The 57671-nt window shown below is 59.6% G+C and carries 48 protein-coding genes (2 of these 48 only partly in view); 20 read left to right on the forward strand and 28 right to left on the reverse strand.

Going from position 1 to position 57671, the window contains the following annotated elements:
• Positions 1-1202, reverse strand: partial view of an adenosylmethionine--8-amino-7-oxononanoate transaminase gene (bioA, locus tag G5533_RS06580; protein WP_441254623.1) — the 5' portion only. It extends 73 nt beyond the left edge of the window; the window shows 1202 of its 1275 coding nt (coding positions 1-1202); its start codon is at positions 1200-1202; the stop codon falls past the left edge of the window.
• Between the two features lie 193 nt (positions 1203-1395).
• Between bioA and bioB the strand changes: the two genes are divergently transcribed.
• The 5 genes from bioB to htpX all read left to right on the forward strand — a co-directional run bounded on the left by bioB (position 1396) and on the right by htpX (position 6206).
• Positions 1396-2481, forward strand: a complete 1086-nt coding sequence (bioB, locus tag G5533_RS06585; protein WP_421221445.1) for a biotin synthase BioB — start codon at positions 1396-1398, stop codon at positions 2479-2481.
• Complete coding sequence (bioF, locus tag G5533_RS06590; RefSeq protein WP_421221446.1) at positions 2481-3677, forward strand: 8-amino-7-oxononanoate synthase; 1197 nt, start codon at positions 2481-2483, stop codon at positions 3675-3677. The genes bioB and bioF overlap by 1 nt, the downstream gene beginning before the upstream one ends.
• Positions 3670-4485, forward strand: a complete 816-nt coding sequence (gene bioC, locus G5533_RS06595) for a malonyl-ACP O-methyltransferase BioC (protein ID WP_421208077.1) — start codon at positions 3670-3672, stop codon at positions 4483-4485. Before bioF ends, bioC begins: the two co-directional genes overlap by 8 nt.
• A 60-nt stretch (positions 4486-4545) precedes the next feature.
• A complete protein-coding gene (bioD, locus tag G5533_RS06600; RefSeq protein ID WP_227340888.1) occupies positions 4546-5223 on the forward strand; it encodes a dethiobiotin synthase in 678 nt (225 codons plus the stop codon).
• A gap of 110 nt (positions 5224-5333) precedes the next feature.
• Positions 5334-6206 (forward strand): protease HtpX, encoded by an 873-nt coding sequence (gene htpX / locus G5533_RS06605; RefSeq protein ID WP_069527876.1) that lies wholly within the window; start codon positions 5334-5336, stop codon positions 6204-6206.
• A gap of 77 nt (positions 6207-6283) precedes the next feature.
• On the opposite strand, the gene G5533_RS06610 is transcribed toward htpX, so the two are convergent.
• Together G5533_RS06610 and G5533_RS06615 are read right to left on the reverse strand one after the other, a co-directional pair.
• Positions 6284-7996: a methyl-accepting chemotaxis protein gene (locus G5533_RS06610; protein ID WP_421255309.1), complete on the reverse strand. Its 1713-nt coding sequence runs from the start codon at positions 7994-7996 to the stop codon at positions 6284-6286.
• Between the two features lie 224 nt (positions 7997-8220).
• Entirely contained in the window at positions 8221-10071 is a 1851-nt protein-coding gene (locus G5533_RS06615) for an MOSC N-terminal beta barrel domain-containing protein (protein WP_216979121.1), read from the reverse strand.
• 77 nt (positions 10072-10148) lie between these two features.
• Between G5533_RS06615 and G5533_RS06620 the strand changes: the two genes are divergently transcribed.
• From G5533_RS06620 to yciA, 6 genes are all read left to right on the forward strand, one after another.
• Positions 10149-10901 carry a substrate-binding periplasmic protein gene (locus tag G5533_RS06620; RefSeq protein ID WP_005337880.1) on the forward strand — a complete coding sequence of 251 codons (753 nt, stop codon included), beginning with the start codon at positions 10149-10151 and terminating at the stop codon, positions 10899-10901.
• 176 nt (positions 10902-11077) lie between these two features.
• Complete coding sequence (locus G5533_RS06625; protein ID WP_441254624.1) at positions 11078-12724, forward strand: NAD(P)-binding protein; 1647 nt, start codon at positions 11078-11080, stop codon at positions 12722-12724.
• Positions 12721-16296: a pyruvate:ferredoxin (flavodoxin) oxidoreductase gene (nifJ, locus tag G5533_RS06630; protein ID WP_421263496.1), complete on the forward strand. Its 3576-nt coding sequence runs from the start codon at positions 12721-12723 to the stop codon at positions 16294-16296. The genes G5533_RS06625 and nifJ overlap by 4 nt, the downstream gene beginning before the upstream one ends.
• Before the next feature lie 310 nt (positions 16297-16606).
• Complete coding sequence (locus G5533_RS06635) at positions 16607-17440, forward strand: hypothetical protein (protein ID WP_227340883.1); 834 nt, start codon at positions 16607-16609, stop codon at positions 17438-17440.
• A gap of 386 nt (positions 17441-17826) precedes the next feature.
• Positions 17827-18645: an NAD-dependent epimerase/dehydratase family protein gene (locus tag G5533_RS06640; RefSeq protein ID WP_421263497.1), complete on the forward strand. Its 819-nt coding sequence runs from the start codon at positions 17827-17829 to the stop codon at positions 18643-18645.
• Between the two features lie 59 nt (positions 18646-18704).
• On the forward strand, positions 18705-19109 hold the full coding sequence (gene yciA / locus G5533_RS06645; protein WP_005337875.1) for an acyl-CoA thioester hydrolase YciA: 405 nt from the start codon (positions 18705-18707) through the stop codon (positions 19107-19109).
• On the opposite strand, the gene G5533_RS06650 is transcribed toward yciA, so the two are convergent.
• Entirely contained in the window at positions 19110-19334 is a 225-nt protein-coding gene (locus tag G5533_RS06650; RefSeq protein ID WP_005344394.1) for a hypothetical protein, read from the reverse strand.
• 107 nt (positions 19335-19441) lie between these two features.
• On the opposite strand from G5533_RS06650, the gene G5533_RS06655 reads away from it, so the two are divergent.
• Positions 19442-20287, forward strand: a complete 846-nt coding sequence (locus tag G5533_RS06655) for an endonuclease/exonuclease/phosphatase family protein (RefSeq protein ID WP_005337873.1) — start codon at positions 19442-19444, stop codon at positions 20285-20287.
• 106 nt (positions 20288-20393) lie between these two features.
• Here G5533_RS06655 and G5533_RS06660 read toward each other — a convergent pair whose 3' ends face one another.
• The 9 genes from G5533_RS06660 to G5533_RS06700 all read right to left on the reverse strand — a co-directional run bounded on the left by G5533_RS06660 (position 20394) and on the right by G5533_RS06700 (position 31327).
• On the reverse strand, positions 20394-20690 hold the full coding sequence (locus G5533_RS06660; RefSeq protein ID WP_223849348.1) for a GrxA family glutaredoxin: 297 nt from the start codon (positions 20688-20690) through the stop codon (positions 20394-20396).
• Between the two features lie 94 nt (positions 20691-20784).
• Positions 20785-22224: a D-alanyl-D-alanine carboxypeptidase/D-alanyl-D-alanine endopeptidase gene (gene dacB / locus G5533_RS06665; RefSeq protein ID WP_441254625.1), complete on the reverse strand. Its 1440-nt coding sequence runs from the start codon at positions 22222-22224 to the stop codon at positions 20785-20787.
• Positions 22225-22348: 124 nt separating this feature from the next.
• The gene (locus G5533_RS06670; protein ID WP_441254626.1) at positions 22349-24109 is read right to left on the reverse strand and encodes a DEAD/DEAH box helicase; all 1761 of its coding nucleotides are present in this window, start codon (positions 24107-24109) and stop codon (positions 22349-22351) included.
• Positions 24110-24212: 103 nt separating this feature from the next.
• Complete coding sequence (locus tag G5533_RS06675) at positions 24213-25250, reverse strand: HlyD family secretion protein (RefSeq protein ID WP_005344402.1); 1038 nt, start codon at positions 25248-25250, stop codon at positions 24213-24215.
• Positions 25251-25253: 3 nt separating this feature from the next.
• Positions 25254-25592, reverse strand: a complete 339-nt coding sequence (locus tag G5533_RS06680; protein ID WP_042032410.1) for a DUF3302 domain-containing protein — start codon at positions 25590-25592, stop codon at positions 25254-25256.
• 212 nt (positions 25593-25804) lie between these two features.
• Positions 25805-27226 carry a carbon starvation CstA family protein gene (locus tag G5533_RS06685; RefSeq protein WP_421260502.1) on the reverse strand — a complete coding sequence of 474 codons (1422 nt, stop codon included), beginning with the start codon at positions 27224-27226 and terminating at the stop codon, positions 25805-25807.
• A gap of 140 nt (positions 27227-27366) precedes the next feature.
• Positions 27367-28071 (reverse strand): two-component system response regulator BtsR, encoded by a 705-nt coding sequence (btsR, locus tag G5533_RS06690; RefSeq protein WP_005344408.1) that lies wholly within the window; start codon positions 28069-28071, stop codon positions 27367-27369.
• Positions 28068-29738, reverse strand: coding sequence for a LytS/YhcK type 5TM receptor domain-containing protein (locus tag G5533_RS06695; protein WP_421260503.1), 1671 nt, complete (start codon positions 29736-29738; stop codon positions 28068-28070). The genes btsR and G5533_RS06695 overlap by 4 nt, the downstream gene beginning before the upstream one ends.
• A gap of 353 nt (positions 29739-30091) precedes the next feature.
• A complete protein-coding gene (locus tag G5533_RS06700) occupies positions 30092-31327 on the reverse strand; it encodes an HD-GYP domain-containing protein (RefSeq protein ID WP_441254627.1) in 1236 nt (411 codons plus the stop codon).
• Between the two features lie 227 nt (positions 31328-31554).
• On the opposite strand from G5533_RS06700, the gene G5533_RS06705 reads away from it, so the two are divergent.
• On the forward strand, positions 31555-33171 hold the full coding sequence (locus G5533_RS06705; RefSeq protein ID WP_441254628.1) for a phosphoethanolamine transferase: 1617 nt from the start codon (positions 31555-31557) through the stop codon (positions 33169-33171).
• Between the two features lie 71 nt (positions 33172-33242).
• Here the strand turns inward: G5533_RS06705 and nagC are convergent, their stop codons facing one another.
• Genes nagC through nagB form a run of 3 tightly spaced genes read right to left on the reverse strand, consistent with a single transcriptional unit; the run spans position 33243 to position 36417 of the window.
• A complete protein-coding gene (gene nagC, locus G5533_RS06710; RefSeq protein WP_005334312.1) occupies positions 33243-34457 on the reverse strand; it encodes a DNA-binding transcriptional regulator NagC in 1215 nt (404 codons plus the stop codon).
• A 4-nt stretch (positions 34458-34461) separates the two neighbouring features.
• Positions 34462-35607 carry an N-acetylglucosamine-6-phosphate deacetylase gene (nagA, locus tag G5533_RS06715; protein WP_128816550.1) on the reverse strand — a complete coding sequence of 382 codons (1146 nt, stop codon included), beginning with the start codon at positions 35605-35607 and terminating at the stop codon, positions 34462-34464.
• Between the two features lie 9 nt (positions 35608-35616).
• Positions 35617-36417 carry a glucosamine-6-phosphate deaminase gene (gene nagB, locus G5533_RS06720; protein ID WP_005334308.1) on the reverse strand — a complete coding sequence of 267 codons (801 nt, stop codon included), beginning with the start codon at positions 36415-36417 and terminating at the stop codon, positions 35617-35619.
• Positions 36418-36690: 273 nt separating this feature from the next.
• Between nagB and nagE the strand changes: the two genes are divergently transcribed.
• The 3 genes from nagE to glnS all read left to right on the forward strand — a co-directional run bounded on the left by nagE (position 36691) and on the right by glnS (position 42971).
• Positions 36691-38169 carry an N-acetylglucosamine-specific PTS transporter subunit IIBC gene (gene nagE, locus G5533_RS06725; RefSeq protein ID WP_076492426.1) on the forward strand — a complete coding sequence of 493 codons (1479 nt, stop codon included), beginning with the start codon at positions 36691-36693 and terminating at the stop codon, positions 38167-38169.
• Positions 38170-38290: 121 nt separating this feature from the next.
• Positions 38291-40954 carry a beta-N-acetylhexosaminidase gene (locus G5533_RS06730; protein ID WP_441254629.1) on the forward strand — a complete coding sequence of 888 codons (2664 nt, stop codon included), beginning with the start codon at positions 38291-38293 and terminating at the stop codon, positions 40952-40954.
• A gap of 355 nt (positions 40955-41309) precedes the next feature.
• A complete protein-coding gene (glnS, locus tag G5533_RS06735) occupies positions 41310-42971 on the forward strand; it encodes a glutamine--tRNA ligase (RefSeq protein ID WP_005334302.1) in 1662 nt (553 codons plus the stop codon).
• 116 nt (positions 42972-43087) lie between these two features.
• Here the strand turns inward: glnS and fur are convergent, their stop codons facing one another.
• Positions 43088-43516, reverse strand: coding sequence for a ferric iron uptake transcriptional regulator (gene fur, locus G5533_RS06740; RefSeq protein ID WP_005334301.1), 429 nt, complete (start codon positions 43514-43516; stop codon positions 43088-43090).
• A 241-nt stretch (positions 43517-43757) separates the two neighbouring features.
• Here fur and G5533_RS06745 point away from each other — a divergent pair, with 241 nt between their 5' ends.
• Complete coding sequence (locus G5533_RS06745; protein ID WP_005334300.1) at positions 43758-44231, forward strand: DUF4442 domain-containing protein; 474 nt, start codon at positions 43758-43760, stop codon at positions 44229-44231.
• Between the two features lie 90 nt (positions 44232-44321).
• On the opposite strand, the gene fldA is transcribed toward G5533_RS06745, so the two are convergent.
• From fldA to G5533_RS06765, 4 genes are read right to left on the reverse strand one after another with little or no spacing between them, the layout of a single operon-like run.
• Positions 44322-44846 (reverse strand): flavodoxin FldA, encoded by a 525-nt coding sequence (gene fldA / locus G5533_RS06750; protein ID WP_005334298.1) that lies wholly within the window; start codon positions 44844-44846, stop codon positions 44322-44324.
• 39 nt (positions 44847-44885) lie between these two features.
• A complete protein-coding gene (ybfE, locus tag G5533_RS06755) occupies positions 44886-45182 on the reverse strand; it encodes a LexA regulated protein (RefSeq protein ID WP_005334297.1) in 297 nt (98 codons plus the stop codon).
• Positions 45183-45202: 20 nt separating this feature from the next.
• Complete coding sequence (locus G5533_RS06760) at positions 45203-45424, reverse strand: DUF2788 domain-containing protein (protein WP_005334296.1); 222 nt, start codon at positions 45422-45424, stop codon at positions 45203-45205.
• Positions 45425-45479: 55 nt separating this feature from the next.
• Complete coding sequence (locus tag G5533_RS06765; protein ID WP_441254630.1) at positions 45480-46262, reverse strand: alpha/beta fold hydrolase; 783 nt, start codon at positions 46260-46262, stop codon at positions 45480-45482.
• A 274-nt stretch (positions 46263-46536) separates the two neighbouring features.
• Here G5533_RS06765 and seqA point away from each other — a divergent pair, with 274 nt between their 5' ends.
• Both seqA and pgm read left to right on the forward strand, forming a co-directional pair.
• The gene (gene seqA / locus G5533_RS06770; protein WP_441254631.1) at positions 46537-47046 is read left to right on the forward strand and encodes a replication initiation negative regulator SeqA; all 510 of its coding nucleotides are present in this window, start codon (positions 46537-46539) and stop codon (positions 47044-47046) included.
• Between the two features lie 58 nt (positions 47047-47104).
• Positions 47105-48754, forward strand: coding sequence for a phosphoglucomutase (alpha-D-glucose-1,6-bisphosphate-dependent) (pgm, locus tag G5533_RS06775; protein WP_216954158.1), 1650 nt, complete (start codon positions 47105-47107; stop codon positions 48752-48754).
• 122 nt (positions 48755-48876) lie between these two features.
• On the opposite strand, the gene G5533_RS06780 is transcribed toward pgm, so the two are convergent.
• Positions 48877-49566, reverse strand: coding sequence for a TetR/AcrR family transcriptional regulator (locus tag G5533_RS06780; protein ID WP_441254632.1), 690 nt, complete (start codon positions 49564-49566; stop codon positions 48877-48879).
• Here G5533_RS06780 and G5533_RS06785 point away from each other — a divergent pair.
• Complete coding sequence (locus G5533_RS06785; protein WP_042080239.1) at positions 49565-50230, forward strand: peroxiredoxin-like family protein; 666 nt, start codon at positions 49565-49567, stop codon at positions 50228-50230. The two genes, G5533_RS06780 and G5533_RS06785, sit on opposite strands and share 2 nt — an antisense overlap.
• Positions 50231-50314: 84 nt before the next feature.
• Here the strand turns inward: G5533_RS06785 and mltB are convergent, their stop codons facing one another.
• From mltB to G5533_RS06815, 6 genes are all read right to left on the reverse strand, one after another.
• Positions 50315-51406 (reverse strand): lytic murein transglycosylase B, encoded by a 1092-nt coding sequence (gene mltB / locus G5533_RS06790; RefSeq protein WP_441254633.1) that lies wholly within the window; start codon positions 51404-51406, stop codon positions 50315-50317.
• A 132-nt stretch (positions 51407-51538) separates the two neighbouring features.
• Complete coding sequence (locus tag G5533_RS06795; RefSeq protein WP_441254634.1) at positions 51539-52153, reverse strand: CDP-alcohol phosphatidyltransferase family protein; 615 nt, start codon at positions 52151-52153, stop codon at positions 51539-51541.
• A gap of 14 nt (positions 52154-52167) precedes the next feature.
• Positions 52168-52818 carry an ATP-binding cassette domain-containing protein gene (locus G5533_RS06800; RefSeq protein WP_441254635.1) on the reverse strand — a complete coding sequence of 217 codons (651 nt, stop codon included), beginning with the start codon at positions 52816-52818 and terminating at the stop codon, positions 52168-52170.
• A gap of 23 nt (positions 52819-52841) precedes the next feature.
• A complete protein-coding gene (locus G5533_RS06805; protein WP_441254636.1) occupies positions 52842-54476 on the reverse strand; it encodes an ABC transporter permease in 1635 nt (544 codons plus the stop codon).
• 77 nt (positions 54477-54553) lie between these two features.
• Positions 54554-55750, reverse strand: a complete 1197-nt coding sequence (locus G5533_RS06810) for an ABC transporter substrate-binding protein (protein ID WP_441254637.1) — start codon at positions 55748-55750, stop codon at positions 54554-54556.
• A gap of 17 nt (positions 55751-55767) precedes the next feature.
• Positions 55768-57671 carry the 3' portion of an FAD-dependent oxidoreductase gene (locus tag G5533_RS06815; RefSeq protein WP_441254638.1) on the reverse strand. It continues 250 nt past the right edge of the window, so only the last 1904 of its 2154 coding nucleotides appear in the window; its start codon lies off the right edge, out of view; the stop codon is at positions 55768-55770.

Raw genomic sequence — 57671 nt, forward strand, 5'->3', positions numbered from 1 at the left:
AACGGGGGCATCAGGTAGACCAGCTTGCCAAAGGGGCGGATCCAGGCGCCCAGTTCGACAAACTTGCGCTGGATGCGCGCTACATCCACCCGCTCTTTCATCTCCACCACCCCGATGGCGCCGAGCACCCGCACATCAGCGACCGCCGGGTGCAGGGTCAGCTCTACCAGTTCGGTACGCAGCTGATACTCGATGGCGCGCACCCGCTCCTGCCACGGTGAGGCCAGCAGCAACTCGATGGAGGCGTTGGCCACCGCGCAGGCGAGGGGATTGCCCATAAAGGTGGGGCCGTGCATAAAGACCCCCGCCTTGCCGTCACAGATGGTGCGGGCGACCTGCTCGGTGGTCAGGGTCGCCGAGAGGGTGAGGTAGCCGCCGGTAAGCGCCTTGCCCAGACACATGATGTCGGGGCTGATCCCCGCCCAGTCGCAGGCAAACAGCTGGCCGGTGCGGCCAAAGCCGGTGGCAATCTCGTCGGCAATCAGCAGCACACCGAACTCGTCGCACAGGGCGTGCACCCACTGCAGGTAGCGGGGGTGATAGAAGCGCATGCCGCCAGCGCCTTGCACTATGGGCTCAAGCACGATGGCGGCGATCTCCTCGTGATGATCGGCCATGAGTGTCGCCAGCCCCACCACGCACTGCTCGTCCCACTCGGCGTGGAAGCGACAGCTGGGCGCATCGACAAAATAGTGTTCCGGCAGGAATCCCTTGTAGAGCTCATGCATGCCGCCATCGGGATCGCAGACGCTCATGGCGCCAAAGGTGTCGCCGTGATAGCCGCTGCGCAGGGCGACAAATTTGGCTCTGGGCGTCCCCTTGGCGTGCCAGTACTGCTGGGCCATCTTGAGCGCCACTTCCACTGCCACCGAGCCGGAATCGGCCAGAAATACCCGATCAAGCCCCTTCGGAGTGATCTCCACCAGCTTGCGGCAGAGCTCGACCGCCGGGGCGTGGGTGAGGCCGCCAAACATCACGTGAGACATCTTGCCGAGCTGGGCAGTGGCGGCGGCGTCCAACTCCGGCACCTGATAGCCGTGCACGCAAGCCCACCAGGAGCTCATGCCATCCACCAGTTCGCGGCCATCGCTGAGAGTGATCTTCACCCCTTTGGCGCTGGCCACTTCATAGCAGGGCAGGGGGTGAGTGAGGGAGGTATAGGGGTGCCAGATGTGGTGCAGGTCGAATTCTTGGTTGGTCATTTGTTGTTCTGTTGTCAATTGGTTTGATCTGGTCGGTGTTGACAGTCTACGCGTGCTCTCTACACTAGCCAACAATTTCAGCCACTTGGCACTGCGCATCACCCTGAGCGCGCAGGCCCGGCGGCGGGTTTTGTGGCCGTCCATCCCAAGATGGCGGGCGCAGGATCCCACTAATAACAACCGGAAGCCATGTATGAATGCTCTCACAGCGGGCGGTCACGCCCTTCGTCATGACTGGACTCTCGTCGAGGTTCAGGCCCTGTTTGCCCTGCCGTTCAACGATCTGCTGTTTCAGGCCCAGACCGTCCACCGCGCCCACTTTGACCCGAATGAAGTGCAGGTGAGTACTTTGCTCTCCATCAAGACCGGCGCTTGCCCGGAAGATTGCAAATACTGCCCCCAGAGCGCCCGTTACCACACCGGGCTCGAAGCCGAGCGGCTGATGGAGGTGGAGAAGGTGCTGGAGCGGGCCCGCGAAGCGAAGGCCAACGGCTCGTCACGCTTTTGCATGGGGGCCGCCTGGCGCAACCCCAAAGAGAAGGACATGCCCTACATCATCCGGATGATCGAGGAGGTGCGCGGGCTCGGCATGGAGACCTGTATGACGCTGGGGATGCTGACCGCCGATCAGGCGGCGCGTCTGGGGGCCGCGGGGCTCGATTACTACAACCACAACCTCGACACCTCGCCGGAGTTTTACGGCGAGATCATCTCCACCCGCACCTATCAGGATCGGCTCGATACCCTGGAGCATGTGCGCAGTGCCGGCATGAAGGTCTGCTCTGGCGGCATCGTCGGCATGGGCGAGCAGGCCAAAGATCGGGCGGGCCTCTTGATGGCGCTGGCCAACCTGCCGCGCCACCCCGAAAGCGTGCCCATCAACATGTTGGTCAAGGTGAAGGGAACACCGCTGGAGAACGAGGAGAACCTCGATCCATTCGAATTTATCCGCACCATCGCCGTGGCGCGGATCATGATGCCCGCCTCCCATGTGCGCCTCTCCGCCGGGCGGGAGAAGATGAATGAGCAGATGCAGGCCATGTGCTTTATGGCCGGGGCCAACTCCATTTTCTATGGCTGCAAGTTGCTGACCACTCCCAACCCGGACGAGAACAGCGATATGCAGCTGTTCAAGCGACTCGGCATTCGCCCCGCTCAGCGGGCCCAGAAGCCGGATCAGGTTCAAGAAGAGGAGCTGCTGGCCGAGGTGAGCCGCCAGAGCGAACCTGCCGAAATGTTTTATGACGCCACCCGCCCCCGTGCAGGGGCCGCTCGGTGATGAACGGCCCTGCAGTAACGGGCCCCTTTGGGTTGGGCGCGGCGCTGGCCGAGCGCGAGCAGGCGGGTCTGCTGCGCAACCGCATCGCGACCGACGGGGCGAGTGGCGGGCGGCTCAGGGTTGCAGGGCGCGAATACCTCAATTTTTCCGCCAACGACTATCTGGGGCTGGCAGATCATCCCGCCATCAAGACCGCCTTCAACGCGGGGATTGAGCGTTATGGTACGGGCTCCAGCGCCTCGCCGCTGGTGACCGGTTACAGTCATGCCCACCAAGAGCTTGAGAAGACCCTGGCCGAGTGGCTCGGGGTGGAGGCGGTGCTGTTCTTCAACTGCGGTTTTTCCGCCAATCAGGCGGTGCTCAAAGCCCTGCTCGGCAAGGATCATCTGCTGTGGCAGGACAAACTCAACCACGCCTCCCTGCAGGAGATGGGCAGCCAGCTCCCCTGCAAGATGAAGCGCTTTGCCCACAACGACATGGCGGCCCTTGAACGGCAGCTTGAGCCAAATCGCGGACTGATTGTCTCGGAAGGGGTGTTCAGCATGGACGGGGATCAGGGCCCTTGGCGCGAGCTCGCAACCCTCGCCGCCCAAAGCGGCAACTGGTTGATGATCGACGATGCCCATGGTCTTGGTGTGCTGGGATCCGAGGGGCGCGGCACCCTGGCGGCACAAGGGGTTCAACCTGCCAGCGTACATATCCAGATGGGCACTTTTGGCAAGTCGCTTGGCGTCGCCGGTGCCTTTGTCGGCGGCAGTCGCGAGCTGGTGGAGTATCTGGTCAACTTTGCCCGCCACTATGTCTACAGCACCCATATGCCCGCCGCGCAGGCTTGCGCGGTCAGCAAGAGCATCGAACTGGTGCGCGCGGCTGATGAGTCCCGCGCCCATCTTGGCCAGCTGATCGCTCGCTTCCGGCAAGGGGCAGAGGCGTTGGGTTGGCAGCTTGGCGCGAGCGATACCCCGATCCAGCCGCTGCTGGTGGGGGAGAGCAGCACCGCTCTGCAACTGGCTGAACGGCTGCGGGAGCGCGGCGTCTGGGTGAGCGCCATCCGCCCGCCCACTGTGCCGGTCGGTACGGCCCGGCTGCGCATCACCCTGAGTGCGGCTCACCGCGAGCAGGATGTGGATCGCCTGCTCGATGCCTTGGGGGTCAGCCCTGCAGTTACAACGCTTGGGGAGGCTCACTATGGCTGAGCGTTTTCAAACGGTCGACAAGGCGCAGCTTGCTCGCCGTTTCGGCGCCGCCGCTCGTCACTACGACGCCCATGCCCGCTTTCAGCAGGAGGTGGGGCAGGCGTTGATGGAATGGATGCCGAGCAGGCCGGTTGGCACTGATCTGACGGTGAGCGGGCTGGATCTGGGCTGCGGCACCGGCTTTTTCTTGCCCCAACTGGCGAACCGTTGTCACCAGCTGGTGGGGCTTGATCTCGCCCCCGGCATGCTGGCGCAGGCCGCCTTGCGTGGCAGCGGTGCTCGCTTGCTCTGCGGCGATGCGGAGCAGCTTCCTTTCGCCGACAGCGCGTTCGACTGGGTTTTCTCCAGTCTGGCGCTGCAGTGGTGCGAGCGTCCGGCCCAGGCTTTTGGCGAGCTGCTGCGGGTGGTCAAACCGGGCGGCCAGATCTTTTTCTCGACCCTGCTCGATGAGTCGCTCTGGCAGTTGCGAGCCGCCTGGCAGCAGCTTGATGGTCGCGCCCATGTCAATCGCTTCCTCAGCCTGCCACAATTGGAGCAGGCGCTGGCTAGCGCCGGGGTATCTGCTCCCGAGCTGCGTTGTATCACCTGGGATCTCGCCTATCTTGAATTGCCGCAGTTGTTGCGCGATCTCAAGGGGATTGGGGCCAATCAGATCAACGACAATCAAGGGGGCGCCGCCCCGGCCGGTCTGAGCGGTCGCGCCAGATTGCAGCAGCTGGCTCAGGCATATGAAGCATTTCGCCAGCCCGATGGCAGGTTGGTCGCCAGTTATCGGGTGTGTCTCGGTCGCCTCAGCAAGCCTTGCTGAGCGCCGGGAATTGCAGTGTGTGCAGGGCAGTGAGCCACTCCCTGCCAAGGAGAGAACCATATGAAATCATTCTTTATCACCGGCACAGATACCGATGCGGGCAAGACGCTGGTGGCACGCACTCTGCTGCGCGAATTCAGCGCACAGGGGATCCGCTGTGCCGGCTACAAGCCTATCTCGGCAGGGTGTGCCCGAACACCCGATGGATTGCGCAACCTCGACGCTGTTCTGTTGCAGGAGGCGGCGAGTGTTCAGCTGCCTTATGAGGTGGTCAATCCCTTTGCCTATGAGCCGCCGATTGCGCCCCATATCGCTGCCAGCGAGGCGCGCCAGCCCATTACCATGCAGGGGCTGAGCGAGGGGCTGCGCAAGATTGAACAGGCAGGGGCCGAGCTTGCAGTAGTGGAAGGGGCGGGGGGCTGGTATCTGCCGCTGGATCGCAAGCATCTGCTGTCGGATTGGGTGAAGCAGGAGAACATGCCGGTGATTTTGGTGGTGGGGGCCAAGCTGGGCTGTCTCAACCATGCACTGCTCACCTTTGCTGCCATTCGCAACGATCGGTTGCCAGTGGCGGGATGGGTTATTAATCGCCTTCACAGTGCCATGAGCCACTATCAGGAAAATCTGGACACCCTGAGGGGGATGTTACCGGCCCCGTTTCTGGGGGAAATTCCCTTTATAAACAATCCATTTGAGGCTGATTTGCAGGGGCGGCTTGATATCTCTCCGCTCTTGTGACGTCACATTCAGCGAACATTCATCGAGTCTCCCTAAAATTCATCCATAACATGGAGATAGGGAGGTCGAGTGATCTCTCTCCGTGTCTTTAATTCTCACAAGGAGTCTATATGAAGCGAATTATGCTATTCCTGGTGACCAACCTGGCCGTCATGCTGGTGCTGGGGGTGGTACTCAATATCCTGTTCTCGGTTCTGGGGATCAACAAGTCCAGCATTTCCGGGCTGTTGATGTTCTGTGCCGTGTTCGGTTTTGGGGGTTCCTTTATCTCCTTGCTGATGTCCAAGTGGATGGCCAAGCGCAGCTATGGCGTCCAGGTCATCGAGCAACCCCGTAACGAGACCGAGCACTGGCTGGTGAGCACTGTTGCCCGTCAGGCCCGCGAAGCGGGTATCAAGATGCCGGAAGTGGGGATCTACGACTCTCCCGAGATGAACGCCTTTGCGACCGGCGCCCGCCGAGATGATTCGCTGGTGGCGGTCTCCTCCGGCCTGCTCTACAGCATGAGCCGTGACGAGGCGGAAGCGGTACTGGCCCACGAGGTGAGCCACGTTGCCAACGGCGACATGGTGACCCTGACCCTGATCCAGGGGGTGGTGAACACCTTCGTGATGTTCTTCGCCCGCATCGTGGCTGGCGTCATCAGCAACTTCTTCAGTTCCAACAACGAGGAAGAGAGCAGCAGCACCGGTGGTTTTGCCTACATGATCACCGTGTTTGTGCTGGAGATGTTGTTCGGCATTCTGGCCTCCATCATCGTCATGTGGTTCAGCCGTCAGCGCGAGTTCCGTGCCGATGCCGGTGCCGCCAAGCTGGCAGGTCGCGACAAGATGATTGCCGCCCTTGAGCGCCTCTCCCGTGGTGCCGAGCCGCAGCTGGAAGGCTCCATGATGGCCTTTGGCATCAACGGCAAGCGCTCCATGAGCGAACTGTTCATGAGCCACCCGCCCATTGAGCAGCGTATCGCCGCCCTGCGTGGTTGATAGATACTGAATGACAGGGGATAACCCCGAATAAAAAACGGCTGCCTTGGGGCAGCCGTTTTGTTTTGCAGCCTTCTTTAAAGCTTGAAGTGCCCCATCTCCTGGCGCAGCACCCGTGACAGCTGCTTGAGCTTGGCTGCCTCTTGGGACACGTGGCGGGCGGCATCCCCCGATTGTTCCGAGAGGGAGGTGATGTTGCCGACGGTAGAGACCACCTCGTTGGCGGCGGTGGACTGCTCGCGCAGGGTGTGGCTGATCTCTCCCATCAGACCGGTGAGATTGGAGGCGTGGCTCTGGATGCTGGCGATTGCCTGCCCGGTCTGGTTGGCCAGTGTGACCCCGCGGGAGACGTTGTTGACCGTGTTCTCCATGCTGCGGATAGAGGCATCCGCCCCGCTCTGGATCTTGCTGATCATCCCGGTGATCTGCTGGGTCGAGGCCGCCGAGCGGCTGGCCAGATTGCGTACTTCGTCGGCAACCACCGCAAAGCCACGTCCCTGCTCACCGGCCCGCGCCGCCTCGATAGCCGCGTTGAGGGCCAGCAGGTTGGTCTGATCGGCGATGCCGCGGATCACGCCGATGATCTCCGAGATCTGCTGGGTATGGCTGTTGAGTTCTGCGATGGTGCTGGCTGCTTCACCGACCGTGGTGGAGATATTCTCGATGCTGCCAAGCGTCTCCTTGATGACCCCGGAGCCCTCCTCCAGCGTGTCGGCTGAGACCTTGCTGAGCTCGTCTGCATGGCTGGCATTGTCGGAGAGGTGGCTGATGCTCACCACCAGCTCTTCGATGGCGGCGGCCATGGTCTGGGTACTGGTTTGCTGATCGGTGGCGAACTGGGCGGTCTGCTCCGCTATCTGGGCGATGCTGTCGGCCGAATTGGACAACTCCTCGGTGGAGTGGGATACCTTGCCGATGATCCCCTTGAGGGTGCTCTGTGTGGTGCCAAGCAGGCCGATAAGACTCTCTTTCGAGCCTTGGGGCACCTTGATGGGGCGGGAGAAATCCCCTTCCGCCAGCAGATGGAGATCGGTCTTGAGCTGTTCGACCGAGGTGCCCACCAGATCGAGCAGGGAGCGATAGGTGCGCCAGAGGAAGAACATCAATACCAGGCCCAGAGCGATAAAAAGGTAGCGCAGCATGTCGGTATTGGCGGTGGCACTCTCGACCGCCTCCTGGTTGCGCCCCTCCATCATCACGTAGAAATCGTCGATGGGTGACATGATGCGACCCTTGTTCTGGTGATAGGCCTTGTCATGCATCATGGCGATGGCCTTCTGCTGGTTGGCGGCCACATCACCGTCCGTCTGCTGCACCAGTTTGAAGGCAGCCACCTCGGTGTTGACCAGTGCATCCGAGTTGTTCTTGGCCTCGTTGAGCTTGGCGAGTTCAGCATCGGTGAAACCAGCATCCTTCATCAGATCGATCAGGCCGCGGCGAACATTGCTGTCGGGGCGAGGATTCTGGCCGTTGGCCGCGACAAAATCCCAATAGATACGGTTGTAGCCATCCGGTCTCGGCTGTTCGCCGTTGCGAATGGCCAGTATCCGCATGTACTGCTGCTCGTAGGCTGGATCCTTGGTGATGACGTAGGTGCGACCGAGTCGGGTCAGGTCATCGGAGGATTGGCGCAGCTCGTCGGCCAGCAGGTAGGAGAGATATTGTTGTCGATAACTCTCTTCCAGTTGTTTACCCGCCCAGCTGTAGGCGAAAAACACCAGTGACAGCAGGATCAGGGTGATCACGGAGAGCAAGAGGTTGAGTTGAAAGGCGGGTTTGTTCTGTTCCATGGTTTGAGCGTCCTTATTCTCACCGGGTAACCCCCTTGGTCAGACGGCAAAGGCCGCTACGTCGGAGGGGTTTTGTTGTTATTGCTGTGAGTATAGAAGTCATCGTCGGCATGGTTGCGCAGGCGGGGCGAGAAAGAGACGAGAATGGAGGAACCGCGGGTCGACAGGGGGGAAAAGGTCGGCCAGGATCGGGGCCCAGCCAGCCTTTTCGTGGCTCGATCACCTTATTTGATGACGATGTCTGTGAGCGGTACGGCGCAGCAGGTGAGGATTTTGCCCTCTGCCCGCTCGGCGGCACTGATGGCGGGGGCGTCGGGGTGATCCACCTCGCCCGAGATCAGCGTCTGTTTGCAACTGCCGCAGATCCCGGCGCGGCAGCTCCAGGGCAGCTCTACGCCTTGCTTGTTGGCCTGATCCAGCACAGTGCCCTGATTGTTGCCGGTAAAGGCTTGGGCGCCGATACGCAGTTGTACCGCCTGATGGGGGCGGGCCACCGAGAGAATGGCGCCGCCAAAACTCTCCTGTTTGATCCGTGCGGCCGGAACGCCGAGGGCCGCTACTTTCGACGCCGCGTCGGCCATAAAACCGTGGGGGCCGCAGATAAAGACCTCTTTTTCGGCCAACCCTTTGACTAGTCGCAGATGCTCATCATTGAGTCGCCCTTGCAGCCCCTGCCAGTGATTGCCCGGCTGGCTCAGGATAATGGTGAGGGTCATGCCCTGCTGCGCCATGGCATGCAGTTCGCTGGCGGCGGGAATGTCCGCTTCGCTGCGGCACAGGTGCATAAAGTGAACCTCTTCCAGCTCCCCGCGAAGGGCCAGGGTGCGGGCTATCGCCAGCATGGGGGTGACGCCGGAGCCTGCGGAGAGCAACAGGAGGTTGCGCTCGGCCCCTAAGTGAAACTCGCCAGCGGGGTTGGCGGCCAGCAGCCGATCACCCACCTGCAACTGCTGGTGCAGCCAGTGGGAGATGCGACCCCCCTCCACCTTTTTGACGCTGATGCTGTAACGCTCCGGGTGATCCGGCGTAGAGCTCAGGGTATAGCGGCGCTGGATCCGTTCATTTTTGATATCGAGGCTGATGGGCAGATGCTGGCCCGGCAGGTAGTCGGGCAGAGGCTCGCCATCGGCGGCTTCGAACCAGAAGGTCTCCAGATCCCGCGCCAGCGGTTCGCGGGCCACGCAGACCAGCTCCCGCTTCTTCGGAGCGGCGGCGGGATAGACCACCGGACGGGTGCGCTCCAGCACTTCTATCTCGCTGCCTGCCTCAATCCATCCCTCGTTCAGGGCGATCAGGTTCTGGCCGAAGTAGACCTCGCCATCCTCGCCACGGCGGTAGCGGGTAAGGGTGGCCAGCGGCTCTTTCAGGGCGTTGAAACGATCGGTGCCCGCTTCCACCGTGGTCATGATGCAGCGGCTGCAGGGCTTGACCACCTTGAATTCCACCTCGCCGATGCGGATACGCACCCAGCTGTCCTCCTCGAAGGGCTGGGTATTGCTTGCCACCAGATTGGTGCGGAACTGGCTCATCTGGTGCAGCGCATCGGAGCGCAGATTGAGATCCTCAAGGGAGGCCTGGCTTATCAGCAGCAGCGGATAACCGTCGGCAAAGCTGACCCGGGTGCCGGTCTTCTCGCGAAAGCGATCAGAGGTTTCACCCAGCCAGAGCAGCTGCACTGGTTCCCCTGCCACCCGGCTCAGCCACCCATCGGCTTTGGTGTCGGTGTGCAGGGCGGTAAAGCGGTCGCTCCAGACTCCGGTAGCTTGCGGGGTGCGGCTGAAGTCGACCTCTTGCAGGGTGAGGGGTTCAAAGCCCGGATAGCGCAGTTGCAAGCCTCCTTCGATGGGGGTGGCCACGACCTGTTGCAGCTGGGGATGGGTACGGGCGGTGATAAAGGTGCCGTCCGGTTTGACCACCATGTAGCGGCGATCCCCTGCCAGTCCCTCTTCGGTCACCCGGGCGCGAGCCAGCGGCATACCTGCAGTCGATTTGATGGGGTAGAGGTGAATGCTGTCTAGCCTGGGCATCTTCATATCCTTGTGACGCGGCGCGATCGCCTGGAAAAAGGGGAACATAACGGTTCCCCGACGATCCGGCAATCCTTTCAAGGGGGCGGTCTATAGTTGGGAAAACAGAACAAGAGGGCATCGGGATGAAAATAAGCTGGTTGCTGGCGGGGAGCCTTTTTTGCCACGGGCTCTGGGCGCAGGAGCTGACCCTGACCACGGGAGAGTATCCTCCTTACTGTTCCGAGACGCTCAAATATCAGGGGCTGATCCCTCATGTGGTGAGCGAGGCATTCAAGAGTGAAGGGGTGAGCGTCAAGTTCCAGTTTCTTCCCTGGAAACGGGCCTTTCGCTTGTCGGAGGAGGGAGTGGTGGATGGCACAGTCCACTGGTATGAGTCGAGCGAGCGGCGCAAAACCCATCTCTACAGCGATCCCATCCTGAGCGAAACCTACGTCTGGTTCTATCTCAAGTCAGATCCGCTGGAATGGCGTGGCTATCAGGATCTGGCGGATCGCAAGCTGGCTGCGGTCAGTGGCTATACCTACAATGCAGATTTTTTTGCAGCCATCGCACAGGTTCCGCTGCAGGTGCAGTTCGTCACCCGGCTGCGCCAGAGCTTTGATCTGCTGCTCTCCGGCCGCGCCGACCTGACCCTGGAGAACATAGATGTCGGCTACTACTCCCTGCGTCAGTTCTACCCGGCCAGCACGGTCGATCTCTTTGCAACCCATTCAAAACCCGTGATGAAAGTTGAAGGTCACCTGTTGATCAGCCGCAAGCGTGCCAACGCTGACGAGCTGATCAAAACCTTCAATCGGGGCCTCGCCAAACTGAAAGCCAGCGGTCAGCTGGAGAAGATGTTACTTGAGTCACGTTCTGGTCTCTATGAACCATAAAGTGCAACATTTTTTGATCCTGATTCGCTAATCAGTACAAAAAAGCGGCCATTATCGACTCAGTTCCCAGTTTCTAACGCTTTCGCTTCTTCCCCATCCGGCCACCGTCCGCCTCGGCTACACGGTATCAAGCGCCATCGGGTGGGGCCTGTCACACAAAAAGAAGAAAGCAATGTATGAGCAAACAACTGGACATGACCCCATTGCCGGATCTCTCCCTGAAAACGGGAACAGGCCCGGTGCGTACCCGGCTACCCGTTTGGCGGCCGGCCCTGCCACCCTGCAATCACGCCTGCCCGGCCGGAGAAAATATCCAAGCCTGGCTCTCTTTAGCGCAGGCCGGCCGTTTTGAGGCGGCCTGGCAGACCCTGATCGAAGAGAACCCCTTGCCCGCCATTCATGGCCGGGTCTGCTATCACCCCTGCGAGAGTGCCTGCAACCGCGGGCAGGTGGATGAATCCGTCTCCATCCATGCCATCGAGCGCTTCCTCGGCGACGAGGCGCTGGCCCGTGGTTGGCTGCCTGCGCCACCGGCCCCAGCCAGCGGCAAGAAGGTGCTGGTGATCGGTGCCGGTCCCTCCGGCCTCTCCTGCGCCTGGCACCTCAACCGGCTTGGCCATCAGGTGGAGATCCGCGAAGCGGGGCCGCTTGCCGGCGGCATGCTGCGTTTTGGCATTCCCGCTTACCGCTTGCCCCGCGACGTGCTGGATCGGGAGGTGGCCCGCATCGTGGCGGCTGGTGTCACCCTGACCCTCAACCACAAGGTGGAGGATGTGCTGCGCGAGCGCGACGAGGGGGGCTTTGACGCCATTTTTATGGCCATCGGCGCCCATCTGGCCAAGCGGGTCGATATTCCGGCCCGGGAAGCGGGCAAGATCCTCGATGCGGTGAGTTTCCTCGAGCAGGCCAGTCTTGCCGAAGAGAAAGGACTGCCACCGCCAAAACTGGGACGGCGGGTTGCCATCTACGGCGGCGGCAACACCGCCATGGATGCGGCCCGTACCGCTCGTCGCCTCGGGGTGGAAGAGGCGATGATCATCTACCGCCGCGACCGGGACCATATGCCGGCCCACGCCTTTGAAGCCGATGAGGCCGAGGAGGAGGGGATCAAGATCAACTGGCTGCGCACCATCCGCCAGCTCGACAACACCAATATCGAGGTGGAGGTGATGGCGCTGGATGCAGAGGGCAAGCCGGTACCCACCGGCAAGTTTGAAACCCTCGAAGCGGATTCCCTTATTCTGGCGCTCGGTCAGGAGGTCGACCTCTCGGTGCTGGAGAGCATCCCCGGCGTGCGGGTCAACAAGGAGGGGGTGGTGCAGGTGGCGGGCAATCTGATGACAGATGTCGCCGGGCTGTTTGCCGGCGGCGATATGGTGCCCTCCGAGCGCACTGTTACCATCGCCACCGGTCATGGCAAGAAGGCGGCGCGCCACATGGATGCCTGGCTGCGTGGTCGCCACTATCAGAAGATGCTCTCCTACCCGCTGGTGGGGCCGGAGCAGTTGCAGCTCTGGTTCCAGACCCACGCGCCCGCCAGCAATCAGCCGGTCAAACCGGCGTGGGCGCGGGACGACTTTGGCGAGATCATCGGTGGGCTGGATGAGGTGGCCGCCCGTTACGAGGCGGCGCGTTGCTACTCCTGCGGCAACTGCTTCGAGTGCGACGGCTGCTACGGCAGCTGCCCCGAGCAGGCCATCGAGAAGCTGGGGCCGGGCAAGGGCTATCAGGTGGATGCCGAGCGCTGCACCGGCTGCGGCGCCTGCCACGACCAGTGTCCTTGTCACGCCATCGAGTTGCGCCAACCACAGGAGTCCCAATGAAACATGAACTGATCATGGTCGACGGCAACGAAGCCGCGGCCCGGGTGGCGTACCAGCTGAGTGAAGTGTGTGCCATCTACCCCATTACCCCGAGCTCGACCATGGCCGAACTGGCCGACGCCTGGGCGGCGGAGGGGCAGACCAACCTGTGGGGCAACATTCCCACTGTGGTGGAGATGCAGAGTGAAGGGGGGGCGGCCGGTACGGTACACGGCGCCCTGCAGGCGGGGGCGCTCGCCACCACCTTCACCGCCAGTCAGGGACTGATGCTGATGCTGCCCAACATGTACAAGATCGCCGGTGAATTGACCTCGGCGGTGTTCCATGTGGCGGCCAGATCGCTCGCGGCGCAGGGGCTGTCGATTTTTGGCGACCATCAGGACGTGATGGCGGCGCGCAGCACCGGCTTTGCCATGCTTGCCTCCGGCTCGGTGCAGGAGGCGCAGGACTTGGCCTTGGTTGCCCACAGCGTCACCCTGCAGTGCCGGGTGCCTTTCATCCACTTCTTCGACGGCTTTCGCACCTCCCACGAGGTGAACAAGATCACCGCCCTGCATCGGGATGAAATTCGCGCCCTTATCGACAACGACTGGGTGCGCGCCCACCGCGCGCGGGCCCTCAACCCGGATCATCCGGTGATGCGTGGCACCGCCCAGAACCCGGATACCTATTTCCAGTCCCGCGAGAGCGTCAACCCCTTCTACGAAGCGGTGCCGGCACGGGTGCAGCAATGCATGGACAATCTCGGCGAGCTGACCGGCCGCCACTACCGCCTGGTGGAGTACCACGGCGCGCCTGATGCCACCGATGTGATCGTGCTGATGGGCTCGGGGGCGGCTACCGCCCGCACCACAGTGGATTGGCTCAACCAACAGGATCGCAAGACCGGGGTCTTGGTCATTCGCCTCTATCGCCCCTTCCCGGTACAGGCGCTGCTCGATGCGCTGCCGCAGAGCGTGCGGCGCATGGCGGTGCTGGATCGCACCAAGGAGCCGGGCGCCGGTGGCGAGCCGCTGCTGCTGGATGTGCAGAGCGCGCTGATCGACGGCTTGCAGCGCGGCCTTATCAAGCGGCTGCCGTGGCTCAGTGGCGGTCGCTACGGCCTCTCTTCCAAAGAGTTCACCCCCGCCATGTGCGCGGCGGTGTTCGAGGAGCTGGCATCCGATGCGCCGCGTCCGCGCTTTACCGTGGGGATAGTGGACGACGTGTCGGGCCTCAGTCTGGCCTGGCACCCCATCGGTGATCTGGAGCCTGCCAGCCGGGTGCGGGCGCTCTTCTTCGGCCTCGGTGCCGACGGCACTGTGGGCGCCAACAAGAACAGCATCAAGATCATCGGCGAGCTGGAGGGGTTCCACGCCCAGGGTTACTTCGTCTACGACTCCAAGAAGTCGGGCTCGCGTACCGTCTCCCACCTGCGCTTTGGCCCCGAGCCCATCGATGCCCCCTGGCTTATCGAGCAGGCGAGCTTTATCGGCTGCCACCAGTGGTGCTTTGTCGAATCGGTCGATCTGCTGGAGCACGCCGCCGAGGGGGCGACCCTGCTGCTTAACGCCCCCTATGAGGCTGACAAGGTGTGGGGCCAGCTGCCCGAGCGGCTGCGTGCCCGTATTCGCGCCCTCAATATCCAGCTCTACTGCATCGATGGGGATCGGGTGGCCGAGCAAAACGGTATGGGCAATCGCATCAACACCATTATGCAGACCTGTTTCTTCGCGCTAGCCGGAGTGTTGCCACGGGACGAAGCCATTGCGCTGATTAAGGAGAGCATCGAGAAGAGCTATGCCCGCAAGGGGCCAGAGGTGGTGGCGCGCAACTTCGCGGCGGTGGACGACACCCTGGCTCACTTGAGCAAGGTGGTCATTCCGGCCGGTGAGGAGCAGATCAGCGACTATCCGCTGCCGTTGGCACCGGGTGGCAGCGAGTTTGTCCAGCGGGTCACTGGCGAGATGCTGGCGGGGCGTGGCGATCTGATCCCCGTCTCCATGTTGCCGGTGGATGGCACTTACCCCACCGCCACCAGCCGCTTCGAGAAGCGGGATATCGCCCGCGAGATCCCGATCTGGCACTCCGATATCTGCATCCAGTGTGGCAACTGCGTCTTTGTCTGCCCCCACGCGGCGCTGCGGGCCAAGTTCTACCATCAGGACTGGCTGGCGACCGCCCCCGAGGCAGCGCAGTCGGTGCCCGTCACCGCCAAGGGCTTCCCCGACAGCCGCTACACCTTGCAGCTCTATCCGGAGGATTGCACCGGTTGTGGCCAGTGCGTGCAGGCTTGTCCGGTGCGGGCAGGAGCGGATGAGAGCCATGAAGGCGAGCGCGCCATCGCCATGATGGACAAGGCGCCCCATCTGGCTGGTCAGAAACAGGCGCTGCGCTGGTTCGAAAGCCTGCCGTGGCCTGCCCGCGAGCGGGTGGACTTCTCCACGGTGCGCGGCACTCAGTTCCTCGAACCCCTGTTCGAGTTCTCCGGTGCCTGCGCCGGCTGTGGCGAGACCCCTTATCTCAAGCTGTTGACCCAGCTGTTTGGCGATCGCATGCTGGTGGCCAACGCCACCGGTTGCTCCTCCATCTACGGCGGCAACCTGCCGACCACCCCGTGGGCCAAGAACGGCGAAGGGAAGGGGCCCGCTTGGTCCAACTCCCTGTTTGAGGATAACGCCGAGTTTGGCTTTGGTTTTCGTCTCACCGCCGATCAGCATCACGGGCAGGCGGTAGCGGCCCTCGAAGCGATGAAAGGGGAGCTGGGGGAAGCGTTGGTCGAGTCGCTTATCAACGCTCCGCAGCGGCTGGAGTCGGAGATCCGCGCCCAGCGCACCCGGGTTGCGCAAGTGCGCGAGCGGCTGGAAGAGGTGAAATCCGGCAAGGCTCGCGAGCTGCTGTCCTTGATTGATCAGCTGGTGCGCCGTTCGGTCTGGATCATCGGCGGCGATGGCTGGGCCTATGACATCGGCTCGGCGGGGCTCGATCATGTGCTCGCCTCCGGCCGCGATGTGAACGTGCTGGTGATGGATACTGAGGTCTACTCCAACACCGGCGGTCAGATGTCGAAATCGACCCCGCTCGGTGCCGTCGCCAAGTTTGCGGCGGGGGGCAAGACGCTGGCCAAGAAGGATGTAGCCTTGCAGGCCATCTCCTATGGCAACGTCTATGTTGCCCGCATCGCCTTTGGTGCCAATCCGCAGCAGGCGCTGCAGGCCTTACGTGAGGCCGAAGCCTATCCGGGCCCGTCGCTGATCATCGCCTACAGCCACTGCATCGCTCATGGCATCGATATGGAGTTTGGTCTAACTCAGCAAAAACGCGCCGTGGCCTCTGGCCACTGGCCGCTGATGCGCTACAACCCGGTACTGCGCAGATCGGGGCAGAACCCCTTTAGTCTCGACAGCCTGCGCCCCTCCATCCCCCTCGCTGAATACCGGCAGGAGGAGACCCGTTATCGGGTGCTGGCCCAGAGCCACCCGGAGGAGGCGCAGCGGCTGATGCAGGTGGCGCAAAAAGTGGCGTGGCAGAAGTGGGCCACCTACGAGGAGATGGCCACCCGTGAGGCCAGCCATTTTCATCCGCCGGTGTGAGGATTGTGTGAGTGAAATATAACCAAGCGGGCCATTGGCCCGCTATTTTTATATTGATAGCAAAGGGTTCTTGGCTTACGAATATATGCACCACCTACAATGTTGTAAATTTATAAAAATTGGGTGGGAGTGATACAATAGATTGTCTATAAAGGGAGAGCTTCCATTTATTCGATAGTAAGGGTAGGGCTATCTTGAAGATGTCGACAGTAAAATATTGAAAAGACATGTCATTTTTATTGAACTGTCTGACAGAACTGGGCACGATATACGAAGCAATATGTGTTCTGTAGATAATTGAGGTTTTAAATTGAAAGAACAACGTAGTACTAATATCATTTTTAGTAATGAAGCTATAGCAGGACTAGTTATAACTGCAATGTCCTATTTGGTGGCATATATTTTTGAGAGAAGCTATCTCTCATATTTTGAAGTTCCAGAAGGGTTACTACAGGTTGAGGTTAAGTCAATAATTTTAGCATGTTTGTCTATTCTAGGTCTGACGGGATTGGTTTATCAAGTTTTAGATCTGGTTACTACGGTTATTAATGATAAGTATGCGGATAAACCAATAGCTAAAATTTTTGACTCATATGGGGTTATTTTTATTCCTGCGGTGATATTGTGTCTTTTTATTGATGCAGAGTGGTATAAGAAGGTTTTCTTTCTGACTATCCCTTTTATGAATATGTGGTTTCAGATAATAATGCCATTTTTTGAAATAAAAAATTATGGTTCGTATAGTGATGCTCAAAGTAAAGTTATTGAGTGGTCGAGGGGTTATGGTGGTTTAACTCAGAGATATAAAGTATTTGGTGAGGCATCGATTGGGCGTGTTGTATTAATATGTTTTTACCTAGCTGTCGCTGCGCATGCTGCTGGTAATGTTTCAGCATCAAACCAAAAAGAATATTTTTCGGATGAATTAGGTCGAGTGCTTATTCGAGCTTACTCAGGAAATGCCATAATGGCTTATTCTAATGAAAACAAACTGACTGGCATGTTTGTTTTAACGCCTATAAATGGTCTCAAGCTTAAAAAAATTGAATCTGAGCAAAATATACTTAACAAGGAAGGGATTGACAGCAAAATGTATGGGTTGTTTGATAGAGTGTTTAATTTAATTAAAAACGGTTTGTCATAATGTATATAACAAATGCTTCAAGAATAACTATCAACGTTTGGCTCTTCTAGTTCCAAGATGCTGCGGTAGTTGTGTTATTGCGTTATAAGTCCTTTAGCCGGGAGTTATGTTTACCCTAGCAACAGGTTCTACCCTCTCGAGATAACTGAGAAGTTACATATTCAGTTTTTAATTCGCATCAATGGCACAGGGAAAGAAGGTTGAGTGATCGAGGAAAAGAGAGTTGGAAAAAATATGACGCCCGATATGACTTACGACATCACTCACTAATAGAAACGATATGCCGCAGCTATTGGCGGCATTTGTCTATCTGCAGGCCAAAGCTTTCTTTTTATTCCAAGGCAGGTAAGCTGCGGGGCAAATAGCGTCAAACAGGAGAAGGGACGATGACAGAACAACATATCGCCGGGACGATCAGTATTCTGGGGGCGGGGTGGCTCGGGCTGCCGCTGGCGCGGGCTCTGCTGGCGGCAGGCAAGCAGGTGGCGGTCACGGTCAGCAGCGCCGAGAAGGCGGCCCGTCTGCAGGGGGAGGGGATCGCTGCCTATCCGCTGACGATTTCTGCCCATATGTCGGATGCATGGCCCATCCCCTGCGAATCGCTGGTTATCTGCGTACCGCCCAGCAAGACCGATGACTATCCGCAGGCGGTAGCAAAGGCCTGCGCATTGGCCAACGCGAGTGGCACCCGGCGGGTGCTGTTTGTCAGCGCCACCTCGGTATGGGGGGCGGGGCAGCAGGAGGGTGAACAGCCCAAACCGCGCCATGCCCGTGGTGAGCGGATGCTGGCGGCGGAGCAGGCGGTGCTGACGGCCGGTTTCGAGTCGGTGATGATAGTGCGTCCCTCCGGCCTTTATGGCCCGGATCGCCATCCCGGCCGTTTCCTCGCGGGCAAGACCTTGGATGGCGGCGCCCAGTCGGTCAATCTGGTCCATCTGGACGATGTGGTGGCGGCCTGCATCTTGCTGCTTGAGCGGGGCAAGGACGGGGATGTTTTCAACCTGAGCGCGCCCGTGCATCCGCGTCGCGAGCAGTTTTACCCCTTTGCGGCGCGCCAGCAGGGGCTGCCCGCGCCGGTCTTTATCGAGCCTGCCGGTGAATTTCAGCCCATCGACGGTCAGCTGATTTGCCAGCAGATGGGATTCAACTATCGCTGGCCCGATCCGGCCCACTGGTTTGCCGAGCTCGCCGCCTCGGGCAATTGAGGTTTGCCAAGGGGGTGATCGCCCCCTATCATGCCGCCATCCATGAGAGAGAGGCGGTAATGATGGTAGATACAAAACGTCACCCCGATGGGGAGTTGTTGCTGAGAACCCTGGCAATGCCAGCCGATACCAACCCCAATGGCGACATCTTTGGTGGCTGGATCATGTCCCAGATGGATATAGGTGGGGGCATTATGGCCAAGGAGCTGGCAAAAGGACGTATTTGTACCGTATCCGTCGAAGGCATGACCTTCCACAGTCCGGTCAAGGTGGGCGATGTGGTCTGCTGCTACGGCCGCTGCATGAAGATCGGCCGCAGCTCCATGAAGCTCAAGCTGGAGGTGTGGGTCAAGCCGGTACTGCGGGAAAACGATGCCCAGCGTTACTGCGTGACCGAGGGGATCTTCACCTATGTCGCCATCGACGAACAGGGCAAATCCCGCCCGGTTCCGGTGAGTGCCTGATTAAATCAGCCGGGCATTGATGATGGATATTTCCTGCTCAAGCCCGGTTTTTTGCCGTATCATGCGTTCCAGCATCTCTTCCGAGCCCACATATTGCAGGGTGTCGAACAGGCAGAGATCGCATTGAGGGTCCCGTCTTATCTGGTAGACGGTGGACAGCTCCACTTGATGACAATTTCCTTGTTGATCATAAAACGTCACGTTGTACCGAAGTTCTTTCGCCATGAGACAAGGTCCTTCTGGTTGGGTGGAACAGGGACTATCAGCTTAGTCGGCGTGGATGACGTTTGTGATGGTCGCAACAAAAAGCAAAGGCGGGCGGTTGTTAGCCAATGAAAAATAGTTATCGCATTCTTGGCACCTCCCTGCTGACCCTGGGGTTGGTAGGCTGTTTTGAGGTGCCGGATCAGAACCATCTGGTCACAGCTCAAGGGATTGTGCCGGGACTCGACTGCCAGCGTCCGCCGCTGGTAGCGTTGGCGACCACGGCGCTGCCCCGTGAATTCGGGGTGACGGTGTGGAATCTCTACAAGGGCCAGCGCAAAAACTGGCGCGAAGGGATGGACAGTTATGCCAAGGGGCAGGATCTGGTGCTGCTGCAAGAGTCGGCCACCCGTCCCGATATGCTCGACTGGCTGCGCGCCGGTGATTTCCAGTGGCAACAGCTGCAAGCCTTCACCCAGGGCGGCGTGTCGTTCGGGGTAATGACGGTGGCCAAGACCCCGCAGGCGTTCGTCTGTGGCGTGCGCTCCCCCGAGCCTTTGCTGCGCATCCCCAAATCCGGGCTGGTGAGCCTCTATCCGCTGCAGGGCGATCCTGACGGCGTTATGGTCATCAATATCCATGCGGTCAATTTCGAGCTGGGGATGGCTACCTTCCGCGAGCAGCTCAACGATTTGACTGCCTTGGTGCGCCGCCATCAGGGGCCGGTGATCCTGGCCGGTGATTTCAATACCTGGAGCGACAAGCGCCAGTTCTGGCTGAATAAATTGGTGGACGAGCTGGGTCTGCAAGAGGCCGTGCCGGTGCCTGACCTGCGCCGTACCGCCTTCGGTCGCCCACTGGATCATCTCTACTACCGCAATCTGGATCTGGTCGAGGTGAGTTCACCGGCCACCGACAGCTCGGATCACAACCCCATCATTGCGCGCTTTGCCGCCCAGTCGGTGACCCCCTGATCGGGGATGATGTGCGCGTGTTGCCCATAAAAAAATCCGGCGCCTGATAGCGCCGGATTTTTTTATACGATCTGGCGGTCAACCCGCTCGGGATGACCCGCTGGCATTACTGGTAGAGACCCAGATTCGCTTTGGCGTAGGCTTCGAAATCGGTGCAGCCACCGATGTGCTGCTCGTCCAGGAAGATCTGCGGCACGGTATTGACCGGCTTGCCGGCGCTCTTGGCCAGATCTTCTTTGGTGATGCCTTCGGCATGGATATCCACGTAGCGGAATTTGAAGTCATCGCGCTGTTCGGTCAGCTGCTCGGCGATCTGTACGGCACGGACACAGTAGGGGCAACCCGGGCGACCAAAAATCACTGCAAACATATTTTCTCTCCGTTTTTTAAGCCGTTTATGTATGGCCGTTGATATGAGGCAGGCAACAGCATAGCCCTGCCTCGTGGCGACTTGAAGCCGAAATTATCGATACCGTGATTCGAGCGGGCCTATTGGCTCAGCTCTCATCGGCGATCTGGATCGGCTGCTGCTGATAGATGCTCTCCAGCACCCCCTTCTCGAATACAGTCCAGGGCCACGGCGCCTTGCTGGCACGGTAGCGCTCATGGGTGGCCGGATCTTGGGACAGGCCGCGCTGGAACATCACGAACGCCTTGCGCTGGCCGCCTGCCGTGTCGATAAAGCCCACCAGATTGGAGGTGCCGGTGATGGTGCCGGTCTTGGCGTGGACCTTGTTCTTCATCATGGGGGCGGTGACGCTGCGGCGCCACGCCAGGGTGCCATCCACCTGAGAGCTTGGCAGCAGCTTGATCAGGCCAAGTTCGGCATCATTTTTCTGGATGAAGTTCAGCACCGACATCATCTGACGGGCGCTGATGAGATTGTGAGCGGATAGACCGGAGCCGTCTGCCAAAGTGGCGTTGCCCAGATCGATGCCGTTCTTGGTCAGGATGGCGCGCACCGCCATGGTGCCGCTGCGATAGCTGCCCGGCTTGTTGTAGTAGTGACGGCCCACGGTTTTGAGGAAGGTATCGGCGTAGAGGTTGTCCGATTTCTTCAGCATCTTGGCGAGCATCACCGGCAGGGAGACCGAGTAGTGGGTGCCGAGGGTCTCTGCCCCTTCAGGGGCTTTGTGGGTGACCCGCAGCAGGCCATCATGCTTGATACCGGCACGGTCCATCGCCCAGCGGATGTTGTCCCAACCCCAGGCTTCCACATCGTGAATGGCGAAACGCAGTCCCTGCGGCTCCTTGTTCGGGGTGATGCAGCCCTTGAGCTCGTAGAAGTTGCCCTTGGCCATGTCCACTTCCAGTGCGCAGAACTGGCGCGCCATGTCGCCATAGCTCATCACTTCCACGTTGTCGGCACCGATGCCGATGGGCACGCCGGTAGCTACATTGCCCACCGCCGGTTTGCCAATCTGGGTGGCAGTGATGGTGCCGTAGGCGCAGTTCTTGTCGATGATGACCGAGGAGACGGGCGCAGCGAAGCAGAGGGTCTGATCCCCCCACGACCAGCCGTTGCCGCGCTCGTAGCCGTTGTAGGCGCCGGTGTTGACGTAGACATTGCCCTTGATGCTGCTGACGCCGAGCTGTTTGAACAGGGCCAGCAGATCCATGCGGGAGAGGGTGGGGTCGCCGACGAAGTTGATCCAGATATCGCCGTTGATGGTGTCACCCTGTTTGGCACCGGGTTGGGCCTGAATGTCAGTGGCGAAGCGGAAGTCGGCACCCAGCTCGAGGCGGGCCGCCAGCGCGGTGAGCACCTTCATGGTGGAGGCGGGGGCGATCATCTGATCCGCGTGGCGGGCGAACTCGACGCCGTTATTGCCCTGCACCATGATGGCGTACTGGCCACCCTGAGGGGGCGTCAGCGGGGCGGCATGAGCCGCCAGAGAAGAAAAGAGAGCACAAAAACCAATCAACAGCCGCTGCATAACATCCTCTAACGTGACGAAGGGGCCAGACCGATAGCACTGACCCTGATAATTCAACCTTGTTTCACCCGCCGATGCGGGATCGACGGGATAACGCAATTCATGCCATGTATGCCGGTCGCCATCATGTCATCGAGTTGGCGGTACGATAGCGACCCTCATAATCAAAAATTTTCTCTTTTATCTGCCAGAAGCGACCCGATTTGCGGGCGATGACAAAATCCGGATGACGGAACTGGCTTTGCGCGGCCAGCACGCTCGCCAGGGTGGCAAATTCGGGCTCCAGCCCCGGGGCGGGCCAATGATGACGCACAAAGTGCTGTTGAAACAAGCGCCGTGCGCCCGGGGAGTGAAATCCGAAGTATTCACTGAGGGTCAATCCATCCTCATCGTGGTAGGTCACCTCCAGCCGCTCCCCCTGTTTGCCGCGCCCGGCTGTGAGGGTTAGCCCCGCACAGCGGATCACCATACAATCCTTGAGATTGAGCGCCTCTTTGAGCTTGTCGTCAGGGTCCACCAGCAGCTGATCGCAGCTCTGGCAGCGGCGGGCGGCGATGTCGTTCTCCGCGCCACAGCCGGGGCAGATCTTGGCGCGAAAGCGGTAGTCGCACTCTTCACGGTTGCCCTCGTCATCTTCAAACAGCCCCTGACAGCGGCGTCCGTAGTGCTCGATCACCTTGCCATCCTCGTCGGTCTTGCCCCAGAAGGTGTTGGCAAAACCGCAGGCGGGGCAGGGTACTTGTACCGGCTCGGTACTGGCGTGGGGGCGAGGCTCCCCCACTTCGGGGGCGAACAGGTTGAAGTTGTTGCCCGCATAGTCGAGCACCAGACAATCGCTCTTGCCCGGCGAGAGACGCAGGCCCCGCCCGATGATCTGCTGGTAGAGGGAGACCGACTCGGTGGGCCTGAGCATCACGATAAGATCGACATGAGGGGCATCGAAGCCTGTGGTGAGCACCGCCACGTTGACCAGAAACTTGAGCTCGCGTGCCTTGAAGGCGTTGATGAGGGCATCGCGCTCCGGCCCCGGCGTCTCACCGGTGATAAGGGCCGCCTGCTGGCCTCTGGCGCCAAGCAGGCCGTGAATTTCCCGGGCGTGTTCGACGGTGGCGGCGAAGATCATCACCCCCTGCCGGTCGGAGGCATACTCCAGCACCTGGCTCAGGATATGGGGGGTAACCCGCTCCTGACGCTTGAGCTCGCCGTTGAGATCCGCCTCGCTGAAGAGGCCATTCTCCCGCGGCACCAGCTTGCTGAAGTCGTAGTGGACGATGGGGGCATCCACCATGCGTGGCGGCGTCAGGTAGCCGTTTTTGACCATAAAGCGCAGCGGCAGCTCGAACACGCAGTCGCCAAACAGCCGTTCGCCGTGGCTCTTGACCATGCCGTGATAGTGGCGCCGGTAGATCCAGCCCAGCCCCAGCCGATAGGGGGTAGCGGTGAGGCCGAGGATCTTGAGGGCCGGATTGGCGGCCTTGAGGTGGTCGATCACCTGATGGTACTGGCTGTCGTCATCGAGCGAGACCCGGTGGCACTCGTCGATGATGAGCAGAGAGAAGGCGCTGTCGAAGGCCGCCAGATTGCGGGCGACCGACTGCACCGAGCCGAACACCACCTGGGCGCTTGCCTCCTTGCGGGCGAGACCGGCGGCAAAAATGTCGGCCTTGAGCCCCCACGCCTCGTACTTGGCGTGGTTCTGCTCCACCAGCTCCTTGACGTGGGCCAGTACCAGCACCCGTCCGCGCGCCTTGCGGGCCAGTTCGGCGATCACCAGACTCTTGCCGGCCCCGGTGGGCAGCACCACCACGGCGGGATCCGGGTGTTTGCGAAAGTGGCTGATAACGGCGTTGACGGCGTCGGTCTGATAGGGTCTGAGAACGAACATGCAGGTTTGGCGCGGGGCTTGGCAGGATGGCGCCATTATAGGGATCTTGCCGCCAAAAAACAGCGGGCCGACATGATGCCGGCCCGTTGAATACATTGCGTGCTTAGTGGAAGGGGAAGAGGTAATTCATCCAGCTTGCCATGCGCAGCAGCACTTTGCGCATTACAGAAACATGGTGGAAATACTCGGTATAGACAGCGGCTTGTCCGCTGGCACCCGCGATTACCTGATACTTTGCCCATTCGGGGTCGGTAATGGAGATCAGTACCGGCATACGACCTGGACGAATGGCGCTATTCTGGTCAAGCAGCATAGCGTTGGCCTGCACGTTACCGGCGGCAATGGCCGGGATCACGGCGGTCACCTTGCCCTTGAAGATCTTGCCGGGAATACCGTCGATCACCACTTCGGCCTCATCACCCACCGCCAGACGCTGCATGCTGTTCTGCCAGAACCAGCCAACATAGGCAGTCTCATCTTTGTGGATGAAGGTCATCACCGGACGGTACATAAACGGGGTGGCGATCATGCCTGGACGCAGGGCAAGCTGCACCACATGGCCATCGCTCGGGGCATAGACCACGGTCTGGGCCAGCTGGTATTTGGCTTCATCGAGCTGGGCCTGCAAATCTTCCAGCGTGGCGCGTTGCTGATCCATCTGGGCGGCGATCTCGTCTACGCTCGCCTGGGTCACGTCGAGGTCACGCTGCTTGCCGACGCCGCGGCGCATCAGGTCACTGGCGCGATCTCTGTCCAGTTTGGCTGAGCGTAGTCTGGCGTCAATGGACTTGAGTTGATCCTTGTTGGCATCGAGGCGAGCGCTCAGGCTCTCCACTTTCAGTCTGAAAGGCTCGTCATCGAGGCGAAACAGCACATCGCCCTTCTTCACCGGCTGGTTGGCTTGCACCGGCACCTCGACCACCCGGCCCTTGACCAGCGGTACGATAGGGGTAGAGAGGTAGTAGTTGCGCGCCATCTCGGAGTAGGGGTGGTTGTAGTTCATCAGCATGATGAGGGTGCCGATGAGCACCACACCACCCAGCGCGGCAGTCGGAACAGTCCACTTGTTGAGCGGGATGCGGAAGATTTTGAATATGGCGACACAGAGTGCCGTATAGGTCAGGATCAGTAGCAGGTCCATGATTTATCCCTGTTGCTCTTGCTGTTCGATATGGTTGAGACGGCCCTTCAGTTCAGCCAGCTCTTCTCTGAGGGCCGCGATATCATCTTCATCTTTTTGCAGGCGTTGGTTAAAGCCCCAGCCCCGATCCGGGCGGTAGAGGGTGGCCCAGATCCAGAGGAAAGGCCACAACACGTGCAGCGTAAACAGGCTGACCCAGCCGGCAACATGGATGGCATCCTGATGGGGATGATTGCGATGTTTGGCGATTTCGTAAGGAATATCGTGGATCACGATGATTCCGTAGAAGATGACCAGCGCGACAAAGACGAGCAGGCCAAGGGCAAAATAATCAAGGAACATGTATAACCTCCACTGGCTTTAAGCACAGCTTTATCATTGATTCATATATTCGGGAAAGCAATTTAAAATCACATATTTATCGTCAGGTCGCACGGAATCTTAAGGGCTTGTGCTGTATAGGAGCTTAAGGGAATAACGAGTTGTTTTATTGGTTCTTTTGTCAATTAAAAAGGGGCCTTTTGGCCCCCTTTTTCACCACCTCAAGTCAGACATCACCCTTCACTGGGATTGCTAACCAGTGGTTGGCGGAACTTCATCAGGAAGGCCACGGTAATGGCCGCTGTGGCAGTCAGGCCGATGATGGTGGAGGTCCCCATCTCCAGCCCGAACCCGATGGGGGCGTTGGCCAGATAGGTGAACACCACGGCGGTCATGAACATGGCGGGAATAGTGCAGATCCAGTGCAGCTTGCCCTCTTTGATGAGGTAGGCAGCCGCAGCCCACAGCATGATGACGGCGGTGGTCTGGTTGGCCCAGCCGAAGTAGCGCCAGATCACCCCGAATTCAGCCTTGGAGATGATGAAGCCAAGGATAAACATGGGGATGGCGATCAGCAGACGCTTGGCCAGCGGCTTCTGGGTCATTTTCAGGAAGTCCGCCACGATCAGGCGAGCACTGCGAAACGCGGTGTCACCGGAGGTGATGGGCAGGATCACCACGCCGAGGATGGCCAGAATGCCGCCGACTGTACCGAGCAGGCTGGTGGAGACTTCGTGTACCACGGCTGCCGGACCGCCGTTGGCCATGGTAGCGTTGAGCGCTTCGGTGCTGTCGTAGAAGGAGAGACCCAGGGTGCACCAGATAAGGGCGATGATCCCTTCACCTATCATTGCGCCGTAGAAGATGAAACGGCCGGACTTCTCGTTTTGCATGCAGCGCGCCATCAGCGGTGACTGGGTAGCGTGGAAGCCCGATACCGCGCCACAGGCGATGGTGATGAAGAGCAGCGGCCACAGTGGCAGCTCGGTCGGGTGCAGGTTGGAGAAGTCCATCCCGGTGTTGTAGAAGCCTTTGCCGGAGACGATCAAGCCAACGATGAGGCCGACGGACATGAAGACCAGCAGGGCACCAAAGATGGGGTAGAAGCGACCGATGATTTTGTCGATGGGGACTATGGTCGCGAGGATGTAGTAAGCAAAAATCGCCACAATCCAGTAGACCAGATCGGTGGAGGTGAGGTTGGCGAGCAAGCCGGCCGGGCTCAGCACGAATACCACGCCCACCAGCATCAGCAGCACCACGGCAAACAGGTTCATGAAGTGCTTGGCGGCGGTGCCCAGATGTTCACCGACCACGGTTGGCACCGAGGCCCCCTTGGCGCGTACCGACAGCATGCCGGAGAAGTAGTCATGTACCGCACCGGCGAAGATGCAACCGAAGACGATCCAGAGCATGGCGACCGGGCCGTAGAGGGCACCCAGGATGGGGCCGAAGATGGGGCCGACGCCAGCGATGTTGAGCAGTTGAACCAGATAGACTTTCTTGTCCGACATCGGGACATAGTCCACCCCGTCAGCCATGGTGATGGCGGGGGTTTTCAGCTCGGGTTTCGGGCTGAATATCCGTTCGATGAATTTGCCGTATATGAAGTAGCCGGCCACAAGTAAGCCGACACAGAGGAAGAACCAGATCATTGCTACGCTCCTGCATTGTTATTTTTTAGTGTGCAGAGCGAGTCTAAAACGGTTGCGCCTGACTGGCAGGTGAAACTCCCCGAGCGGCGCTTTGGCGCGCCGAGCGGTCGGCGGCTGTGATCAGGCGCACACTCCGCGGCTCAGTCCAGCCCCAGCTGATCTTTCAGCTCCTTGAGATAGCGACGACTGACCGGCACCCGTGCGCCGCTCGGGGTGACAATCTCTGCCAACTGGTTATCCAGCAACCGGATCTCGAAGATGGCGTTGGGAGAGACCAGATATTGGCGGTGGCAGCGCAGCAGCGGGCTCTTTTCCTCCAGTGATTTGAGGGTGAGCTGGGTGTGGAACAGCTCGCCCTGACAGGCCACATGGACCCCGCCCAGATCGGAGAAGGCATACTCCACCTGCGCGATGGGCAGCAGTCTGACCCGGTTGTGCAGATAGCCCGGAATATGTGCGATGGTGGGGGCCAGCCGCTCGATGGGCTGCGGGGAGATATCCTGCTTGAGGCGTGCCAGCGTTTTGGCGAGGCGTGCGGGTTCCACCGGCTTTAGCAGGTAGTCGAAGGCGTTCTCCTCAAAGGCCTGAATGGCATATTCGTCAAAGGCGGTGACAAAGACGATGCGGGGCAGGGGATCGAGCATGGCCACCAGCTCCATACCGCTCAGCTTGGGCATCTGTATATCGAGGAATACCACGTCGGGTTTGAGGCGCTGAATAAGCGGCAGCGCCTCGATGGCGTTGGCCGCTTCCCCCACGATCTCGATGGCAGGATCGCAAGCCAGCTGCTGCCTCAGCTCTTCGCGGGCGTAGTGTTCGTCATCGACAATCAGGGTGCGGATCATGGTAGCTCCTTGGGGATGGTGAACGACACCCGGGTCCACTGCTCAGGCTCGCAGGCAATAGTCACGCCATAGCGCTCGCCAAAGGCGCTTTTCAGTCGCCGATCGACAATGGTCATGCCCAGACCGTCGCCAGCGGGGTGCGCTTGCCAGGTGCCTGCATTATCTTCCACGTGGATGGTGACGCTGGTGGGATGCTCATCGGTCCAGAGGCGAATGCGCCCCTGCTCCAGTAGGGTCGAGATGCCGTGCTTGATGGCATTCTCGATCAACGGTTGCAGGGTGAAGCTGGGTAGTCGCAGTGTAGCCAGATGGGGCGGGATCTCGTTTATCACCGTCAGCCGATCGCCAAAGCGGGCCAGCTCGATCTCCAGATAGGATTGGCAGTGCTCCTGCTCCTCCTGCAGGGTCGCAAGGCCGCTCTGGCGCTTGAGGTTCTTGCGAAAGAACAGTGAAAGATGCAGCAGCAGATCCCGCGCCTTGTCCGGATCGCGCCGGGTGATGGCACTGATGGTGTTGAGGGTGTTGAACAGAAAGTGGGGGTTGATCTGGGCCTGGATAAGTTTCAACTCGGACTGTACCAGCAGCCGCTGATGTTGCTCCAGCCGACCGGCCAGCAACTGCTGTGACAGCAGGTTGGCAATCCCTTCCCCTAGGGTGTGGTTGATCTTGAGAAACAGCCGCTTCTTCGGCTCGTAGAGCTTGATGGTGCCGATCACTCCCTTGTCCCCCTGCAGCGGGATCACCAGCACCGAACCCAGTTGGCATGCGGAGGAGAGGCTGCAGCGATAGGGTTGACTGTTGCCATCGGCAAACAGCACCTTGTTCTGGGCGATGGCCTGCATGGTGATGGCTGACGCAATGGGGGTGCCCGGTAGGTGGTGATCTTCTCCGGTGCCGATAAAGGCGAGGATCTGCTCGGTGTCCGTGATGGCGACCGCCCCCACGCCGGTCTCCTCCTGAATGATGCGGGCAATCTTGTTGCTCGCCTCCGGGGTAAAGCCCTGACTCATGATCCCCACTGTGCGGTTGGCGATATTGAGCGCCTTGGCGGAGAAGACCCGGGAGAACTTCTCATACATCCGCTGCTGGTCGCGGATCATGCTGATAAAGAGCGCCGCGCCGCAGGAGTTGGCCAGAATCATCGGGGTGGCGATGGTGCGCACCAGCAGCAGGGATTTGTCGAACGGGGTCGCCACCAGCAGGATGATGACCATCTGCATGATCTCGGCATAGAGAGTGGTAAAGAAGGCGATGCGTGGTTCAAACAGAGCATCTGTTCGCCCCGAGCGCATCAGTCGCCAGTGCACTATGCCCCCGAGCAACCCCTCGCAGGTGGTGGAGATGGCGCAGGCGAGATCGGTAAATCCCCCCAGCGTATAGCGGTGCAGGCCGCCGGTCAGCCCCACCAGAAAGCCCACCAGCGGTCCCCCCAATAATCCCCCCAAGACGGCGCCGACCGCCCGGGTGTTGGCGATGGCATCGTCGATATCGAGGCCCACATAGGTGCCGAGGATACAAAAGCTGGAAAAGATGATGTATATCAGTATCTTGTGAGGTAGTCTCACGGAATAGTTGGCAAGCGGGCGCAGCAGCGGGCTTTTCGAGAAGAGATAGGCGATCACCAGGCTGACGCTCATCTGTTGCAGCAAGGAGAGGACCAACTGCATAAAAAACGCTCCTCATAAGCCAGCTGAAAAAATAGTCAGCCCGTGAATAAGTGTGATCAGGATCTTGTTCTGTTGGCCCAACTGGGCGCAACGGGCCGCCAGTTTGCCAGAACAAGTGGATAAAACCATATCAAATCAGCATGTTAAATTGATATTTGTGTAAGCGGCAGCGGGTTGATATTGATGGATGGAGCATGAATGTATCCACTGGATACGCCACACGGAGGTGGCATGCTCCGCCCGGCCCCTTGGCTGGGCGTTTTTTATACATGGTCAGTTGGCAACCTTCTGATGGGGGTTTGAGCAATTATTCCGGTTTGTCCAATGAGTTATCCCCAGCTTCTGGGGATAACTCAGAATGCAAAGTAGTAGCAGAAGCGGCGGGTCAGGTTAAAGAACTGCCGTTGTCCCTCATCCAGCTCTTCCTGTTTGATAAAAGCAGTGATGGTGCGTTCATCTTCCCGCAGATCGATCATGGCGACGGCTTCCGGGCGCTGGGCTTTGATAAAGGGCAGGATCTTCGGCTTGAGAGGCATGGTGGGCTCGGTAGAGAGCACCAGCGCAATACTCTCGTCTGAGAGTTTCACCAGGGAGCCAGGCGGGTATACTCCCAGCACCTTCACCAGTAACTTGACCAGATTCTGGTCGAACTTCTTCTGGGATAACTTGTAGAGCTGGCTGATGGCCTGACTCGGTGCCGCCGGCGTGCCACTGTTGCGGGGATGAAGCAGCTCGTCGTAGAAGTCGACCAGTCCGATCAGCCGCGCCAGCGGCGGGATCTCCCCCCCCTTGATCCCCAGCGGATAACCGCTGCCGTCGAGCCGTTCGTGGTGCAGATGGGCTACCTGACGAATTTTGGGCTCAAAGGCATTGAGTTGGTTCAGCATGTCAAATCCGTACTGGGGATGCATCTTGAGGAAGTTCTGCTCGGCCTTGTTTAGCTCACCACGCTTTTGGGTGATCTGGCTGGGAATTTTCAGTTCACCTATGTCGTGGATAAGTCCCGCAAGGCCGGTCTCTTCCAGCTCGATGGGATTCATCCCCAATTCGCGGGCCATCAGCATGGCAATGAAAGCCACGTTGAGACTGTGCTGCAGCAGGACATCGGTGTGGGGACTACGGATCAGGTGGAGCCCGAGGGGGCCCTCGTGCTGACTAAGGGTGAAGGCGGCATTGCGGACGATCTGGGCGGTGTTGGCCAGCCCTTCATCCGGTTTGAGGTTGAGTGCCCCGAGCGCATCGCGCAGCTCGCTCATGGACTGGCCAAAGGCCTTGTCGGCGGCGCGCATGGAGCGGCGAAAGGCTTTTTCGTCAAAAGGGGGCGGGCCGGCATCAATCAGGGACTCCAGCTCTTCGAGATCGGGCCCGGCATCGGGGATATCGCCACGCAACAGTGGCTCGATAGGCAGATCGCTCTTGTCCGGATCCACCATCATCAGGCTCAGATCAAGGTGGCGGATGATATCCAGCTGCTGCTGATCTTTGATTTTGAAGGCATTGAACATAAACGGGTGGTTGGTCCATCCCGTGGGGAGATGGATATAGTGGCCTACTCTCAATTGCTCTATCGAGGCTTGGATCAGTGCCATCGGTTAACCTGCATTTCTGGAATGCCTACTCAACAAGCTAGCAAAATCCGATGGATAGACAACTAAAAAACCATTAAGGGGAGTGGGATCCCCCCGCGCTGTGATAAAGCGCACTAGCATCAGAGGGTTCTTAATTTGCTCTTAAGTTTTACTTCCTACGCTGGCCCCGTCGTTTTTGTTGGCTTGACCGGCCCCCTGCACTGCAGGCCGGTATGTAGGAGTTGTTTATGCGTGTAACCCTCGGTGTGCTGCAGACCAATCTGCTGCTTGTTCTCTTTTTCGCGCTGGTTCTCAACTGGCCAATCCTGTTGCACTTTTACACGGCGCTCAGTGAGCTGAGTCACGTCAAAGCCGGATTTGTCATTTCGATCCCGCTGGTGCTGATTGCGGCGCTAAATACAGTGTTTATTCCCTTCACGTTCCGGTTTGTGCTCAAGCCGTTTTTTACCGTGCTGATCCTGAGTGGCTCCATCGTCAGTTACGCCATGCTCAAATACGGCGTCATCTTTGATGCCGGCATGATCCAGAACATAGTAGAGACTAACAGCGGTGAGGCGGGGGCCTATTTGAATGGTTCGGTTGCGCTCTGGTTTCTGCTGACCGGGCTGCTGCCTGTTCTGGTGCTCTGGTCACTGCGGATCCGCTATCCGGCTCGCTGGTATCAGGGGTTGGCGTTGCGGACGGGTGCACTGGCTATCTCTCTGCTGTTTATCGGGGGCGTCGCGTCACTTTACTATCAGGATTACGCCTCGGTCGGGCGCAACAACAAGTCGCTGGCCAAAGAGATTGTGCCAGCCAACTATGTGCACGGCCTCTACAAGTATGGGCGGGATGTGCTGTTTGCCACGCCGATCCCTTACCAGTATTTGGGGACAGATGCCAGGGTGGTGGCACGGGGAAGCAAGCCGACTTTGATGTTCCTGGTGGTGGGTGAGACGGCGCGCAGCCAGAACTACTCCCTTAACGGGTATGGCAAGGCGACCAACAGCTTTACGGCAAAAGAGCAGGGGGTGGTGTCGTTCAGAGATGTGCGTTCCTGCGGTACGGCCACTGCGGTCTCGGTGCCCTGCATGTTCTCCAACCTCACTCGCCGCGGTTACGATGAACAGCTTGCCAGCTCCCGTGACGGCCTGCTCGATGTGCTGCAACATGCCGGTGTATCTGTGCTGTGGAAAGAGAACGATGGCGGCTGCAAAGGGGTGTGCCGCAATGTACCGACCATCGAGATCTTCCCCAAATCCTATCCTGCGCTCTGTCAGGGGGAGTCCTGCTATGACGAGGTGCTGCTGGAGGGGCTGGATCAGCAGATTGCCGGCATGAAGGGCAACAAGCTGGTGGCTTTTCACCTGATGGGTAGCCATGGCCCGACCTATTTTCGTCGTTACCCTGCCAGCGAGCGCGTCTTTATGCCGGACTGCCCGCGTAGCGACATTGAAAACTGCAGCAACGAAGAGCTGGTCAACACCTATGACAACACCATCCGCTACACCGACAAGGTGGTGGGGCTGCTGATAGACAAGCTCAAGTCGCTGGAGAGCCAGTACGATGTGGGACTGGTCTATCTCTCCGATCACGGTGAATCCCTCGGGGCCATGGGGCTCTATCTGCACGGCACGCCCTACAAGTTTGCGCCGGATGATCAGACCCGGGTGCCGCTGCTGACCTGGTTCTCGCCTCAGTTACAGGCCGATCGCCAGCTTGATATGGGTTGCCTGGCGGCGGAGGCGAGCAGCCAGCGCTTCTCCCATGACAACCTCTTTCACTCCATGCTGGGGATCATGGATGTGCAGACCCGTGTTTACGACAACAAGCTGGACCTGTTCAAGCCATGTCGGGCGGGTTAAACCGCTAGCAAGCACACAATAGAAAACGGCAGCCAGTGGCTGCCGTTTTGTTATCTCGCAAGGTCAGTGCCTTACTTCTGCTCCATGATGATCTGCAGCAGATCTCCCTCCAGCAGGGCGCGCTTGACCAGCGCAAAGCCGCCATAGGTCGGCTGGTTCTGGAAGCGGGCTTTCACGATGGGCAGGCCACGGTGGAAGCTCGGCAGGGATTGATGCTCGACGCAGCGACGGATGGCCGGGAAGAGGATCTCTTCGGCGGCGGTGATTTCACCGGCGATCAGCACCTTCTGCGGGTTGAACAGGTTGACCGTGATGGCCACTGCCCGTCCCAGATGCTCACCCACGTTCTCGATGACGCTGCGGGCCAGTTCATCACCTGCCAGCGCCGCCTTGCACACCTCCTGAATGGTGATGTGCTTCTCCTGCAGCGCGCTCTGGTGGCCGCGGCTGATGAGCTCCTTCACCTTGTCGATGATCGCTTCGTTGGAGGCGATGGTTTCGAGGCAGCCGAAGTTGCCACAGTGGCAGCGCTTGCCGAGCGGCTCGACCTGAATATGGCCGATCTCGCCGACGTTGCGGTTCTGACCGAGGAACACCTGACCCTTGGTGATGATCCCGGAGCCCGTCCCCTGATGGACACTCACCAGAATGGAGTCCATGCAGTCGCGGGACTCGCCGAAGAAGTGTTCGGCCAGTGCCAGAGAGCGGGTGTCGTTGCCCACGTAGCAGGGGAGGTTGAAGTGGTTCTCAAGCAGCTTCGCCAGCCCCAGATTGCGGATCTGGTACTTGGGGGTGTAGATGACCATGCCGGATTCCGGGTTGACCAGACCCGGCATGGTCAGCGCGATGCTGATGAGGTTGCGACAACGTTCGCGGTTGGCATCGATAAAGGCGCCAATCTCTCGCAGCAGCATGTCGACCACGGGTTGCTGGTCGATCTCGGTCACCTGAATGACGTGCTGGTCGAGCTCCTTGCCATCTAGGTCATAGAGACTCAGTTGCAGGTAGCCGCGGCCCAGCTTGGCAGAGACAAACTGAAAGCGATGTTTGATGGTGGTCAGGGAGATGGCACGCCGCCCGCCGGTTGAGGCTTGCGGAGAGGTCTCCTTGATCAGGCCATGCTCGATCAGTTGCCGGGTTATTTTGGTCACGCTGGCCGGGGCCAGCTGACTCAACTCGGCAATCTTGACCCGGGAGATGGGGCCTTGCAGGTCGATGAGCCGATACACGGCTGCACTGTTGACCTGCTTGATAAGATCTACGTTTGCTATTTGTCCGCCAGTCATGATGTCACTGTTGTGTGTAGTGTCCGTTAACCACGGTCCCACGGACCGTGAAGTCCTGATCGAAGACAGTGAGGTTGGCTACTTTACCGACCTGGATACTACCGAGACGTGAGTCCCATCCAATGGCGCGAGCGGGGTAGAGGCTGGCCATTCTCAGTGCTTCATCGAGCGGTAATCCGACCTGCTTGACCAGATTTTCCACCCCCTCAATCATGGTGAGGGAGGAACCGCCGAGTGTACCATTCTCGTCGACACACTGACCATCGCGTAAAAAGACGGTAGTGCCACAAAAATCAAATTTCTCAAAGCCTTCCGGCGCTCCGGCTGCTGCGGTGGCATCGGTGACCAGCACCAGTCGCTCCCCCAGCGCCTTGTGAGCCAGACGCACGTTGGCCCAGTGCACATGGTGGCCATCGACGATGATGCCCGCATAGACATCTTTGCGATCGTAGATGGCGCCCACGACGCCCGGCTCGCGACCGTTGAGGGTCGGAGTCATGGCGTTGTAGAGGTGGGTCGCAAAGCGAATACCGTTATCGAACCCGGCCATCGCCTGATCGTAACTGGCGGCAGTGTGACCGGCCGAGACCAGAATGCCCGCTTCCACCAGACGGCGGATATGGGCCGGCTCGTTGCGCTCCGGAGCCAGGGTGATTTTGGTGATGGCATCCGCGTTGGCGCAGAAGAAGTCGATCATCTCGTCCGCTGGCTGGCGAATTTGTGCGGCAGGGTGGATCCCCTTGCGCTTGAGGTTGGTGTAAGGCCCTTCCAGATGAACGCCCAGCACCTCGTTGGGGTGTGCAGCCATGTAATCACGGGTCACCGCAACGGCCTGCTTCATATCCGCATCCGGACTGGTGATCAGGGTCGGCAGGAAGCTGGTGGTACCGGATTTGAGGTTGGCCGCCTGCATGGTTGCCAGGGTCTCGACCGTGATGTCGGTGTTGAACATCACCCCGCCACAGCCGTTGAGCTGCACATCGATAAAACCGGCGGTCAGGTTGGCGCCTTTGAGATCAATCAGCTCGATGCCTGCAGGCAGTTCGGCCAGGTGAGAGATGGCGACAATCTTGTCGCCCTCGATAAGCACCCCGTAGCCGGTCAGCACGCAGCTGCCGGTGTAGAGGGTGCAGTTGGTCAATGCGTACATGACGACTCCTTACAGACGGCCGATGTTGGCGGCTTCCAGCTGCTGGAAGTAGCGAACGGTCTTGACCTTGAGCTCCATGGTGGAGGGCTCGTCGCACACCATCATTCCCTTCGGATGCAGTTGCAGGGTGGAGATGGTCCACATGTGGTTGACGCTGCCTTCCACGGCGGCCTGCAGGGCCAGAGCCTTGCCGTGACCGGTGACCAGGATCATGATCTCTTCCGCATCCATCAGGGTGCCGACACCCACGGTCAGGGCCAGCTTGGGCACCTGCTCCATGTCGCCACCGAAGAAGCGGGAGTTGGCGATGCGGGTGTCTTCGGTCAGGGTCTTGACCCGGGTGCGGGAGGAGAGGGAAGAGGCCGGCTCGTTGAACGCGATGTGGCCGTCGTTGCCCACACCACCCATGAACAGGTGGATCTTGCCGTAGGACTTGATCTTGTCTTCGTAGCGCTTGCACTCGGCCACCAGATCCTCGGCATTGCCGTTGAGGATGTTGATGTTTTCGGGACGAATGTCGATGTGGCTGAAGAAGTTGTTGTGCATGAAGCTGTGGTAGCTCTCCGGGTGATCTTCCGGCAGGCCGACGTACTCGTCCATGTTGAAGGTGACCACGTTCTGGAAGCTCACTTCACCGGCTTTGTGCAACTCGATCAGGCGCTTGTAGGTGTTGAGCGGGGTGCCACCGGTGGGCAGGCCCAGTACGAAAGGACGATCGCTGGTTGGCTTGAACGCGTTGATGCGGTCAACGATGTAACGAGCAGACCACAGGCCTACTTGGCTGGCAGATTTCAACGGGATCAGGCGCATATGGGATACCTCTGTGTCGGGTTGCGACCGGTTTGGCGGTGGCAATTGGCTAAGACGGATTCAAGTTGTTTTATAGCGTAAATAAAGATTGCGAACTAAGCCACATCTATCCACCACCTTTATCTTGTTTGGGTGATAACGATCACGATTATCGGTTTATTAATTTGCGCAGCGAAATAAAAGCCCTAGACTGCCAATCAAGCCTTGTTGGCTTATGCGTCAAACGTGATAAGCACTTAATTTCTAGAAAAACATTAACTAAGGAGAGGAACCGTGAACATTCTCGGTTATTTGCAAAAGATCGGCCGTGCCCTGATGGTGCCGGTAGCGGTATTGCCTGCCGCCGCGATCCTGATGGGGGTTGGCTACTGGATTGACCCGAATGGTTGGGGTGGTGACAGTGCGCTGGCTGCCTTCCTGATTAAAGCGGGCGCAGCCATTATCGATAACATGTCCGTACTGTTCGCAGTCGGTGTCGCCTACGGTATGTCCAAGGATAAAGACGGTTCTGCTGCTCTGGCAGGTCTGGTCGGCTTCCTGGTCGTTACCACCCTGCTGAGCCCGGGTGCCGTGGCCCAGATCAAGAGCATCCCGGTGGAGCAGGTTCCTGCCGCGTTTGCCAAGATCAGCAACCAGTTCGTGGGTATCCTGTGTGGTGTTATCGCCGCTGAGCTGTACAACCGCTTCAGCAGCGTCGAGCTGCACAAGGCACTCTCCTTCTTCTCCGGTCGTCGTCTGGTACCGATCGTAACCTCCGTGGTGATGATCGTCGTATCATTCATCCTGATGGCCGTATGGCCGGCAATCTACGGTGGTCTGGTCTCCTTCGGTGAGTCCATCGTGAGCCTGGGCTCTACCGGTGCCGGTATCTACGCCTTCTTCAACCGTCTGCTGATCCCGATCGGTCTGCACCACGCCCTGAACTCCGTGTTCTGGTTCAACGTGGCCGGAATCAACGACATCCCGAACTTCCTGGGTGGTCAGGCTACCATCGATGCCGCTCTGGCCGCTGGCAAGAGCCTGGATCAGGTGAAAGGCGTGGTCGGTATGTACCAGGCTGGCTTCTTCCCCATCATGATGTTCGGTCTGCCGGGTGCCGCTCTGGCCATCTACCACTCCGCCAAGAAAGAGAACAAAGAGAAAGTTGCTTCCATCATGATCGCAGCTGCCTTTGCCTCCTTCTTCACCGGTGTTACCGAGCCGCTCGAGTTCTCCTTCATGTTCGTGGCGCCGGTACTGTATGTCATCCACGCCGTACTGACCGGTATCTCCGTGTTCATCGCTGCCTCCATGCAGTGGATGGCCGGTTTCGGTTTCAGTGCCGGTCTGGTGGATATGGTGCTCTCCAGCCGTAACCCGCTGGCGACCAACTGGTACATGCTGATCCCTCAGGGTCTGGTCTTCTTCGGCCTCTACTACACAGTGTTCCGCGTAGTGATTGCCAAGCTGAACCTGAAAACCCCGGGTCGTGAAGATGACGAAGAGACTGCTCCGGCTGCCGCTCAATCTACCAACCGTACCGAGCTGGCCAAGCAATACCTGGAAGTGCTGGGTGGTCAAGAGAACCTGGTCTCCATCGATGCCTGCATCACCCGTCTGCGTCTGACTCTGAAAGACCGCAGCATCGTCGATGAGCGCAAGCTGAAAGCCCTGGGGGCAGCCGGTGTGGTCAAACTCGGTGAGCAGAACCTGCAGGTGATTCTGGGCCCATTGGCTGAAATCATCGCCGGTGAGATGAAAGCCCTGCGTTAATCGAGCGACTCGCTCACCTCAAGTCTAAGTCCATTGTTGACATAACTAAGGGCCCCGCTCAGGGGCCCCATATAAAAAAGCCAAGAAAATCCAACCTTTACTTCAAATGAGAGCAGCAGTTATGAACTTGAAACATTCTCTGTTAGCCATTGCCATGTCTACCGTTTTTGTCAGCCAGGTCCAGGCAGCCGATGCCGCCAAGCAGGCTGTGGTCGACTCCCTCGCCAACAACCTGGTGGTCAAGTATGAAGTGGTCACCAACGACGGTGCCGGTGCCGGCCTCGATTGCCAGGCGCTCGGTTCCGAGTGGGCGAGCTGTGGCGTTGCCAAGCTGCACCTGACCAATACCGGTGCGGACGTGACCTCCAAAGACTGGAGCATCTACGTCTCCTCCATCCGTCGTATCCAGCGTGTGGATAACGACCAGTTCACCATCACTCACCTGACCGGCGATCTCTATCGTTTGACGCCAACCGAGAAGTTCCAGGGCTTTGCCAAGGATGCCACGGTCGAAGTGCCGCTGGTGGTGGAATACTGGGTACTGTTCGAATCTGACATCATGCCGAACTGGTATGTCGCCAGCGAAGGTGCCGAGCCGAAAGTACTGGCCAGCATGAGCAACATCAATGATGCCAGCACCTACGAGAAGCCGATGCCGGCTGATGGCTGGAAGCGTACCAAGGATGACAAGAACATCCTGATGAACAGCGAGACCCGTTTCGCGGCCAACCAGACCAGCACCCTGCTGCCGGCTGGCAAGATTGACAACCAGATCCTGCCGACCCCGATGAAGCAGGTAGTCAAAGCGGGTCCGCAGGTTGACTTCTCCACCATCAAACTCAATGCCCTGGACTTGCCGAGCGATCGCGCCGAGGCCCTGAAGGCTCAACTGACCAAGCTGGGTGTTACCCTCTCCGACACCGGCTACCCGGTGACCATCAAGCTCGGCAGCAAGCTCAAGGAGGCTGAAGGCTATGACATGACCATCGGTCAGAAGGGCACAGTGATCCAGGGTCGCGACATCGACGGGGCATTCTGGGGTGCACAATCCCTGATCTCCCTGCTGGGTGTTGATGACAAGCTGGTGAGCCCGATGACCGTCGAGGATGCGCCGCGCTTTGAATACCGTGGCATGCAGACCGACGTGGCCCGCCACTTCCGCAGTCTGGATACCATGAAGAAGCTGGTTGACCAGATGTCTGCCATGAAGCTCAACGTGCTGCACCTTGGCCTGACCAACGATGAAGGCTGGCGTCTGGAGATCCCGGGTCTGCCGGAGCTGACCCAGGTCGGTAGCCAGCGTTGCCACGACGAGTCCGAAACCAAGTGCCTGATGCCGCAACTGGGTTCCGGCCCGACCAGCGACAACCAGGGTTCCGGTTTCTACAGCAAGTCTGACTACGTGGATCTGGTGCGTTATGCCAAGGCCCGCGGAGTGACCGTGATCCCCGAGATCAACATGCCGGCCCACGCTCGTGCTGCCGTGGTCTCCATGGAAGCGCGTTACAAGCGTCTGATGGCGGAAGGCAAAGAAGCGGAAGCTAACCAGTTCCGTCTGACTGACCCGGCTGACACCTCCAACGTCACCTCCGTCCAGTTCTACGACAAGATGTCCTTCATCAACCCTTGCCAGCCGGGTGCTGCCACCTTCGTGGCCAAGGTAATGGATGAAGTTGCCCAGATGCACCAGGCCGCCGGTCAGCCGCTGACCGCATGGCACTACGGTGGTGATGAGGCGAAGAACATCATGCAGGGCGGTGGCTATCAGGATCCGGCCGTCACCAAGAAAGAAGAGCTGGTCGCCTGGAAAGGCAACGTCGACTCCAGCAAGCAGGACAAGCCGTTTGGCAAGTCCCCGATGTGCCAGAAGATGATCGACGAAGGCAAGATCAAGGAAGTGGGCGAGCTGCCGGTTTACTTCGCCAAGGAAGTGGGCCAGATGGTCAAAGACCGCGGTTTCTCTACCCTGCAGGCGTGGGAAGACGGTCTGAAGTATGCCAGCGGTGCCAAGGACTTCGCCACCGACAACACCCGTGTCAACTTCTGGGAAACCCTCTACTGGGGTGGCTTCAACGAAGCGATGAAGTGGGCCCACAAGGGTTACCAAGTGGTGCTGTCCAACCCGGATTACCTCTACTTCGACTTCCCGAACGAAGTACACCCGGCTGAGCGTGGCTACTACTGGGCAACTCGTTTCAACGACACTCGCAAGGTGTTTGCCTTCGCCCCGGAAAACCTGCCGCAGAACGCCGAGACCTCGGTTGACCGCGACGGCAACGCCTTCGTGGCCAAAGGTGACCAGGATCCGGTCAAGTTCAAGGGGATCTCCGGTCAGCAGTGGAGTGAAACCGTGCGTACCGATGCTCAGTACGAGTACATGGTCTACCCGCGTATCTTCTCCGTGGCCGAGCGTGCCTGGCACAAAGGTGGCTTCGAGCTGAACTATGTGAAGGGTCGCGAGTTCTCCGGCGAGACCAAGTTCGTCAACAAGGCCACCCTCAACAAAGAGTGGAACCAGTTTGCCAACGTACTGGGTCAGCGCGTGCTGCCGAAACTGGATCAGGCCGGTGTTGAATACCGCCTCTCCGTACCGGGTGCCAAGGTAGTGAACGGTGTGCTGGAAGCGAACGTGGATCTGCCGGGTCTGCCCATCCAGTACAGCCTGGACGGTACCAACTGGAGTGCCTATGACGCCGCGGCCAAGCCGAGCGTGAATGGCAAGGTCTACCTGCGTACCACCAGCTTCGATGGCAAGCGCACCAGCCGCGTCACCGAACTGAACTGATAGCAGTCAACCGTTAACATGAGGTGGGTCGCAAGACCCGCCTTTCCCAAGGGCGATGGCGCATCGGGTTTGGGAAAGGTTGACTGTGCGTGTGAGCCTTTGTTGTGTGTAATTGTCTGTTTTGTGTTTTTCATCACTTTCAGCCCCGCCCAGTGCGGGGCTTTTTTATGCATTTTGTGTGCAATGTGCCAAGCCACGCCGTTTTTAGCGGTGCAATGGCCGGGAAATGGCCCGGAAGTGCCAAATTCAGGTTGAGACAGCGCCCGTAATAAGGGATCATACCCGGCTTGACGGCGGGGGGATGAGGGTGCCAGCCGGCACAACTTCCGCCAGTGACGCTTTTTTGAGGTGAGCCATGAGTCAGGCGAACAGCCCAACTAACTTTATTCGTCAGATCATTGATGAAGATCTGGCCAGCGGTAAGCACAGCAGCGTGCATACCCGTTTTCCGCCCGAGCCGAACGGTTATCTCCATATCGGCCACGCCAAGTCCATCTGCCTGAACTTCGGCATCGCCCGCGACTATCAGGGCCAGTGCAACCTGCGTTTCGATGACACCAACCCGGTGAAGGAAGATATCGAGTACGTAGAGTCCATCAAGCAGGACGTACAGTGGCTCGGCTTCCAGTGGAATGGCGAGATCTGCTACTCCTCCGACTATTTCGACAAGCTGCACGGCTACGCCATCGAGCTGATTGAAAAGGGTCTGGCCTATGTGGACGAGCTGACGCCCGAGCAGATGCGCGAGTACCGTGGCACCCTGACTGAAGCCGGCAAGAACAGCCCGTTCCGCGATCGCAGCGTGGAAGAGAACCTGGCGCTGTTTGCCAAGATGAAGAACGGCGAGTTCGCCGAAGGCACCGCCTGCCTGCGCGCCAAGATCGACATGGCATCCCCCTTCATGGTGATGCGTGATCCGGTTATCTACCGCATCAAGTTTGCCCACCACCACCAGACCGGTGACAAGTGGTGCATCTACCCGATGTATGACTTCACCCACTGCATCTCGGACGCGCTGGAAGGGATCACCCACTCCATCTGTACCCTGGAGTTCCAGGACAACCGTCGTCTGTATGACTGGGTGCTGGACAACATCACCATCGATTGCCACCCCCGTCAGTACGAGTTCTCTCGTCTGAACCTCGAATACACCGTCATGTCCAAGCGCAAGCTGAACCTGCTGGTGACCGAGAAGCACGTCGATGGTTGGGATGACCCGCGCATGCTGACCGTCTCCGGTCTGCGTCGTCGTGGTTACACCCCGGCCTCCATCCGCGAGTTCTGCAAGCGCATCGGTGTGACCAAGCAGGACAACATCGTCGAGATGAGCATGTTGGAAGCCTGCATCCGCGAAGACCTCAACGAGCATGCACCGCGCGCCATGGCCGTGCTGCATCCGGTGAAAGTGGTCATCGAGAACCTGGCTGCCGACGAAGTGCTGACTGCCCCGGCCCACCCGAGCAATGCCGAGATGGGTACCCGCGAGTTGAACTTCACCCGCGAGATCTTCATCGATGAAGCGGACTTCAAAGAAGAGGCGAACAAGCAGTTCAAGCGTCTGGTGCTGGGCAAGGAAGTGCGTCTGCGCAATGCCTATGTGATCAAGGCCGAGCGCATCGAGAAAGATGCCGATGGCAAGGTCACCTGCATCTACTGCTCCTACGACCCCGAGACCCTGGGCAAGGATCCGGCCGATGGCCGCAAGGTGAAAGGGGTGATCCACTGGGTCAGCGCCACTCACTCCCTGCCAGCCGAAGTGCGTCTCTACGATCGTCTGTTCAAGGTGCCGAACCCGGGCGCCGAGGATGACTTCGAAGCAGCGCTGAACCCGGAATCTCTGGTGATCATCGAGGGGGCCCGTGTTGAGGCATCCCTGAAGAACGCCAAGCCGGAGCAGGCTTACCAGTTCGAGCGTGAAGGTTACTTCTGCGCCGACAACAAGCTCTCCAGCCCGGAGCATCTGGTGTTTAACCGCACCGTTGCCCTGCGCGACTCCTGGGGCAAGGTAGAAGGCTAAGCCGATGGGGCAGGGGAGACCCTGCCCTGTGTGCTGCCAGCGGCCTGCGCCGGACAATAAAAAAGCCAGCTAATGCTGGCTTTTTTATTGTCCGTTATCTGCAAGTCACGTGCGACTTATTCGTCGTGCTTGCACTCACCGGTAGCACAATGACCGTAGAGGTAGAGGCTGTGGTTGGTGAGACGGATATTGAATTTCTTGGCGATCTCGCGCTGACGCTGTTCGATCACTTCGTCGGAGAACTCGATCACCTTGCCGCAGTCGAGGCAAACCAGGTGGTCGTGATGCTCCTGAGTGGCCAGTTCGAATACCGACTTGCCACCTTCGAAGTGGTGACGGGTAACGATACCGGCATCATCAAACTGGTTGAGAACGCGATAGACGGTAGCGAGACCAATCTCTTCACCCAGGTCGATCAGTCGTTTATAGAGATCTTCGGCGCTGGTGTGCTGGCAGTCCGGCTGTTGCAGGATTTCCAGGATTTTGACCCGGGGCAAGGTGATCTTGAGCCCGGCCTTTTTTAACGCTTGGTTGTTGTCTGCCATATTCTACTTATTCGCATTCTCGAAGGTGGGGTTATTCTGATGGACTGCCGCAGGAATGGCAACCTTGAACTCGCTTGGCCTGTCATTATAGGTCGTAGCCTCCCTAAAAATAAACCCAGCAATTCAAGGGGTTTAGCCATAAATGGCCGGCTGGATTGAAATAATCAATCGTGTCGTCCGACTTGCTGGCATGGCAGATGTTGATAAGATGTAACTTTCATATTCTGGTCGGATGAGATCCATGGATTGGCTTTTTGACAATGCGGCCTGGGTGCGCCGCGCACTCAACGCCTGGCCCCCTTTCTGGGGCGCCGGTATCAAGATAGAGACCCTGAGCGATGACTTTCGCTACTGCCGGGTGACCCTCAAATCCCGCTGGTGGAACAAGAACGCCAACCGCACCCAGTTTGGCGGCAGCATGTTTGCCATGACGGACCCCATCTATCCGCTGATGCTGATGGGCTACTTCAAGAATCGCTACTACGTCTGGGACAAGGCGGGCAGCATCAACTACATCAAGCCGGGCAAGGGCAAGCTGGTGGCCGAGTTCAACCTGACCGAGGGCAAGCTGGCCGAAATCGTGGCGGCGACCGAAGGTGGCAACAAGCACTTCCCCGAATTCGAGGTGACGGTACAGGACAAGAGCGGCGAGCTGGTGGCGCAGGTCAAGCGCACCCTCTATGTGCGGGCCAAACCGGAGCACAGAGGTGAATAACAGGGAAGAATAAAGGCAGGCATCGCAACAAGCAGATACAACAAGGGCCCCGTCGGGGCCCTTGTTGTCAGAGGTATGAGGGGAGGCGGATTACTCCAGCTCGCCCAGGCACATCTCTTCGTGCAGCTGCTTGCACCAGCCCTTGACGCGCTCGGCGGTCAGCTCCGGCTGGCGATCTTCATCGATACCCAGACCGACAAAGTGCTTGTCATCGACCAGTGCCTTGGAGGCTTCGAACTCGTAGCCAGCAGTCGGCCAGTGACCGATGATGATGGCGCCTTTGGCTTCGACGATGTCGCGCAGGGTGCCCATGGCGTCGAGGAAGTACTCGGAATAGTCTTCCTGATCACCGCAACCGAAGATGGCGACCAGCTTGTTGGTGAAGTCGATTTCGCCCAGATCGGGGAAGAAGTCGTCCCAGTCGGCCTGGGCTTCGCCGTAGTACCAAGTCGGGATGCCGAACATCAGCAGATCAAAGCTCTCGATGTCGGCCTTGCTGCTCTTGGCGATGTCACGGACTTCAATCAGGTTTTTGCCCAGCTCTTTCTGGATCATCTTGGCGACAGCTTCGGTGTTACCGGTATCGCTGCCAAAAAACAGACCTACACTTGCCATAGTGTTTAGTTACCCGTATTTGGTGTTAATGCTCAACGCTCAGACTGCAATGTCCACCGCAAAGGCGGACTCAATCTGTTGTTTCAGGATAGATTGGATCAGCTCGGCTCGGCTGATGTTCTGTTGTAACGCAAGTTGGTTCAGGCGCTCCAGCAACTCGGCCTCCACCTTTAACTCTACCCGCTTCAGCCCATTTTCCCGATCGCGCTTAAGCTGGTTACGCTTGTTGATCTTGAGCTGGGTCTCGCGGGGGAGTGGATTGGTCTTTGGCCTGCCGGGGCGCTTCTCATTTGCGAACAGATCCAGTGTTGTTCGATCAGTTTGCTGTTTGGCCATACATCACAGATGAAAATAAGTTAGCCGAGTCCTGAGCCTTCCCAGCCCAGTTCGATCAGCCCCTTGGCGACAAAACCCGCACAACCCAGAAACAGTACCAACCAGACGATAAAACGACCGAAACGGGGCACGTTGCCGCGCTTGAGCACGTCCTGAATGGCCAGGCCAATCAATATGAAAATGGCCACAAAGAATAACTTGAGGCCCAAACTTTCGATCAGGTCGATATGTTCACTTAGCATGGATTGCGCACACTCCTTATGACCGGCGCACTATATCACAAAGGATTTGAAACTGTTAACCGCCTGTCGACAGGAAATCCACAACCAATTTGTTGAACAGAGCCGGTTTTTCCGCATGCAGCCAGTGGCCGGTACCCGCGATGACACGCACCTTTGCCGCCGGGAATTGGGCCAGTGCCGTCTCGCTGTATTGGGGCTGCATATAGTCAGAATCCCCCCCTTTGATAAAGAGCACCTGCCCCTCGAAGCGATGCTCATCCTCTGGCCAGCCCATGATGTTGGCGTAGTTTTGCTCAAGGGCGGGCACATTGAAGCGCCAACCCCAGCCATGCTCGCCTCTGGCGAACGATTTGAGCAGGAACTGGCGCACCCCGGCGAGCTCAATATGCTGCGCCAGCATGGCTTCCGCTTCACTGCGGCTTTGCGGCGGCGTATGCAGGGTGGCGTTGAGTCCGGCGAACACATTCTGGTGGCGGGAATGGGGATAGGCGACTGGCGCCATGTCGGCCACTACCAGCTTGGTCACCCGCTCAGGCGCCAGCTTGGCGACCTGCATCGCCACCTTGCCTCCCATCGAGTGGCCAATCAGGGTCGCTTCGGCAATATTCAGCCGATCCATCAGGGTCAGGATATCGGCTGCCTGGGCCGGATAGCTCATCTCGCTGCTATGAAAGGAGGCGCCGTGGTTGCGCAGATCGACGCTGACCACCCGATAGTGTTCGCCGAGGGCACGGGCCAGCAGGCCGAGGTTGTCGAGGCTGCCAAACAGGCCGTGGATCAGAATGACCGCCGGGCCCTGACCCTGTTCCTTGAAGTTCAATATGCTGTTTTGTTGCAAAATGACACCTTGTCGGTCGTGGGTGCGTATCGCTGTTTTATTTAACGCACTGGAAAGAAAAGGATTTCGTCCAATGGATTGGGATTTTATGTGGTTTTTTTTCTAAAAAATCCTGTCCGGATCGGCTATCAGTGCGGCTGATCACACACTTGGCCCGCTATTATGCCGTATTCTCGATGAGATTCATGTACATCTGCCAGCCCCTTGCTTGGGCTGTCGGGTTTGCCTATGTATAATCGCCGCATCCGAATTTCGACGAGTCCAGCGCATCCCTATGAAAACCATCGAGCTTGATGACGATCTCTACTTCTATATCGCCAGCCAGACCCGGCACATTGGTGAGAGTGCCTCCGATATTCTGCGCCGTCTGCTGGAACAGCCTGCTAACCAAGGTGTGCCGGTTGCCGAGCCCGTTGCCGTCGCGCAGCCCAGTACGGTAGCCACCCAACAAGGGCTGCAAGCCCTGCTCGATTCCGGTGAGCTGCAAAAAGAAGAGAAGTCCATCAACCGCTTTATGCTGGTGCTCAGTACCCTCTACCGGGATAACCCGGAAGGCTTTACCCAGGCCACCGAAATCAAGGGGCGCAAGCGCGTCTATTTCTCGCAGGATCCCGAGGCTCTGCGTGCCAGCGGTAGCACCACCAAGCCCAAGCCGGTACCGGAGACCCCGTTCTGGGTGATCACCAACACCAACACCAGCCGCAAGCAGAACATGGTGGCCCAGCTGATGGCCAGCATGGGCTATGGCGACGAGGTGGTCGCGCAGGTGTGTGGCGCAATTTAACGATTCTTCAAGACTCAGGCCTTGCCCGGCAAGGCCGCCATTACGCAAGGAAAACGCCATGGCTCAGCATTCCCACGCCGGTCAACCGGCCCGTTTAAGCGATCTGACCAACATTCCCCGTCTGGTCAGCGCCTACTACCTTAACAAGCCGGACATGAGCCGCCCCGAGCAGCGAGTTGCCTTCGGTACTTCCGGCCACCGTGGCAGCGCCCTGCACAGTGCCTTTACCGAATCCCATATTCTGGCGGTGACCCAGGCCCTGGTAGAGTATCGCCAGCAGGCCGGTATCACTGGCCCGCTGTTTGTCGGCATGGATACTCACGCCCTGTCCGAATCCGCCTTTGCCAGCGCCGTCGAAGTGCTGGCCGCCAACGGCGTTGAAACCCGCATTCAGGCTGGCCTCGGCTTTACCCCGACCCCGGTCATCTCCCACGCCATCCTGCGCCACAATGCAGGTAAACCGGCTGCCCGTGCTGACGGCGTGGTGATCACTCCGTCCCACAACCCGCCGGAAGATGGTGGCTTCAAGTACAACCCGCCTCACGGTGGCCCCGCCGAAGGGGAGATCACCAAGTGGGTCGAGGACCGTGCCAACGCGATCCTGGAAGCGGGTCTGGCCGGCGTGAAGCGCATGCCGTTCGCCGAGGCGCTCAAGAGCCCGTTCGTGGTCGAACACGACTATGTCACCCCCTATGTGGATGATCTGAAGAACGTGCTGGACATGGATGCCATCAAGAATGCAGGCATCAAGATCGGTGTCGATCCGCTGGGTGGCTCCGGCGTCGCCTACTGGGACGTCATCGCCAAGACCTACGGTCTGAACATCGAGGTGGTGAACTACAAGGTCGACCCGACCTTCTCCTTCATGACCCTGGATAAAGACGGCAAGATCCGGATGGATTGCTCCAGCCCGTTCGCCATGGCCAGCCTGATCGCCCTCAAGGACAAGTTCGACATCGCCCTTGGCAACGACCCTGACTACGACCGTCACGGCATCGTCACCAAATCCGGCCTGATGAACCCGAACCACTATCTGGCTGTGGCGATCCAGTATCTGTTTACCCATCGCACCGGCTGGTCTGCCGATGCTGCCGTCGGCAAGACGCTGGTCTCCTCTTCGATGATTGACCGGGTTGCCGGCGAGATTGGCCGCACCCTGAAAGAGGTGCCGGTCGGCTTCAAGTGGTTCGTGGATGGCCTCTACAGCGGTGAGTTCGGCTTTGGTGGCGAGGAGAGCGCGGGCGCCTCCTTCCTGCGCAAAGATGGCACCGTCTGGACCACCGACAAGGATGGTTTCATTCTGGCGCTGCTGGCTGCGGAAATTCTGGCGGTGACCGGCAAGGATCCGCAGGCCCACTACGACGCACTGGAAGCCAAGTTTGGCCGCTCCAGCTATCGCCGTATCGACGCCCCGGCCAACAGCGCCCAGAAAGCGGTGCTCTCCAAGCTGGATCCGGCACTGGTAGAAGCCTCCACCCTGGCGGGTGAGCCCATCATCGCCAAGCTGACCAAGGCGCCGGGCAACGATGCCGCCATCGGCGGTCTCAAGGTAGTGACCGAGAACGGCTGGTTCGCGGCGCGCCCCTCCGGCACCGAGTCCATCTACAAGATCTACATGGAGAGCTTCAAGGGCGACACGCACCTCGACCTCATCCAGCAGGAAGCCCAGCAGATCGTCTCCGCGGCACTGGCTAAGGCAGGTGTCTAAGCAGCGCATCACGTCAGCGCCCGGGTCCTCGGGCTAAAGACAAGGTGAAGAGAGGAGCCAAATCGGCTCCTCTGTTTTTCTGTGGTGGCTACGAATTGTGCGAGGGGCTGCTGGTCTGTGGCTTAAAGCATGGCCTGTATCTGGGCCAACACTGCCTGTACCTTGGCGGCAGGTGGATGGGTGCGACCCAGTACGCGCATTCCCCACACCATAGTCATCAACAAAGCCGCGAGGGTGTCGATATCGCGCTCGGCGGCCAGTTCTCCAACGGCTTGTGCCTGGCGCAAGTTATTGGCCACCCGCTTTTCCACTTCGGCTAAGTGCACGCTGGCTTCATGCTGAATCGTTGGATTTTGGCGCCCCACTTCCAGCAGGGTATTGACCAGCAGGCAGCCACGATGTGTCTCGCTGGCTATGGCATCCCGAGCTACAGCATCGAGCAGGGCTCGCACACCGGCTAGGGGAGAATCTGCCGAGGCCAGCAACAGTTCGATCTGCGCCAGACTCTGTGCTGAATAGCGCTGCAACACTTCGATAAACAATCCCTCTTTTGAGCTGAAGGCGCCGTACAGGCTGCTGGGCTTCAACCCCATTCTGTCAACGAGTGTGGCGATGCCAGTGTTGCTGAAGCCAGTTTCCCAGAAGCTGTTGAGGGCAATCTCCAGAACTTGTTCTCTGTCAAATGATGCCGGTCTTGCCATTTCGATTCCTGCTTGCGTTGTCTTTTTGTAGTGATCACTAAAAAACATCTTGACCAGTGTTGGTGGCTTGTTTGATATTGTAGTGACCACTACAGAAAGGATGGTAATCATGCCCACACTTGAGCAAAAAATCAAAGAGTACGATGCGATAAAGCGAACTAAAGTCCCTGGTGATGTACTGGCGGTGATGGAGGGGGTAACAGAAGCGCTACGGGCGAGCGGACTGGGACAAGGGGCATTTGTCACTGGCGATCAGTTTCCTGACTTTACGTTGCCCGATCAGCACGGGGTGGTGCGCCCGCTCTCCCACTATCTGGCTGAGGGGCCTGTGGTGCTCAACATCTATCGAGGTGGTTGGTGTCCTTATTGCAATCTCGAGATGCAGGCACTCAATATCGCTTTGCCCGAGCTTGTGAAACGGGGGGTCACCCTCCTCGGTTTGACTCCCGAGATGCCAACAACCGCGCAGGACACTCTCACCGCCAACGAGCTGGCGATCACCGTGCTCAGCGATGAAGGCAACCGGGTGTCGGCTTCGCTGGGGTTGGTATTCGAGCTGCCCGAGGTGCTGCGCCCAATTTATGAGCGTTTTGGTATCGATATTCCGGCCAGCAACGGGGATGACAGTTTTACTTTGCCTGTCCCGGCGACGTATATCCTTGGCCAGGATCGGGTGGTGCGCTACCACTTCGTCAATGTGGACTACACCCAACGCGCAGAGCCGACCCAGCTGATCGCTGAGCTGGACAGACTGGCCGCGGCCGGGATGCTTTAAACCGACACGGTGCCAGTAGGCGCCGTGTGGAGTGCAGACGAGGCGGGCCTGGACAGGCCTGCCTCGCGTTTATAAGCAAATGATTCAGTAACCGCCTTTGGCCTCTTTCACCGCCAGCCCCAGCTGCCACACCGCCATGGCGTAGTGGGTGCTGTGGTTGTAGCGGGTGATGGTGTAGAAGTTGGGTAGGCCGTACCAGTATTGGTAGCCGGTGCCGACATCGAGGCGCAGCAGGCTCGATTCGCTGTGATTGCCCAGGGTGCTGGTGGGGGTGAGCCCTGCGCGGCGCAGGGTAGTGACCGGGTAGCGGGTCTGGAAGCCGTGCTCATAGCCGGGCAGCTGGCCCTGACCGCGCACCGCCACCGGTTGGCCTTTCTCCCAGCCGTGAGCCTTGAAGTAGTTGGCGACGCTGCCGATGGCATCCACCGGATCCCACAGGTTGGTGTGGCCGTTGCCGTCAAAATCCACCGCATAGCGCTGGAAGCTGGAGGGCATAAACTGGCCATAGCCCATGGCGCCCGCGTAGGAGCCCTTGGGTTCGGCAGGATCTATCCCCTCGTCGCGGGTCATCACCAGGAAGGCTTCCAATTCGCTGGTGAAGAACTCGGCGCGGCGCGGGTAATCAAACGCCAGGGTGGCCAATGCATCCAGAATGCGGGTCTTGCCCATCACCCGGCCCCAGCGGGTCTCGACCCCGATAATGCCGACGATGATCTCCGGCGGAACCCCGTAGATCTGCTCCGCCCGGTTGAGCTCGCTTGCGTATTCACGCCAGAAGTTGACGCCGTTTTGCACGTTGTCGGGGGTGATGAACTTGGCGCGATAGCGGTTCCAGGCGCCGGTCGGACCGGTGGGCTTGGCGGTGGTCGGTGCCTGGGCATCCATCAGGCGGATGATCCAGTCGTAGCGCTCTGCCTGAGCCAGCACCTGATGCAACTGGGCGTTGTCAAAACCGTGCTTCTCGACCATCTTCTGGACGAATCGGTCCACGTTGGGACGATTGGCGAAGTCCCCTTTGCTCACCCCCTGGCTGTAAACGGGGCTGCGCGACGGCGTCTGGTTGATAAAGGCGCTCTTGGGCTGGGGGACGACCACGGGCTTGGGGGCCGGGGCGCTGCTGCAGCCACCGAGCAGGGGGAATAACGACAGTGTGAGAAGAGAGGCAAGGCGACGCATAGGGTTCTCAAAGAGACTGACAAAAGTGTCGTCATGGTAAAACATTGTCATCCCCGTGCAAGTGTTCCGTGCGCCTCGTTGGCCACCAATTCATCGTGCGATGGATTAGCCCTCCGGTGATGGCTGCGCTGTTTAGCGCGGGGGGTGACGCAGGGTGTGGTAGCCGCTCCAGAGCCGGGTCAGGGTGGTGATGGCGCAGAGCAGGGCAAAGCCGTAGGCGAGCGGGGCGAAGGTGGCGGGCCACAGACACATCAGCACAAAGAGGGCGATGGTCTCGCTCCCCTCGGTGAGGCCGCCCAGATAGTAGAGGGATTTGTGGTGGTAGACCGGATTGTCGATGCCCCGCTTGCCCGCCATGATGGCAAAGGCCAGAAAGCTCGAGCCGGTGCCCATAAAGGCAAACAGCAGGGTGGCAGCGGGCAGCGCATTGGCGGGTGCGGCGAGGGCAAAGCCCAGCACCACGGCGGCGTAGAAGATGAAATCCAGCGTGATGTCGAGAAAGCCGCCGCAGTCGGTGATGCCAGTTTCCCGCGCCACGGCACCATCGAGCCCGTCCAGCAAGCGGTTGAGCAGGATCGCCGCAAGCGCCCATTGATAGCAGCCAAAGGCCAGCAGCGGCAGCGCCAGCATGCCGATGGCAAAACCGGTGAGGCTCACCTGATTGGCACTGACCCCGGCACGGCAGAGCGGTTTGGCAAGCTGGGTGAGGGGGCTGCGGATCACGGGGATCAGGTGGCGGTCAAACAAGGTGAACTCCTCGGTTAAAAACAGGATTCGGTGAGATTGAGTATGGTGCCCGGTGCATCCTCTTCGTCGTGGGTCACCAGAATAGCGGGGATGGCCAGCCCCTTGATCTGCGCGAATACCAGCTCGCGAAAGGCGGCCCGCAGCGGCTTGTCGAGGCGGGAGAAGGGCTCGTCCAGCAGCAGGGCATCGGGTTCGGCCAACAGCGCTCGCAGCAGACTGACCCGCGCCCGCTGACCCCCCGACAGCAGCAGCGGCAGCTTGTCAGCCTGATCCGCCAGCGCGACCTGTGCCAATGCGGCCAGCGCCTTTTCCCGCCGCGCGCGTTTTCCCTTGATGGTCGCTGGCATGCCGAACATCAGGTTCTCCGCCACCGTCAGATGGTCAAACAGCAAGTCATCCTGAAACAGCATGCCGATGCGCCGCGCCTGCGGTGGCAAGGTGTTGAGTAACCGCTCGCCGAGCCTTACCTCCCCCTCCAGCCGGATCGGGCCATTTCCTGTCAGCGCGCCGGGCAGTACCCCCGCCAGCCCCGCCAGCAGGGAGCTTTTACCACAGCCGCTTGGCCCCATCAGGGTCAACACTTCGCCGGGGACCACCTGCAGGGCGGGGAGCGAAAGCAACAGATTTTCATCAAGGTAAAGTCGAAGAGGCGTGGTGCTCAGCATATGGCTGTTTCCATCATCAGAGTTCATCGTGAGTAGCCCCCCTTGAGCGCCGGATTGATCCGCGCCGGCAGCCAAAGCGCCAGCAGATAGATAACGAGCGGCAGCAGCAGTTGCAGCAGGCCGTAGAGTCCCGCCAGCCGCCGGTTGAGGCCACTGCCGATGGCCACCGCTTCGGTGGTGATGGTGACCACTCTGCCTGCGCCAAAGAGCAGGGTCGACAGATACTGGGCCAGACTCACCGCCGCCCCGACACCGAAGGCAAACAGCAGCGGGCGCGCCAGCAGCGGCGCTTTGACCTGCCACCAGGCTCGCCATGGCGTTGCCCCCAGCAGCAGGGCGCTCTGGGTGATCCGCGGGTCGAACTGGCGATAGGGGCCGTGCAGGCACAAATAGACATAGGGAAAGACAAACAGCAGTTGGCTCCAGAGCACCCAGCCCCAGCCAATGCCGCTGCTTATCGAGCCGTGTGCAAGCCAGTCCAGCCCGAGCCGGATACCAAACAGCAGGCTGGCCTGTGGCAGCAGCAGCGGCAAGCAGATAAGCCAGAGCGGCCAGGGGCGGCGCCCGGCTTGTGCCTCCAGACTCAGCACCGCCATTCCCAGTGCCAGCAAGCCGCTCACCAGCGCCAGCAGTGTGCTGGTTGTCAGCAGCGGCAGCAGGGTTGGCAGCAGATCCAGCCAGTAGTGGCTGCTCCACTGGCTGGGCCAGAGGGCGGGAAAGGGCCAGCGGCGCGCCAGTGACCAGAGCAGCAGCACCGCCAGCACCGCCAGATTGAGGGTGATCAGGGTGAAGGCAAAGCCCGCTGCGAGCCGGTTGGCAAAGAAGTGGGGCGCCGCCCGTTTGCCATCGAGCCAGCAGCCTTTGCCCATCTCTTTATGAAGCCACTCCAGTAATCTGAGCAGAGCGATGAGCAACGCCGTGATGGCGAGTAAAAGCAGGGCGCCGCTGGCGGTGGCACCACGCCAGAGTAGATCCGGGTCCTGATACCAGAGCCACAACCGCACCGCCAGCGGGGCGGGGGTGTCAGGCCCGAGCAGCTGGGCGAGATCCACCACTGCCACACCGTAGGCCGTCACCGCATAGATGGGCAGGCGCAGAGCGGGCCAGAGCGCCGGTAGCAGCAGGCGCCACCAGATCTGGGGGGCGCTGAAACCAAGGCTCGCCCCCAGCCACTGCTGGCGTGCCAGCAAGATGGGTTGCTGTGCGGCCATCGCCATCAGCAGCAAAAAGGGGGTCTCCTTGAAAACGAGCAGTGCAATCAGCCCGAGCCCCCAAGGGTCGCGGATGGTCTGCCAGTCGGGGGGGAGATCAAACCCCGTCAGAGCTGGCGAGATGAGCCGCAGCAGCCAACCGGAGGGGGCGAGCAAAAAGGCAAAACCGATGGCAAAGGCGACGTGGGGCATGGCCAGCATGGGCGAGAGCAGGCGGCGGAGCAGCCCGAAAGCCCGGCTGTCGCTGTGAGCCAGCAGCAGGGCGGTTAACAGCAGAGTGCAGAGGGTCGAGGCGGCGCCAATCCACAGACTCAGTGCAGCGGAGTGCCAAAGGCCAGGCTGGGCCAGCAGCAAGGCGAGATGAGAGGCGGTCATCCCTTCCGCCAGCAGTTGCCACAGCCCCGCCAGCAATGGGATGACGAAGATCGCCAGATAAATGACCGCCATCCCCGTACTCATACTGGGGTGGCGTGTCAACTGGCGCCACGGTCGGGAGCGGGAAAGCGGGTGACCAGAGGCACTCATCAGTGACCGTAACGTTCGGCCCAGGCCGCTTCCAGTTTGAGCTGCCAGCTGGGGTGAGGCTCGGCCACCGCTTTGAAGCGAAGTGCCGGTTGCTCTTTGGCGGAGTCAGGCAGGGCATCGGCCCGCAGCACGCTGGGATCACCCCAGAAAGCCGGATTGGCTTTTCGTGCCTGCGCCGCCGGGCTCAGCAGGAAGTTGGCCACCACCTTGGCACCCGCACGGGCACTGGCGTTGAAGGGGATGGCGAGAAAATGGCTGTTGGTGAGCGCCCCTTTCTCCATGGCTATAGCTTCCACGCTGGGGGGCAGGGCGCCAATCTGGGCGGCGCTCTGCGCCTCCTGCGGATTGAAGCTGATGGCCATCGCCAGCTCGCCATCATCGAGTAGCTGGCGGGTTTCGGCGGCGCTGGTGGGAAACAGTTTGCCCTTGCGCCAGAGTGCCGGATGCAGCTCATCGAGCCAGGCCCAGAGCGGGGCGGTGAGCTGGGCAAAATCGCTCTCGGTCGCCTCCCGATAGAGGGGGGCGGGGTTTGGCGTCAACTCCAGCAGGATCTGCTTGAGAAAACTGGAGCCATGGAACTGGGGCGGCTTGGGATAGGTGAAGCGGCCGGGATGGGCCTTGGCCCACGCCAGCAGGGCTGCAGCCGAGGTGGGCGCTCTGGCGACCTCTTCGGTATCGACCATCAGATTGAGCTGGCCGATGCCCCAGGGGGCTTCCAGTCCTTCCACCGGCAGGGTGAAGTCCTCACTCACCGGCAGGGTGCTGTCGACCAGTGCCATGTTGGGCAGCTCGGCGGTAAAGGGAGCGCCAAGCAGCCCCTGCTCCTTGAGCGCCTTGAAGTTCTCGCCGTTGACCCAGAGCAGATCGATGGGGCCGCCAGCTTGCTTGCCCGCCTGCTTGTTGGCCAGCAACTGGCTGACGCTCTGGGCGATGTCATCCACCTTCACCTGCACCAGCTTGACCTGATAGTCGCGCGCCAGCTCCTGCCCGGCCCACACCAGATAGGCGTTGATCTCCGGGCTGCCGCCCCAGGCGTTGAAGTAGACGGTCTGTCCCTTCGCCTCCTCAAGGGTCCGTTGCCAGTTGTCATCAGGAGTGGCTAACAGCGGGCCGCTGGCCAGCAGTGGCAGGGCGCACAGCAGGGCGTTTAGCCGCTGTTTGAGCTGTGATTTGAGTTGTGAGAATGGCTTGAGCATAAACGTTTCTCTGATTGTCAGGCGCCACGGCGCCAGCGGTGATAACGGGCCAGCAACGCCAGCACCCGGGTGGGCTGGTGGGCCCGTTTCCATTCACCCGCCACGTATTTGTTCCCCTCCATCAGGGTGGGATAGGCGTGAATGGTGCCGAGGATCTTGCCAAGGCCGAGGCGGTGACGCATGGCGAGCACGAACTCGGCAATCCGCTCACCGGCGTGAGTGCCCACTATGGTGGCGCCAAGGATAGTATCCTTGCCCGGTACGGTCAGCACCTCGACAAAACCGTGGCGCTCGCCATCGGCAATGGCGCGATCCAGCTCGGCCAGCTCGAAGCGGGTCACCTCGAAGGGAATCCCCTGCGCCTCGGCCTCCTTGCGATTGAGGCCGACCCGGGCAATCTCCGGCGTGGTGTAGGTGGCCGCCGGAATGACCCGATAGTCCGCCCGAAAGCGCTTGAACTGGCCAAACAGGGCATTGACCGCCGCATACCAGGCCTGATGGGCGGCGAAGTGGGTGAACTGGTAAGGGCCCGCTACGTCTCCCACCGCCAGTATGCTGGGGAAGTTGGTGGTGAGGAAGCCATCGACCGCTATGGTGCCGCGGGGGGCCAGCTCGACCCCCAACGCTTCGAGCCCGAAGCCGCTGACGTTGGCGACCCGACCCAGTGCCAGCAGCAGTTGATCCCCTTCCACCACCTGTGTCTCATCGCCCCGGCGCAGTTGCAGCCGGATGGGGAGATCCCCCTCGGCTGCGGGCAGATAGTCGGCTCGTTCGGCGCGCCAGCCGGTGAGTAGCTGCACGCCATCTCGGCTCATCTGCCCGGCAAGGGCGTCGGCTACATCTCTCTCTTCGCGGGGCAGCAGTTGCTCCGAGAGTTCCACCAAGGTCACGGGAATGCCGAGCAGGGCGAAGCTCTGGGCCAGCTCGCAGCCGATGGGGCCACCGCCCAGCACCAGCAGGCGGCGCGGCGGGGTACGCAGCTGCCAGAGGCTATCCGAGGTGAGGTAAGGCACCTGATCCAGCCCCGGCAGCTTGGGCACCAGCGGCCGGGCGCCGGTGGCGATAACGATATGGCGGCTGGCAAGGCGCTGGCCGTTAACCTCCACCTCCCAAGGAGAGACCAGCCGCGCCTCCCCCTCGATGCATTCCACTCCAAGCCCTTGATAGCGCTCGATGGAGTCGTGGGGCTCGACCTCCTTGATGACGCGGGCGACCCGTTCCATCACGGCAGCGAAATCAGCGCTGGCTTGACTTGGGCCAAAGCCCAGTTCACTGGCCCGGCGTTGTTCGGCGGCAAAGCGGGCACTTCGGATCAGCGCCTTGGAGGGGACGCAGCCGCTGTTGAGGCAATCGCCCCCCATCTTGTGCTTCTCGATGAGCGCCACCTTGGCCTTCACCGCTGCCGCGATATAGCTGGTAACCAGCCCACCTGCCCCGGCACCGATCACCAGCAGGTTGTAGTCATAGCGAGCGGGTTTGCGATAGGGGGCGAGCAGGCGCCGCTGGGCGAGGTGTGTGGTCAACTTCTTGACCAGCCAGGGCATCAGCCCCAGCAGGGTCAACGCGACCATCAGGCCGGGGGAGAGGATATTTCCGGTGCTGGTTAACTGGCCAAGCTCGCTGCCCGCCAGCACATAGACGAAGGTGCCAGGCAGCATGCCAAGCTGGCTGACCCAGTAGTAGGTGCTGACTCTGATGGGGGTGAGCCCCATCAGCAGATTGACCAAAAAGAAGGGGAAGATGGGGATGAGGCGCAGGCTGAGCAGATAGAAGGCCCCCTCCTTCGCCATGCCGGACTGAAAGGTGGCCAGCTTGTCGCCAAAGCGCCGCTCGACCCAGTCGCGCAGCAGAAAGCGGGCGCTGAGAAAGGCCAGGGTTGCGCCTAGGGTGCTGGCGAAAGAGACCAGCAGTAGCCCCCAGC

Origin of the sequence: Aeromonas sp. A600620, from assembly GCF_029479985.1 — a bacterium.
In the GTDB taxonomy this organism is placed as follows: Bacteria; Pseudomonadota; Gammaproteobacteria; order Enterobacterales; family Aeromonadaceae; genus Aeromonas; species Aeromonas veronii_A.

Coding starts and splice junctions, on each gene's coding strand:
- bioB (WP_421221445.1), top strand. CDS start 1,396: ATGAATGCTCTCACAGCGGGCGGTCACGCCCTTCGTCATGACTGGACT.
- bioF (WP_421221446.1), top strand. CDS start 2,481: ATGAACGGCCCTGCAGTAACGGGCCCCTTTGGGTTGGGCGCGGCGCTG.
- bioC (WP_421208077.1), top strand. CDS start 3,670: ATGGCTGAGCGTTTTCAAACGGTCGACAAGGCGCAGCTTGCTCGCCGT.
- bioD (WP_227340888.1), top strand. CDS start 4,546: ATGAAATCATTCTTTATCACCGGCACAGATACCGATGCGGGCAAGACG.
- htpX (WP_069527876.1), top strand. CDS start 5,334: ATGAAGCGAATTATGCTATTCCTGGTGACCAACCTGGCCGTCATGCTG.
- G5533_RS06610 (WP_421255309.1), bottom strand. CDS start 7,996: ATGGAACAGAACAAACCCGCCTTTCAACTCAACCTCTTGCTCTCCGTG.
- G5533_RS06615 (WP_216979121.1), bottom strand. CDS start 10,071: ATGTTCCCCTTTTTCCAGGCGATCGCGCCGCGTCACAAGGATATGAAG.
- G5533_RS06620 (WP_005337880.1), top strand. CDS start 10,149: ATGAAAATAAGCTGGTTGCTGGCGGGGAGCCTTTTTTGCCACGGGCTC.
- G5533_RS06625 (WP_441254624.1), top strand. CDS start 11,078: ATGAGCAAACAACTGGACATGACCCCATTGCCGGATCTCTCCCTGAAA.
- nifJ (WP_421263496.1), top strand. CDS start 12,721: ATGAAACATGAACTGATCATGGTCGACGGCAACGAAGCCGCGGCCCGG.
- G5533_RS06640 (WP_421263497.1), top strand. CDS start 17,827: ATGACAGAACAACATATCGCCGGGACGATCAGTATTCTGGGGGCGGGG.
- yciA (WP_005337875.1), top strand. CDS start 18,705: ATGATGGTAGATACAAAACGTCACCCCGATGGGGAGTTGTTGCTGAGA.
- G5533_RS06650 (WP_005344394.1), bottom strand. CDS start 19,334: ATGGCGAAAGAACTTCGGTACAACGTGACGTTTTATGATCAACAAGGA.
- G5533_RS06655 (WP_005337873.1), top strand. CDS start 19,442: ATGAAAAATAGTTATCGCATTCTTGGCACCTCCCTGCTGACCCTGGGG.
- dacB (WP_441254625.1), bottom strand. CDS start 22,224: ATGCAGCGGCTGTTGATTGGTTTTTGTGCTCTCTTTTCTTCTCTGGCG.
- G5533_RS06670 (WP_441254626.1), bottom strand. CDS start 24,109: ATGTTCGTTCTCAGACCCTATCAGACCGACGCCGTCAACGCCGTTATC.
- G5533_RS06675 (WP_005344402.1), bottom strand. CDS start 25,250: ATGGACCTGCTACTGATCCTGACCTATACGGCACTCTGTGTCGCCATA.
- G5533_RS06680 (WP_042032410.1), bottom strand. CDS start 25,592: ATGTTCCTTGATTATTTTGCCCTTGGCCTGCTCGTCTTTGTCGCGCTG.
- G5533_RS06685 (WP_421260502.1), bottom strand. CDS start 27,226: ATGATCTGGTTCTTCCTCTGTGTCGGCTTACTTGTGGCCGGCTACTTC.
- btsR (WP_005344408.1), bottom strand. CDS start 28,071: ATGATCCGCACCCTGATTGTCGATGACGAACACTACGCCCGCGAAGAG.
- G5533_RS06695 (WP_421260503.1), bottom strand. CDS start 29,738: ATGCAGTTGGTCCTCTCCTTGCTGCAACAGATGAGCGTCAGCCTGGTG.
- G5533_RS06700 (WP_441254627.1), bottom strand. CDS start 31,327: ATGGCACTGATCCAAGCCTCGATAGAGCAATTGAGAGTAGGCCACTAT.
- G5533_RS06705 (WP_441254628.1), top strand. CDS start 31,555: ATGCGTGTAACCCTCGGTGTGCTGCAGACCAATCTGCTGCTTGTTCTC.
- nagC (WP_005334312.1), bottom strand. CDS start 34,457: ATGACTGGCGGACAAATAGCAAACGTAGATCTTATCAAGCAGGTCAAC.
- nagA (WP_128816550.1), bottom strand. CDS start 35,607: ATGTACGCATTGACCAACTGCACCCTCTACACCGGCAGCTGCGTGCTG.
- nagB (WP_005334308.1), bottom strand. CDS start 36,417: ATGCGCCTGATCCCGTTGAAATCTGCCAGCCAAGTAGGCCTGTGGTCT.
- G5533_RS06730 (WP_441254629.1), top strand. CDS start 38,291: ATGAACTTGAAACATTCTCTGTTAGCCATTGCCATGTCTACCGTTTTT.
- glnS (WP_005334302.1), top strand. CDS start 41,310: ATGAGTCAGGCGAACAGCCCAACTAACTTTATTCGTCAGATCATTGAT.
- fur (WP_005334301.1), bottom strand. CDS start 43,516: ATGGCAGACAACAACCAAGCGTTAAAAAAGGCCGGGCTCAAGATCACC.
- G5533_RS06745 (WP_005334300.1), top strand. CDS start 43,758: ATGGATTGGCTTTTTGACAATGCGGCCTGGGTGCGCCGCGCACTCAAC.
- fldA (WP_005334298.1), bottom strand. CDS start 44,846: ATGGCAAGTGTAGGTCTGTTTTTTGGCAGCGATACCGGTAACACCGAA.
- ybfE (WP_005334297.1), bottom strand. CDS start 45,182: ATGGCCAAACAGCAAACTGATCGAACAACACTGGATCTGTTCGCAAAT.
- G5533_RS06760 (WP_005334296.1), bottom strand. CDS start 45,424: ATGCTAAGTGAACATATCGACCTGATCGAAAGTTTGGGCCTCAAGTTA.
- seqA (WP_441254631.1), top strand. CDS start 46,537: ATGAAAACCATCGAGCTTGATGACGATCTCTACTTCTATATCGCCAGC.
- pgm (WP_216954158.1), top strand. CDS start 47,105: ATGGCTCAGCATTCCCACGCCGGTCAACCGGCCCGTTTAAGCGATCTG.
- G5533_RS06785 (WP_042080239.1), top strand. CDS start 49,565: ATGCCCACACTTGAGCAAAAAATCAAAGAGTACGATGCGATAAAGCGA.
- G5533_RS06780 (WP_441254632.1), bottom strand. CDS start 49,566: ATGATTACCATCCTTTCTGTAGTGGTCACTACAATATCAAACAAGCCA.
- mltB (WP_441254633.1), bottom strand. CDS start 51,406: ATGCGTCGCCTTGCCTCTCTTCTCACACTGTCGTTATTCCCCCTGCTC.
- G5533_RS06800 (WP_441254635.1), bottom strand. CDS start 52,818: ATGCTGAGCACCACGCCTCTTCGACTTTACCTTGATGAAAATCTGTTG.
- G5533_RS06805 (WP_441254636.1), bottom strand. CDS start 54,476: ATGGCGGTCATTTATCTGGCGATCTTCGTCATCCCATTGCTGGCGGGG.
- G5533_RS06810 (WP_441254637.1), bottom strand. CDS start 55,750: ATGCTCAAGCCATTCTCACAACTCAAATCACAGCTCAAACAGCGGCTA.